We start from the raw sequence: 57671 nt of genomic DNA, 5'->3' as shown, positions 1-57671 counted from the left end.
CTCAGACGGAAGTGATGCCGTTGATACCTACCATTGGGTAGCTGAAGGTGATACTAATGTTAGCCTTAGTGATGATGAAACACAAAGCCCAGCATCTAGACGCCAGTTGGCAACAGCTGATGGAGTTGGGCGCTACAGTGTAACGTTAACAACAAACCAAGGTACTGAAACAGAATCCAGTGACAGTCATGATGTAGACGTTATTGCTCTTGATGAAGCAAAGAACGTTATTTTAATGATTGGCGATGGTATGGGTTATCCGCAAATAGCTGTCACAGGGGCATATAAGGGAGAGTCCTTATTTTTAGAATCTAGTAGGCATCGTGGTGCAATTAAAACAGCAAGTGCTGATACATTGGGTCATGAAAACTTACCTGAGATTGGAAAGAACTACTATACAGACTCGGCAGCAGCCTCATCAGCTATGGCAACTGGTCGAAAAGTTAATTCGGGTACAATTTCACAAGCAAGTCCTGGTGATCACTCGGATTTGTTGACAATATTGGAATATGCAAAAAGTTTAGGTAAGTCTGTTGGTGTTGTTGCCACATCTCATTGTGTTCATGCTACTCCTGCTGGATTTGCAGCTCATGGGCCTAACAGAAATGACTTTGCAACTTTAGCTGCAAGTATGTATGGCGATGTGAAACCTAATGTTACTTTCTGCGGTAGCAAACTAGTTGATGGCGTTGATGTCATTAGCTCCGAGGCTGAAAGTGCAGGTTATACGGTAGTTAAAAATAAAACAGACCTAATACCAGCCTTATCTCAATTACCAGCGGAAGATGATAGCGCCGAAATATATTTTGCCGGAATATTTGGAGAAAATGAGATTCCTTATATCTTGCCAATGTCAGGACAAAAATCTTATGAAGAACAAGATATTCCTCAACTGAATGAGATGGCTACTGCAGCAATCGAAATTTTGTCAAAAAACCCAAATGGCTACGTGCTAATGATTGAAGGCTCACAAATTGATTTTGCCGGACATATAAATGACACGGAAAGGGTGATTACGGAAACATTAGAATTCGATAAAACTGTCGAAAGTGTTATTAGTTGGGCTGAAGTTCGCACTGATACTATGGTTCTAGTAACCGCAGATCATGAAACTGGTGGTTTACAGCTTGATAAAACTAATGGTGTTGGTAACATTCCTGAAGTTACTTGGATGTGGGGAAGCCATACTAATGCTGACGTACCAATTTCTGCTTGGGGTGTAAATGCAGATGCCTTTGTAGGCCGTACCGTAGATAATACGGCAATTTATAATATCGTCCGTGGATCCTTGGATGTAAAGTAGGTAGCGATGTTTAGAAGGAGCCGAATGGAGTAATTCGGCTCCTTAGATAGTGCTAGTACTAGGAAACCTGTGCCACTACTTTTACTTGTTAAAGAGTAATGACGCAGAGTTTTGAACCCATCGATTAATCTAATTTAAAAGCTTTTACTGCTTGTTGTAGCTCATGAGATATAGTCGATAATTCATTCGCATTTTCAAGTGTTCCATCAGAGCTCGCAGCCGTTTTATTAGCTAAATCTCTAATTGAAACAATACTTTTATTTATATCTGTGGCTACATTGGTTTGCTCTTCTGCAGCTGTTGCTATTTGCGTGTTCATATTTTCGATAAAGGAAATTGACTCACGTATATCTTCTAGTGCTTTACGAGCAGTGACAGATTTTTCATAAGTAGATTGAGCTCCTTGCGTATTGGTTCCCATAAGTGATACTGATTGTTTTGCAGAGTTTTGCAGTTGTGTAATCATTAATTGGATCTCATCAGTACTTTGCTGGGTTCTGGTTGCTAAGTGACGTACTTCATCAGCTACAACAGCAAACCCTCTTCCTTGTTCTCCCGCTCTTGCCGCCTCTATAGCCGCATTTAGTGCTAATAAGTTTGTTTGCTCGGATATCCCTCTAATAACGTCTAAAATACTACCAATTCCCATGGTTTTATCTTCTAGCTCGGTGATCACCTGTTCAACTTCTTGCATGCCAGACACTAAGCTGGTGATGCTTTCATTCATAGAAGCAACGATTTCATTGCCTTGATTAGCATTTTCGTTTGCTTTTTGAGTTGAGTTTGACGCCTCTAGTGCATTACGAGCAACCTCTTCAGCTGTAAAAGTCATCTGGTTCATAGCTGTTGCAGTTAACTCAAGCTGTTCCATCTGAGTCTGAGAATCTTCTTTAACTGAGTGGGCGCTATTTATCATTGTTTCCGCTGAAGTATTAAGTGTTGATGAGGCATCATTAATATCGTAAATAATACTTTTTAGTTTATTTACCATCTGTTGCACGGCACCATAGATACCTGTTGGGTCGACTGTCTTGCTACTTGTTGATGTAAAGTCACCAGATGCAATTCGTTTGACTACTGATTCTATTTCGTAGGGTTCACCGCCAATGATTTTGTATAATTGTTTAACAAATACAAGGGCGAGAGCGATCACAATTGCTAGAGAGCACAATGAAACAAAAATTAGGTTTCTAATAAATGAGTTAAGTTTAGTTTCCCCATTAAGCCGTTTTTCTTGAATTGTATGTGCTATTTCATCAATATAAAAACCGGTTCCAATATACCAGTTTGTACCAGGAATCATTTCTAAATAGGCCATTTTCTCATAAATTGCAGAGTTATCACCTGGACGACCTGAAAGGTAGGTTAGATAACCGTCTTTTTTTGTCACAGATTCAATTTGTTTCAAAACACTTTTATTTTTACTTAGATCCTTCCCACGTATAGCTGGATTTCGTCCATTTGCCAGAGCAATACCATCTAGTGTCATAATAAAAAAGTAGTTTGTTGAGTCAAAATTGAGGGTATTTATAATATCGATCGCTTGTTCTTTGTTCCCTGTTGCGACTGGTTCTTTAATGGTATTGAGTGCTAAGCTAACTAAGCTTTTTAAATGATAGCGTTTAGCCTGCTTTATATCGGTTTGGTAGTGTTTTAAATCGTTCTCAAAAGTATCAATAGAATTGTTATAAGTAAGAACTACAAAAATTGCGATGATGGCAACAATAGGTGTGATGACGCTAAGTATTATTTTCTTTCTAAAGCTTAAATCCATATTTTTTCCTACCCTGCAAATACTAATTTGTTCCATGCGCGGATAGCAAGAACTGACATGCAAAACACGCATAAAATAAGTTGGGGAGTGACTGTTATAGCTGTTTTAATTTTTCTGTTTCTATCTGTATGCATATCACCAAGAGGATAATGGTGAGCCACTCATGGCGGTACTTAAACAAGTGACTAATGGATTAACTGACTAAATTTATACATGTGTGTTACCTATTTTTGTGTGTGTAAGTGAGTAATAAGGCAATCAACTTGAGTTTTGGTGATTGGTGTTGATTGCTTTTGGTTATATTGGTTAATGTTGTGTTAAATGTCAAGCTGTGGTTTTCGGGAGGAAAGCGAAAAGGTTCGTAATATACGCGAGTTACTTAACTATCGTATTTTTTCGGCGTTGTTTTCAAGACTAACTTCGATTGTAAGTGTGTGTATGCTTAGTTAAAGATATGCTCAAGCGATTGGTATTCTTTTTTTATACTTTCAATAAGTAGTGTGATTTTTTCTGGTTTATGGCGAGTATAAGGATAAATAGCAAATACACCTAAAGAGCGTGCTTTATATTGGTTTAGCACCTGTACAAGAGAGCCATTTTGTAGCTCGTTATAAACGCTGCATTTTGGAACGTAAATTATACCTATATCGTTAAGTGCTGCTTTTTTTAGTGACAAGGCATTATTAGAAGACATACTCCCTTTAACGAGAATCGATCTTTGCAAGTCATACTCAGTGAAGCGCCACTCATTGCCACCGTTTGCTTGTAAATCATAACAAAGACAGTTATGAGCTTTTAGGTCATCGATTTGTTCGAGTTGGTGTCTGGAAGAATTCAAATATTTAGGAGAGCAACAAACAACCCAGCTAGATTGCAATAAAGGCACTGCAATTAAAGATGAATCTGCGAGATCAGCTGTTCTTATAGCCAAATCTACACCTTCTTCAACTAAATCTATTAATTTATTCTCAAGCCTTAGCTCAATTGTAACTTTAGGGTACTTTTTACAAAATTTAGCGACTAAATCTGCTAAGAGTAATTCTCCTGAGATTGTGGGTACAGACATAATAATATGACCAGATATTTCTTGGGATAGCTCATTAATCGCAGTGAAAGCGTCATTTGCTTGCTGATTAATTCCCTTTGCATGCTTATACAGGAGTTTACCTGCATCTGTGAGGCTTAGTTTTCTTGTCGTTCTATAAAGTAGTTGGGTGTTTAAATCTTGCTCTAACGCAGAAATTTTCTTACTAATAACTGTTTTTGATAAGCCAATTTTTAATGCTGCCTGACTGAATGAGTTTTCCTCAACGACTGCTGCAAAAATAGCGAGTTCAGAAGCACCTATCATGAATTAGCCTTAATTATGTCTTATTTCGAAACAGTTTATTTATTTATTCTTAATATACACATAAATAAGTGCGGAGTATATTGTTTTGCTGATAAATAGGTAGTGAGTGTTTTAGTTAATGTGCTGAAAACGCAGTTGTGCAATGACGTTCACAGAACATAATAAAAACGTAGGAAAGAAAATTGCAAAGATTAATACCGGTACTAAAAAAAGATAATGTTGAGCTTGAATTAATTATGTTAATCCGAACAATTCTTGCGGCATCAAAAGAGATATCATTTAGAGTGAGTCAAGGGGCTTTAGCGGGCGTTTTAGGTTCTACATTAGATGAAAATATCCAAGGGGAAGTTCAAAAGAAGCTGGATGTTATCGCAAACCAATTACTCAAAGATATGTTATTGGATGATGATTCTGTTCGTGCTATTGCTTCAGAAGAAGAGGACTTTGTTGTTGCAGGCACACCCAAGGCCCCCTATATTGTTGCATTTGATCCATTAGATGGCTCATCTAATGTTGATATCAATGGGCAGATAGGCACTATCTTTACGATCTATAAGGCAAGAAATGATGTCCCAGATGATAGTGAGCTGCAATTTGCTCAAAAAGGTGATCAACAAGTGTGTGCCGGCTATGTACTCTATGGTGCTTCAACTTTACTTGCCATGACAACTGGTGGCCCTACGCGTTGTTACACATTAGATGCGACACATGGAGGCTATTTGTTAACTGAAAATAACTTTGAAATACCGGTAAAAACCAAAGAATTCTCAGTCAATATTGCTAACTATCGATACTGGCCTAAAAATATTCAGTCTTATTTTGATGAGGTGTTGTATCAAAATGATACATTTACTGGCTCATCTATGAGGTGGAATGCTGCTATGGTAGGTGATATTCACCGTATCATTAGCCGTGGTGGGCTATTCTTGTATCCACAAGATTCAAGAAGCGGTAATGAAAATGGGAAAATTAGGTTGCTCTATGAAGCCAATCCACTTGCTTTGTTGGTTGAAAATAGCGGTGGCTTAGCTACAAGTTTAGGCCAGTCAATTTTAGCAATTGAACCAACGTCACTTCACCAGCGGGTCCCTGTAGCTATAGGTTCAAAAGAGCAGGTTGAGTATTACTGTAAAGTTACTCAGTGAGTATTCAATAATAGATGAACAAAATTATCGCTAAAACAATTTCTTTTTATGCTTATTAGATTTGAAATGCGCTTCTTTATTAAATTGGTATTATTTGGTAGATAATGAGTGATTGTGATTGGATTTGTACTGATATAGTATGAAAGTTTGAAGGTAGTAATGATTTTTAAATCATGTTTAGACTGGAGCGTGTAGGTTTTGCTTACTCATATATTTGATATTGATGGTACTTTAACTAAAAGTGGTAATGATCTATGGTTTTTAACTATGCAAGAGTTATGTGACCCTAGCGCTTTTAAAGCACTTGTTTTGGAGTGGGAAGCCAAAAGTAAAACGTATGAAAACTCATATACACTGCTTGTAGGCACCCTCGATTTACTCCGGAATATTGAAAATGCAGAAGAAAAAATTTTCAATACGGCTAAAAAATTAACTCTCGGTTTGTTAGATAGTGATCTTGTACCAAAACAAGCTCTAATTACACTCAGGCAAAGTATTCATGCGTGCGATTTGATTGTATTGAGCACTGCTAATTATGTTGAAGCCGCAAAAGGTTTTACAGCAGCATTATTGGAGCGGCAATTAATTAGCCTGTATGAATATAATAGGCTCGTTATTCTTGCAACTAATACAGATTGGGAGAAATATTCTGTAGAGTGCTTTAATATGGGGGATGTTAAAATACATACTTTTTATAGATACTTACAACAAGAAAAATATCCATTGAAGGTACCTGATAAAGTGTTTATTGATGATCCCCAATTCAATGATGCGTCATTAGCTAACGAGTCGTTAGAGGTTGTGGTTGTCGATAATGCTAAAAACAGGAGTTACAAAAGAAACACGGGCTTTGAGCGAGTCTTTTGGTAACTTGATAATATTAACCCTTATATAAGCCCTAAATAAGGGCTTATATAGCTAACTTACACCGTTGCAAAAGGTACTATAATTACTTGAATCCCCAGGTTTTCAAAATCTTGTATAAGTTTTTTATCTGCGTTTGAGTCAGTGATTAAAATGTCGACTTCAGACAGAGGGCAAAATATAAAATTACTGTGCTGACCGAGCTTAGTACTATCGGCTAAAATAACTAGCTTTTCAGTCTGCTTCTTTAATTTTTGTTCTGATCTAATGAGTAGAGGGTCTGACTCCATTACACCAAACTCCCCTATCCCTGGAGTGCCCATGAACATCATAGTAGCCCGGTAGTTCTCTATGGTATCGCTTTCATACGAGCTAAGAATAATACCTTGATCTCTATAAATCTCGCCGCCTGGCAGAGAAACTTGATTATCACTATTTTCAGTAATGTAATTGGCTAAAACAAAAGAATTGGTAAGGATATTTAATTGTAAACTACATAGAAACTCACCCATCATATAAGTTGAGCTACCACCGTTTATTATAATAGAGTCTGCATCTGAGCATAGCTCTACAGCACGTTTCGCAATTAGTCTTTTTGTATCTGCTTGCTTGGTTTTATCTACACTAAAAGAAGTACTGGCTATTTGGTTTTTTTTCTTCTCTTTATTCGCAGACTCCGCACCGCCTCTGATTTTCGTAATTTCTCCGCGCTTGGCCATTTTTGTGATATCACGCCGGATTGTTGCTTCGGAAGCATTGAGTTGTTGAGTCAAACTTCTAACACTTGCGAATTGACTCTTTTCTAAAATATCAATGATCAATTGCTGTCTGTGCTTTTCAAGCATTGGCAACATTTGTTCACTTGACTCACTTTTTCCAGAAGATTTATTCATATTTACCGATAGATTAGCCATTTTAAAATAGTCTTCATAACATAACACAGTTTGATTTAAAAAGACAGTTTATGACAATAGGTGACTTTTGGTGGCCGTTTAATGTATTTAAACGTGATTTTCGCATATTGGAAGTTTTTATTTTAATCAAAAACTATTTCATAATATTTGATTATTTGACAATATATAACTATTCGGTCAAAATCGCTCAAAGTAATCATTTACAATCATATAACCTGAGGTTAAAATCATTCTGTAAATTTTTAACACTTTTGATGAAAGTGCGCATTAACCAGCATGATTTTAATTAAAGCCGCTTATGTTAATTGAATCTAAGGATGTAATAGTGAAAGTCGCAGTATTAGGTGAATGCATGGTTGAATTAAGTCAACAGGCAGAAGAACAATTTAAATTAGGTTTCGGCGGAGATACTTTAAATACTGCTGTTTATTTATGCCGTTGTGGTGGAGCAGCTGATTACTTTACTGTGTTAGGAGATGACCTATACAGCGAGAGTATGCTTGAAGCATGGCAAAATGAAGGTGTTAATGTTGAGCATGTAAAAATTAAAAAGGGGCAATTGCCTGGCTTATACATAATTAACAATGACGACACCGGGGAACGCTATTTTAATTATTGGCGCCAAAACTCACCTGTTCGCTCAATGCTGACTGATTTCCCAGAAGTATTAGATGAAATACTGGAATATGAAGTTATTTTCCTCAGTGGTATAACTTTATCTCTCTTTCCTCATGACGATTTAATTGCGCTATTTGATTGCTTAAAAACATACCGTAAAAATGGCGGGCAAGTTGTATTTGATAATAACTATCGTGCTCGTAATTGGATGGATGTAAGCAGTGCGATTGATGTGTTTACTAAGATGATGACAGTAACGGATATTGCTTTAATCAGCTTTGATGATGAAAAATCTTTATACGGGCAACATTCAGTCGATGAATGTATCGATCGTTGGGCTGATGCCGGAGTTAAAGAAGTCGTGGTTAAAAATGGTCATCATGGTTGTCATTTATATAAAGACAAGCAGCGCTTTTTCTATCCATTAAAATCAATCTTAACTCCTGTTGACACAACAGCAGCTGGGGATTCTTTCAATGGCGCATATTTAGCAGCTAAATTACAAGGCAAATCGGTTGGTGATTGTATTAGTGCCGGTCAGCAGTGTGCAAGCACCGTGATAATGCATAAAGGCGCTATTATAGATAAAGAAATAGCGCTGACAAGTGGAGGCTTATGATGCTTAATAAATCTTTTTTTAAGTGCTTCATAGCGGCACTTTTTTGCTTGGTGCTTTGTGCATGTAATAACAAAGATGAAAGACATACATCGATACGTCTGGCACACCATTTAGATACTCAACACCCTGTTCATAAATCTCTCGTTCACATGAGTGAAGTTCTGAAGCAGCTATCTGGTGGAACAATGGAGTTAGTTATCTATCCTTCTGCACAAGTAGGTACTGAGCGCGAAGTCTTGGAACTGCTACAGATTGGTAGCATGGGTATGACAAAAGTTTCTGCCAGTTCACTCGAAGCATTTGTGCCACAAATGAAAGTTTTCAGTCTTCCGTATTTATTTAATGACCATGCTCATTATTGGAAAACGTTAGACAGTGAAATTGGGCATGACCTGCTTGATGCCGGTACTCCATTTTTAATTAAAGGCTTAGGCTATTTTGATGCTGGTAGCCGCAGCTTTTACACAACTAAACGTAAAGTAGAAAGTCCGCAAGATCTTGCAGGATTAAAAATTCGCGTAATGAGCAGTCAAACAGCAGTTGATATGGTTAATACGATGGGTGGTGCTGCTACACCTGTAAGCTGGGGAGAGCTTTATACATCTTTGCAGCAAGGAATTGTTGGAGGGGCAGAAAATAATCCACCTAGCTTTTACTTTTCAAAACATTACGAGGTGAGTAAATATTATTTGTTAGATGAGCATACCTCGATTCCAGACGTGATTGTTATAGGTACTAAAGTCTGGAATAAGCTTAAGCCACAAGAACAGCAATGGTTAAGCCAGGCGATGAGTGAAGCAACTGAATATCAAAAAATACTTTGGGCAGAATCGACTGCAATGTCTTTGCAAAAAGTAGAAGAAGCTGGAGTTGAGATTATAGTCGCAGATAAAACGCAGTTCCAAGATAGCGTAAGACCTATTTATGATTCATTGGAAGGTACGATCCTGGAGCCGCTCGTTGAAAGCATTAAAGCTATGGGAGAGCCACAGTGAAACAATTTGAAAACATCTTACACACAATTGATCGTTCTTTACGGGTTTTACTCGCCATTATGATGGCTTTATTAGTGGTTGATGTAACTTGGCAAGTTTTAACACGGTTTGTACTCCCTCAGCCAAGCTCATTTACTGAAGAAGTTGCTCGGTTTTTACTTATCTGGATAAGTTTGCTTGGAGGTGCTTACGCCTATCGAGAACATAGTCACTTAGGTTTTGACTTGATTGTAAGAAATTTATCTGAAGCGAAAGCAAAAGTAGTTTTTCAACTATGTTGTTTACTAGTGGCTATATTTGCGATCACCGTATTGATAATTGGTGGGCTTAACTTAGTAAACCTCACTTGGACCTTAGGGCAGCACTCTGCAGTGTTAAATGTACCAATGGCCGGTGTATATATCGTTTTACCGCTTAGTGGATTGTTATTTTTACTCTATAGCATTTATTTCTTTTTTAATGCTCCAAGTCATTCAGTAGAGCAGGAGGACATCCTATGACTAGCATAATTTTGTTTGGTGTCTTTGCACTATTACTGTTAATTAATTTACCCATTGCACTGGCTATTATATTCGCAACATTAGTTACTATGTTGGCGACGATAGACACTTTACCTGCTCTGACAACAATAGCTCAGCGATTAACGGCTGGGATTGATAGTTTTGCTTTGCTTGCTATTCCTTACTTCATTTTGTCTGGGTACATCATGGGACAAGGTGGTATTGCATTGAGGTTGATTGAATTTGCAAAAGTATTAGTTGGACGCCTTCCTGGCGGATTAGCATTCGTAAATGTAATCTCATGTGCTCTTTTTGGCTCAATTTCTGGTTCTGCAGTTGCTGCAACATCAGCAATTGGTGGCTTTATGATCCCTGCAATGAAAAAAGAGGGGTATGATAAACCATTCAGTACAGCTGTAACTGTAACTGCTGCAACGACAGGTATGCTTATTCCTCCCAGTAATATATTAATCATATATTCACTTGCTAGTGGTGGAGTTTCAATTGCCGCATTGTTTATTGCTGGGTATTTACCAGGCTTATTAGTGACGCTTTTATTGATTGCTGGCGCGGCTATATATGTTAAACGTAAAAATATTCAACCCTTATCAAAAGAGTCAATTGGACCGTTTTGGCCATCTCTTTTTGGTGCAGTACCGAGTTTATTTTTAATTTTCTTGATAATTGGTGGCATTATCGGCGGGTTTTTCACACCAACTGAAGCAGGCGCTATCGCTGTTTTATATTCACTAGTTGTGTCTTTGGTGTTTTATAAAGAGCTGAGTTACAAAGATCTTTATCCTATTTTACTGAAATCGGTGAATACAACCGCCATTGTGATGTTATTGATAGGTGCATCATCAGCAATGTCTTGGTTAATGTCTTATGAATTGATCCCGCAGACAATTAGTCAAACATTACTAGCATTATCAGAGAATCCATTAATTATTCTTTTAATTATTAATATTACGTTATTGCTAATTGGCACATTCATGGACATGACTCCAGCAGTGCTGATTTTCACGCCTATCTTTTTACCTGTTGCCGAATCTCTTGGGATATCACCTTTGCATTTCGGCATTATGATGATTTTAAATCTATCAATAGGATTATGTACACCACCAGTAGGTAGCGTGCTATTTGTTGGCTGTAGCATTGGTAAGGTTTCAATCAGTCAAATTGTTAAACCCATATTGCCATTATACGTGGCGATGGTAGTTGCACTTATTTTAGTCACAATCTTCCCTTCGATTAGTGAATTTTTACCTCAACTTTTAGGTTTAATCTAAGAAGACCTTTAATTTAAACCGTTAAATAGGAATTTAATAATGAACACATATTTACAGCAACAATTTGGTTTAGAAAATAAAGTGGCAGTTGTTACCGGAGCTAGCCGTGGCTTAGGGCAAGCTATGGCACTGGCCTTAGGCGAAGCAGGCGCAACAGTTGTAGCCGTTGGCTCAAAGGTTGAGAATGTTGAAAGTACTATCTCATTATTGAAAGAAAAAGGTGTGACCTGTTTGGCACTAGGTTGTGATCAAGGCGATGGCGACCAAATCAAGCAAGCCGTTACAAATACTATCAGTGAGTTCGGGCGAATAGATATTTTAGTCAATAATGCAGGCACTATTAAGCGCTCACCAGCCCATGAGTTTTCAGACGATGATTGGAATGAAGTTATCAACACAAACCTAAATGGTGTGTTTAAATTTTGCCGTGAAGCTGGTAAATACATGCTAAAACAAGGCTCAGGTAAAATCATCAACATCGCATCATTACTAAGCTTTTCAGGTGGTATTACTGTACCTGCTTATGCAGCGAGTAAAGGTGGCGTCGCGCAGTTAACGAAAGCATTAGCAAATGAATGGGCATCGAGCAATATTCAAGTAAATGCAATCGCACCAGGTTACTTCGAAACAGACAACACTTATAACCTACGTCAGGATAAAGAACGTCATGAAAGTATCACGGCTCGTATTCCAAGTGGTGTTTGGGGTAAACCTGAAGATCTAGCCGGTGCGACAGTCTTTTTATCAAGTAATGCAGCAAATTATGTAAATGGCCATGTCATGTTAGTTGATGGCGGATGGATGGCTCGCTAAGCCATTATTATTTCAAAATTTATAGATGTATAAACAAATTATACAAAGGGGCAATTATGGACTTTATGTTCTCAGCAGATATTAGAAGCTACAAGACAATGCGTAATGAAGAGTTGCGTGATGCGTTCGTTACAGCACCATTATTTGAAGCCGGTAAAATTAACTTAACGTATACCGATGTTGACCGTGCTGTTATCGGTGGTATTACGCCTGCAGCTGAGGCGATTGTATTGCCAACGCATAAAGAGTTAGCCGCGGACTATTTTTGTCAACGCCGTGAAGCGGGTGTGATAAATATTGGTGGTGAAGGGCTTATTACCGTTGATGGGACAGCGTACCCAATGAACAACCGTGACAGTTTGTATATCGCCAAAGAAAGCCAAGAAGTGGTATTTTCTTCAACGGATGCGGCGAACCCAGCGAAGTTCTATTTAGCTTCGTACCCTGCACACCGTGTCACTAAGACCGTGCACGTCCCAAAAAGTAAAGCGAAGTTCATTGAGCTTGGGTCACAAGAGACCTCCAATGAGCGCACAATTTTCCAATCGATTCGCCCCGGTATTGTGGATAGCTGTCAGTTAGTGATGGGTATTACCGAGCTTAAAAAAGGCAGTGTGTGGAATACGAAGCCTCCGCACACTCATTTTAGACGTACCGAAGTGTATATGTACTTTGACTTACCGAAAGATGAAAAAGTATTTCATTTAATGGGTGAGCCAACAGAAGTACGTACATTGCCGATTGAAAGTGAAGTGGCGATAGCGTCACCGAGTTGGTCAATCCACAGCGGTGTGGGCACATCGAACTACACGTTCATTTGGGCGATGGGGGGTGAAAACCAAGAGTTTGATGATATGGACCACATTGAGGTGAGTGCACTACGTTAATTCGATGATGCATCTTAACTAAGCGTTCGCCTACCACGTACTGGCGTTCGCCAGTACGTTATAGCCCCAAACAGTGTTTGCAAGGTCACCATCTAGCCTTGCCTGTTTGGGGTCACCCAACTTAACCCACCGAGTGGGTTTTAAATATTATCCGACATATTTAGTCGGAGGAATTGTTGCACCTTAAATTTAGGAATGAGGAAAATTTATGGCCAAAATAGTGTGTTTAAAAGAGGCGGCTAGCCGTGAGCGGCGGTGTGGGTTATTACCCGCGAATGTCAAAGCGTATGTGTTGTTAGGGGCAGACGTGATTGTTGAATCAGGTCTTGGCGACGGTATTTTTATCAGCGATAAAGAATATGAAGACGCAGGCGCCACGGTGCTTAAAGACCGCGCTGGTATTTTAGCGCAAGCGGATGTGATTTTATCGGTTGATAAATTGCCGGTAGAGGATATTCCTCATGCGAAAGGTAAAGCTGTTATCAGCTTTTTAGACCCGTTTAATAGCCATGATTATGTGGACTTACTGTGCCAACATCAGGTCACCAGTTTTAGCATGGAAATGATACCGCGTAGCACGCGCTGTCAAAAAATGGATGCCCTGAGCTCACAAGCCAGTTTGGCAGGGTATGTGATGGTGACAAAAGCCATCGCGGAATTACCGAGCATTCTGCCGATGATGATGACAGCGGCGGGCACGATTAAGCCTGCGAAAGTGTTTATTATCGGCGCAGGTGTGGCTGGGCTTCAAGCCATTGCGACCGCAAAACGCTTAGGAGCGGCAGTGACTGCATTTGATACGCGAACTGTGGTTGCAGAGCAAGTGCGCTCATTAGGTGCCAAGTTTTTAGACATCGACTTAGGTGATACAGGGCAAACGGCACAAGGGTATGCGCAAGCACTCACCCCAGAGCAGATGGCAAAGCAGCAGGCGGCGCAAGCACAGTGTATTGCGCAATCAGATATTGTTATCACGACAGCACAGCTGTTTGGTCGTAGGCCACCTGTGTTAATCAATCACGACACCATTGGGCAAATGAAAGCGGGCTCAGTGATTGTGGATATGGCCGCCGAGAGTGGCGGCAATGTAGCTGGCTCAGTCCCAGGTGACACCACTGTGATTGACGGGGTTAAAATCATTGGCACGGGGAACTGGTCAAATGAAGTGGCCCTTAATGCGTCACAAATGTACGCCAATAACCTGTTTAACTTAGTTAGTGAGTTTTGGCAAAAAGACAGCAAGCAGTTTGCGATTGACCTTGAAGATGACATTCAAAAGAGTGCAGTGATTACGCATCAAGGCGATATCACCAATCAAACAATCAGTGAACTACGCGCGCAACAACCAGTGGAGAAAGCATCATGACCGGTATTTATCTTTTATTTATATTAATGCTCGCTATCTTTGTTGGGTTTGAGCTTATTCGTAAGGTGCCCGCGACGTTACATACGCCGCTGATGTCAGGTGCCAATGCAATCTCGGGGATTACCGTGATTGGTGCACTGAGTTTAGCCGGTGGTGAGTCACATGAACTCGCGACATGGCTGGGTGCGGCCGCTGTCATGTTGGCAACCGTGAATGTGGTGGGTGGTTATTTAGTCACTGACCGTATGCTTGCCATGTTTAAAAAGCGTTAGGAGAGAGCGATGAGTGATTTTTCAATATTAATAAATGCTACCTATGTGGTGTGTGCGTTGCTCTTTATTTTTGGTTTAAAACTATTAAGCCACCCTTCTACCGCGCGAAAAGGTAACCTGTTATCAGGGCTTGCGATGTTAATTGCGGTGGTGGTGACGTTACTCGATAAACAGATTATCTCGTTCGAGTTTATTTTAGGGGCGATAATGCTTGGCTCTGCGGTGGGTGTGTATGCGGCGAAGAAAGTTGAAATGACGTCGATGCCTGAGCTTGTGTCATTGTTTAATGGTGTGGGTGGTTTAGCGAGTTTAGCGGTGGCGTATGCAGCGATAGTCAATGACGCGTTTGCCAGCGTATTTGTGTTGATAGTGAGCTTTATAGCATTACTTATTGGTGCGGTGACGTTTTCAGGTAGTGTGGTTGCGTGGGCAAAGTTAAGCGAACGTATAGTGGGTCGTCCGATTGTTTTTAAAGGTCAGGCCATTGCAAACGTGGTGCTTATTTTGGCGATAGCGGCATCAGGTTATTTATTGGTGACTGAACCGGCGATGACGACGTGGCACTATGTGGCCATTGGTTTAGCGCTATTAATGGGGGTGATGTTAGTACTGCCAATTGGTGGTGCGGATATGCCCGTGGTGATTTCATTGCTGAACAGCTACTCCGGGTTAGCAGCATGTGCAGCGGGTTTTGCACTGGAAAACAACTTGCTGATTGTGGCCGGTGCGTTGGTGGGCGCCAGCGGTATTATTTTAACAAATATCATGTGTAAGGCGATGAACCGCTCATTGGTGAATGTGTTGACGTCGGGCTTTCAAAAAGTACACACGAGTGAGATGAAAATTGAGGGTGAAATTAAACCACTGAGCCCAGATGATGCATTTTATGTATTAGAAGCGGCGCAGTCGGTACTGGTTATCCCGGGTTATGGCATGGCAGTGGCGCAAGCACAGCACACGATGAAAGAGCTGCAAGCGCTGTTGGAAAACAATGGTGCTGAAGTGGCGTATGCGATCCACCCTGTGGCAGGGCGTATGCCGGGACACATGAATGTACTGCTTGCTGAGGCGGATGTATCGTATGAGCAGTTATTTGAAATGGATGAAATTAACCCACGGATAGAAGGGTTTGATGTGGCGATAGTGATTGGTGCGAATGACGTAGTGAATCCGGCGGCAAGGGAAATGGTGGGCAGCCCAATTTACGGTATGCCAGTTATTAATGCGGACTTAGCGAAGAATGTGTTTGTACTTAAGCGCGGCATGGCAACGGGGTTTGCGGGTGTTGATAACCCGTTATTCTTTAAGCCAAATTGCCGGATGATATTTGGTGATGCAAAAGAAACTCTAAATAGCCTTGTGCGCCAATTTGCTGATTAATATTGGCTTGTATATCTAATCAAAAAGCACCTTCATAAGAAGGTGCTTATATATTCAACCTTCATTAAAAGCGTCTATCAAGCGCTCTAAAATAACAGGATCTATCCTTGTTTCATCAATGGAAATGTTTAGAACTGATTTGGTCGTTTTAATCTTAACTCCCGTAAACTCTTTGCCAATAACGTCTTTGAATTTTCCATCATAGCTTATAGGATCTGTAGCCTTGTCAGCACGGATTTCTGCAATTAACTCTTTTTGCAGGTTTTTTGATGCTTTCTCTAACTCTTCTTCAAGAAGGCTTATTTCTTCGGCAGTTTCATTTCCGGTTAGTGTAACTGGTTCAATAGGGCTGAACTGTTCAGCAATCGTTTCGAGATATCCATCTTTATTGTGTTTTACTAACTCACGTAATAATGGTGTGGCAACATATTTTAAAGCTGGAAATAAATTAATTATCTGCTTAGGTAAATTTGCATAACTTAGCGCATAATAAACATTGCTTTTCTTCATGCCTAAGAGATCACTTAGTTCTAAGCCTGTAATTTCTTTATCGTTGTTACTATCTAGCTTTGTTTTTAATGCTTGAATAGATTTAGCTTTATCCATAAAGCTAGGCTCAGCGTACTCATCCATCACACGAGCAAAATGCGCTCGTTCTTTTTCTGTTAAGTCTTTTGCAACAATGAGGCTCAGCTTCGTTTTAGGGAGAAGCGAGACAGTGTAGGCGCGTCTTAAACCACCCAGTATTTCGTATTTACCATTTACTAACTCAGCTCTAACTGGCTCAGTATTTCCGTTAGAAGATCTAATTGAGTGGTAAATGTCTAAAACAGATGCTAAAGATAAATCATCAAATGAGCGCTTGTTATAGATAGATTTAACGCATTTATTAAATACGTCTTGGCTTTCAATCGTAATTCTTTCCCATTTAATATCACGGCCATCAATGGGTGAGCTGTCGATTAAACTATCGCTATTATCATGTGTAATGAGGGCATCTAAGTTTGTATTAGATATTTTACGCCCTATTACTGTTCTTTTTTTATTACTCATAGCGAATTAACCTTCATTCTTTCTATTAAATGTAATTGTGTCGAATACTGAACGAGTGAACTCTTCAGCTTTAATTCGTGCTTTTTTAAGTGCATCTCTATCACCAGGGTAAAATTTAGGGTTCGTTGAAAAAACGGTTCCAAAGCTTTCACCGCATCGTTCAAATGCTGTTGATAGCGGAAGTGAAGTGTCTAACATATCAGCGCCGCAAACTTCTCTTAATAAGCTTTGTGCATCAGCATGGTCTGACTTCCTAGCTATTTTGGCCATATAGCCAAAAATAGAATTAAGCTTAATTTCACTGCCAGCACTTTCTGCCATGTCGAATAATTCAGGTAAACGCTGCATAAACTTTAGAGTAGAATGAAAATCAACTTGTGCAGGAGGCACTGGAATTAAAAAAGTATCAGCTGCAACGAAAGAGTTAAGCAAGAATGCATCAAGGTGGGGACCACTATCTATAAAAATAAAGTCGTAATCATGCTTTAACTTACCAATTACATTATTTTTCAAAACATCATATATATTTTGGTTCGGCAGGTGTTCATTCGCCAATTGTTCAAACTGTGATGCAATAAACGCATCCTCAATTGATGCAGGGATTATATCAACACCAGCTATACTAGACGGCTTAATAAAATCATTAAGTAACTCTTCACGGCTAACGTTTTGTAGCATTGCCTGAGCGACAGTTTCATCCACGATACCAATTGATAAATCATGTTTCATAAACATTGTCGCACTTGCTTGCGGATCTAAATCTAGTACAAGTATTCTTAAGTCATGTTTTATTAGTGCTGGTGTACATCTTAAACCATGTGCAAGGGTTACAGAGCTTACTGTTTTAGCAACTCCACCTTTTAAGTTTGTTAAAAAAACTGTATGAGCTTCTTTAAATTGCTCACGATATTTAGGAACCTCTCGATGTTCATAAATTGCAGTTACATCTTTATGCCCCATACTATAAACGTTATTTAGGCCAGCTTGTTTCTTTTGAAACTGATAACCCTGTAGCTCCATCTCTGCCACAGCTTTATCTACTTTTGCTTTAGCAAGGTCCGGTAGACTTGCTACCGCGGATTTAGAAAAGGTTTGTTCATAATTCTCAGCATCAAACTCTATCTTTGAGCTGGTTATTTTTTCTGAAAGCGTCTCTAAAGTGAGTTTAGCTCTCGTCGCAATTTTTAAAATCCTATCATCCATCTTCATACCTTGCATTATGCAGCTTTTTAAGAATTAAACGTATAATGCTGCATATTTATGTTAATGTAAATGGGGAATTGAAAAACTGGCTTAAAAAATAGCGCAACAACCGGAAAATTCCGATGATTGAATTTCCACACTGTGGAACTGTGTAAAAGAAGTTGATTGATTTTTGAGTAATCTAAAATAAGAGAGGCAAACTTTTATTTAAAATTTCAGAGTGATTTCGTGGTCAGAGTGAAACGCTGTTGCAGGGCAGTTTAAATTTAGAAATAAAATCACATCTTAGCCCTAGGTAGACTAGGTCTAAGATGTGAACAGTAATGGATAGTAAAACTTAGATATAAGTATGTAGATTAGTCATCAAGAGATTCGACAACGATGACCTCAATACCCTGTTCTTGGAAATATTCAATTAGCTGTGAGTCGGCTTTAGAGTCAGTAATTAGGATATCAACTTCTTCTAAAGAGCAAAATACAAAGTTGCTACGTTTACCTAGCTTTGTGCTATCAGCGAGTACAATTAATTTATCTGTTTGTTTTTTAAGTTTTTGCTCTGAAAGGATTAATAATGGATCTGACTCCATTACACCAAATTTACCTATTCCAGGGGTACCCATAAACATCATTGAGCTACGATAATGTTCTGTGTTGTCCTTCTCATAAGAACTTAAAATGATGCCTTGTTCTCTATATATTTCACCACCAGGGAGTGAAATTAAATTATCGCTATTATCAGAAAGGTAATTTGCTAAAACAAAGGAATTAGTCAGAATATTAAGGTTTTTATCTTGTAGGAACTCACCCATCATATAAGTAGAGCTACCACCATTAATAATAATGGAATCATTATCTGAGCATAATTCAACAGCTTTTTTTGCTATAAGCCTTTTAGTGTCAGTGCGTTTAGTTTTATCAACGTTAAAGGCCGAACTTTGAATATTTTTTCTTTGATTTTGACTTGATTCAGCTCCGCCGCGAATTTTGACTATTTCGCCACGCTTAGACATTTTAGTTAAATCACGGCGAATAGTTGCTTCAGATGAGTTTAATTTACCTGTTAAAACCTTAACGCTCGCAAAGTGGTTTTGATCTACAATTTCTTTAATCAGCTGCTGTCTATGTTTTTCTAACATTTATAACTATCCATTTTGTTCACCCTTGAGGGTTACATACCAATTAATTACAGTATTTTCATAAAAGTTTATCATTATATGACCTAAAAAGGAAAAAATAGATTACACAAAACCTTTATTAAAAACAGTAAGTTAAAATTGTTTAATTGGTATAGTAATTTTTCCCTAGACCAGTTTAATGAGAGTAATGAGTGTAAAGAGCATGTTTACCAATTTATTTTCAGTCAATTTAAGTCTATATAAATCATTTGCAATCACTTGAGTTAAGTGTAAACTCGTATTAATTATTGTGACTTACCTAAGTAACTCGTACATTTACGAAGATATTAATAGAATTTTTGTAAGTTTTGGTCTTAATTATATGAATAATAAGTAATAAAAATGACAACTCAAGCAACTGCATACTCACTAGTAATTGATATAGGCAAAACTCATGTAAAACTGCATGTGTTAGATAGTAAATTTAACTCTATATTTTCCAAGCAAATGAAAAATACAGTAGTAAATGAAGGTGTCTTTCCTAGTATAAACACAAATGAGATTTGGGGTTGGCTTATTGCAGGAATTAAAGAGATCACACCTGCTTACCGAATCAATGCGATAAATATAACAACGCATGGTGCAACAGCAGCATTAATCGATCGTAATTCATCTGATACCGATGGTCTTGTCCTTCCTATTTTGGATTATGAATATACCGGTGTTTATGATCAAAGCCCAGAATATGAAAGTATTCGACCTAAATTCGATGACACCTTTTCGCCATCTTTACCTGCAGGATTAAACTTAGGTCGTCAATTATATTGGTTAAAAACAAATTATCCCGAAAAATTTCATAAAGTTACAGATATTCTCATGTACCCACAATATTGGGTATGGCGCTTCACCGGACAAAGAGTGAATGAGATTACTTCATTGGGTTGCCATACTGATTTATGGTCGATCAAAAATAATAATTACTCTTCTTTGGTTGATTACCTAGATTGTGGAAAGTTGCTCCCTAAAATAGAACCTGCATGGTTTGATTGTGGCCAAGTAACACCGACTCTTATAACTGAGCTTGGACTTGATCCACACTGTCATTTTTATAATGGTATTCATGATAGTAACGCTAGCTTTTTACGATATAAACTTACTCAAAAAGACGCTCCTTTTACTGTTGTATCAACAGGCACTTGGACTATTTTGATGTCATCTCAAGTATCGCTTGCTAATTTAGATGCAAAAAAAGATATGCTTGCCAATATTGATGCGATGTCGCAGCCCATTGCTTGTGCCAGGTTTATGGGGGGGAGAGAGTTTGAAGCTATTTGTGAACAAGCTGGTTCCTGGCTTGGTGAGCAATTTAACGTAAATGACATACAAAGTGTTATTGACCATCAAGTATTTGCTCTACCCGATTTCAGTGAAGGAAGTGGTCCTTTTGGTGGTCCTGAAGGTAGCTTTATTTCTAATACAGATAAAGTCAGCGGTATTGCGCTAGCAACTATTTACTGTGCTCTGATGATTGATTACCAGTTGGATATGCTTGACGCCAAAGGCGATATTTTCATTGAAGGTGCGTTTTTGAAAAACCCACTGTTATGCGCTGTTCTGAACCAGTTAAGAGAAGATAATAATGTAATATTATCAATGGATTCTACCGGTACTGTTCAAGGTGCTGGTTACTTATCGGACTGGGGCAATGTTAAATGCGAAATTGAATGCGAACCTTCAACTTACACAAATTTAACTAGTTTAAAGGAATACCAAAATAAATGGCGTTCATATGCTGAGGCTAAACTAAATAATATTTAACCCGTTTGAGAGCAAGCATACTCGAGGGGCAAATATAAACGATATCAATGAGATGGTTGTACTTGTGCTTCTACAGGACCAATTTATTAGTATATAGTGAGGTACATGTAAGCCCCCTATATTTGTTAATAGCATGTGGTAGGTCAATTGTTAAATTATTCAGATCAAGGTGAAAGAAAGTTTATAATTAAGTATTTCGCATGTATTGGGTGCTCTGCGACTTCTTTGATGGCGATTGTAGCAATACTAGATCAAAAATATATATTATTTTTATCTCTTACTATTTCATCTTGTCTTTTCTTATACTCTTGTTTTATATGTAGAAAAGAAAAAATAGCAGCTTCAATAATTTCATATACACTTTATATTTTAATGTTGTTCCTTGTTTTCACTGGAGGGGTAAAAGGGACTGGACCTATATGGATTCTTATTGTATCTCCAGTAACTTTTTTCATCCGTGGGTTGATACTAGGTGCATTTGACAGTTTATTATTTCTAATATCAGTGATTACTGCTTTCATTGCTACAGACTATTTCGGAGTGTATGAATATCACTCGCCAGAGTTGATTGTTAGAATCATTTTATGCTTTTTCATAGTTGCATTGTTGAGTGGTTTTTATGAGTATTTCAGGGAAAGATACAGCCAAAAACTCATTGTTCTAGCAAAGGAAAATCAGTTTCTCGCAAATCAAGATCCTTTGACTGGGTTACCCAATCGTCGTTTTACAGTAGACTATTTAAGTAATAATGAGTTGAATATCTCCAAGGAACTTCCACTCTCAATTGTTTTATTTGATATAGATAACTTTAAAAAAATTAATGACTCATATGGGCATGGTGTTGGTGATCAAGCACTCGTGCATTTTGCTAATGTTTTTACTCAAACCTGCCGTAGTAATGATATTATTGCACGCTGGGGAGGTGAAGAGTTTTTATTGGTTTTAGAAGGTACTGATAAAAACTTAGCTATTGAAATAGCAGAAAAGCTTCGCTTGAAACTTTTAAATACTTCTATGAATATAAACAATCAATCAATAAAGCTCACGGTCAGCGGTGGTGTTGAAGTCATTTATTCAAAAGATACTTTGGATTTGGCTATAAAATCTGCGGATGATAATTTATATCGTGCGAAAATACGTGGTAAAAACAGGATCTGCTATTAATACGGCTATAATATTCTCTTCCCCCGAGATTAGACGACAGTATGTCCTGGATCAGTATTTAACTTACTATTGTTAATTTAAGACACTAAAGTGAAATTATATGTCGGAATATCAACGCCTAAGAGGACTGAATGTAGCCTTTTTGCTTTTTCATACTCAGTAAGCGGTGTGAGTGAGTAAAATTTTGATCTGGTTTAAAGCAAAGTTTTACTGATTTAATTTAAATTCCCATAAGTTAGATTATGTTAAACAGGATGAATTTTAATCTCTGCTTCTTTATAATGCGATTCATGGTTATTTGTTATAAAACATCCGCTTAAGATCATTGTTTCCAGTATCGGACTTTGGTTGGTTAGCCTTCCTCTAGCTTATCGTCATACACACTACTAAGCCTGAAATCAGGAGTATGTCATTCCATAGTTTTATTAGAGTTTTACAGCAGAATCTCTATCTATACTCTATTTATAGCTATCTAAGAAAATTTTCATTAAACCAACAACGAGGCATGATAATTAAGTTACAAGTCTTTTTAACATAATATTTTATACCATAAATAAACCTTTACGGTAGTAATACTTAGAATTTTAAATTACACTATAATTTCTAATTAAGCCCAAGTGATAAAATCTGGTAGAAATACGAATGACATTGATGAGTATATTGCTAGTGATAATTAATTTTCGGGATGGTGTTGCAATAGCAATATGAATGCACGACTGAAACACTTTACAAATGGTAGCAAGGACCTAGGTCTTAGCATACGGGCGGAAAAAACTGCGCCAGTTGTGCGTGATGATAATTGCCCTATTTATGCTTATTTAATGTCACTTAAATCAGCTAATTCACAACAGACTGTCATACGAGTATTACAATCAATAGCGAAACACCTAGGTCAACCCGGTTATTACAGCATTATTTGGCAAAACTTTGATAGAAATACATTAAACCAATTAATTAAGATATTAATTGATAAAGCTAAAGCCCCCGACACAATTAGTTTATATATTTCAGTAATTAAGCGTGTGCTTTTTGAAGCATACCTATTAGACCTTATTGATACTAAACATTGGGAGCGCATTAAATCAGTACAAAAGCCGCAGGCTGGAAGGCAGAAAAAACACAATGTGTTAAATGAATTTGAATTCAAAGAGTTGCTTCATACCATTAATATAACAAGTAGCAACTCGTTAATGGCCGTGCGCGATAAAGCTATTTTTCATCTATTTATTGGCTGTGGCTTAAGGCGGTTTGAACTTGTAAACCTAAAGCTAGAAAATATCAATCTTCAATCTCACACGATTATTTTTGACGGCAAAGGACGTAAACAGCGTGAGGTAAAATTACATAATGTCACTTTAGCAGCTTTACAAGAATGGCTCGATGTACGAGGAACTACACCAGGTCCGTTGTTCGTTCGGATTTATAAATCAGGCTCTCTGCCTGCGTGGTTAGTAAGCAACGAAAGCCGGATAAGTGGTTTGTCTACAGAAGCTATGTATATGTTGTGTAGAAAATATGGCTTGATCGACAAGGATATAGCGCCACATAGTTTGCGGCGTTCATATGCGACTTTATTAGATAGCAACGGTGCTGATATAAAGCATATAGCCAAGCTCATGGGGCATTCGAGTATCAAAACGACTGAGCGATATATTCAAGTAGAGCACCAAGATGTAATGGACACCGTAGATGATAAGTTGTTTAAGACTATACCTTAACACAATGATTTTGGATGTAATCTTTAGCTAGAATATTGCTTGTGTACTGTAATGAAAGATACTGTAATAAAAAATACAGTAGTGTATAGTGTAATTAATCAGTAATCAGTGTTAGGTAAATGAGATGCAAAAGTTTTATAACCGCGAGTTACAGCTAAAGGAGCTGAGAAATATCTCTGATAATACAGAGAAAACGAAAGGACGATTAAGTGTTGTCGTTGGTCGTCGTCGTGTAGGTAAAACTCGTTTGCTCAACGAAGTATTTAAAGAAGTAACTAATCAACATATCTATCTATTTATCAGTCGTAAATCAGAAAGTGCGTTAGTAGCTGAGTTTAGCGCAATTATACAAAGCACATTCAATACAAAGTTTTTTCACCCAGAATCTTTAAAAGATGTTTTTGAATTTTTATTAGACTATTCAACAATGACGCCTATTACTCTAGTTATAGATGAATTTCAGGATATTGAAAGAGTTAATAATAGCCTCTTTTCCGACTTACAAAACTTATGGGATAACTATAAAAATAAATCCATGATGCACTTAGTCTGCTGCGGCTCTTTATATAACCTTATGACTAAGCTCTTTAAAGATGAAAAGCAACCATTGCTCAACCGTGACGATCACTTTTTTAAAATTAATCCTCTAACACCTAGTTATATTAAAGAAATAATGGAAGATAATGGTAAGTATAACCCTAATGACTTCCTTGTTTGGTGGTGTTTATCAGGCGGCATCCCTAAATATTTAGAATGGTTGAATAACTCAGGCTCCGCCCCTTTAGAGAAGCTGATTTCTAATGGCTCTCCATTAATCAAAGAAGGTATGCACCGACTTGTAGAAGACTTTGGATCAGAGCACAGAGCCTATTTTGATGTTTTAGGTGCTATAGCCAATGGATATAATAGTCGTCCTAGAATAGAAAGCTACCTCAATACAGGTGTTGGCGTAAATCTTGAAAAGCTTGAAAAAGATTTTGATATTATTAATAAGCTCAGGCCTATCACTGCAAAAGATAATTCTAGAGATATTCGCTATGAAATAGCTGATGAATTTTTAAGTTTTTGGTTTAGGTTTATCTACAGTAATAGAAGTGCAGTAGAGATAGAAAACTACGATTTTATAAAACGCATTATTGATCGTGACTTTGATACCTATTCAGGATCACAACTGGAAGAACTATTTAAAGCAATTCTTGCAGAGTCTAAGCTGTTTAATAATATCGGTAGTTACTGGGATAGCAAAGGTGAAGATGAAATCGATATTGTTGCAATAGATGACTTTAATAAAAAAATACTAATTGCTGAAGTTAAGCGCCGTTATAAACGTTACAGCGAGGCCAAGCTAATAATGAAATCCAAAAGTTTACTACAGAGCTTAAATAAGAAAGGCTATGAAGTTTCCTTTAGAGGTTTTGCTTTAGATAACTTAGATGAAATATTGCTAGAATTTTCATACACAAAAGAAAGACAGTAATGTTTTTCTTTGTCTAAAACTATACCATCATACTAGTAATTAATATTATACGAAACACTCCTCCATCTGTTTTGAACATTTTAAATTCAAGATCACCAGTTAGACGATAACCGGATCAAAATTAAAATATACAAGGCGTTTAGGGTGTGCCATAGTTACCTTTATTAGTATGATGGTATAGCTTTTATGACTTTATATAGTGAAATTGAATTTGAATATCGTTTACTAGTGGATGCCGTTAATACACTAAACGACTACTTATTGGATGCGACAGTAATTCATGCTGAATGCTATAAATTACCACCTTCCTCAGGCGATATAGCAAACAATACGAGTGGCTGGGAGTTTCTCGCGCCGCAAACTTATACAGGGTTTACTGCTTTAAGTATGTCAGTTGGTGCATTCTCAAGGTTTACGCCTGATTACGATCACTCAGCGAAATATCCATTTCGCTTACCTGGTTTTATTCAATTAGATCCTATACATAGAGAGCAAGTGACAGAGTTGATTGCTCATTGTAACCGGCACAAGCAACGTATTAAAAGCCTGCTTACTACATCAAAATTAAACCCTGGTCAAAAACGAGAACTCATTCAAAATATTTGCCCAAACGCAATTACATTACAAATTTACCGCCTGATAAAATCATCCTCAGCACCAGTGAAGCGCGTCGGTTTTACTTGGTGTAATAAAAATAGTATGCGAACTATAAAAAAAGAAGAGTTTTTAGCATACTTAAAAGGTAGTAGAGAAAATCCACCTACAGGTCAAACAAAAGCCGAATGGGCTCCCTGGGTCAATAAAGAAATTGATCTAATTAATGCTAAGGCAGGGGCTCTTATTAAAATTAAACGCCCTCTTCCCGTTGCTCCAAAATTAAATGTCTCTTTTATGGATGATACAGCCACTGTAATGTTTTATGGTCATATCCCCGTAATTATTTTTGGGGAAGAACCAGCTAAAATTACACCGCTGAAAAGTTACATTAGCCAAAAGAACAAAATGCAACTTTATAACTATCTAATTCAACGTCTATACGTTGTCAGCGAACAATAAACTTCAGCTCAAGTTATGCCAGCATCATTACCAAATTTTTAATTGCTCTTTATTGAACTAGATTCTCTTTCTATCAGCTCAAAATCTAAAATATGTCGTAAGTCTAAGCTTTTTACATTACTTAAATCGTTATACTGCCCAGATGCCAGTAATGTAATAGACAACTCAGCCATTTCGTTAATAGGTTGCCTTACTGTAGAAATATTTGGCCACACAACCGTTGCAAGTTGCGTATCATCAAAACCCACGACCGACAGTTCATTTGGAATATTAATACCTTGCTTTTGAGCAATTGAAATAACCGCGGCTGCCATATCATCGTTTGCTGCAAAAATTGCTGTCGGCTTATCATCAAGTGAAAGTAACTTCATCGCAGCTTCCATACCTGATTGATAGGTAAAACTGCCCTGCTCTATATACTCAGGTGGCGTCACTATTTGATTAGAGCGCAGTGCATCTAAATAACCTTGATAACGCATGCGACTAACACCTTGTTTAGTGTCGCCAATAATATGTGCAATTTTACTATGACCTTGATTTATTAAATGCTCTGTCACATCAAAGGCCGCTTGGTAATCGTCCATGCAAATATATGGTGAGCGATTTAATTTAGTATCTGGAGTTATTCGGACAAAAGGAACATCAGCTTTAGTTAGTACATCTAAAACAGCTTCGTTATCGCACATAGGTGGTAGTAAAATCATGCCATCAACTTGTGTTACATCAATAAGTTGCTTCACCGATTCAATCGTCTTATTTATATCAGTATGGGCTTCATCTACGATAAGATGATAACCCAAAGTTCGGCATTTTTTTAATGCTGCTAACAGAAATTGGCTAATATATGTATCACTTGGGTTATCGTACAAAAGCCCTAAAAAGAACGATTTAGTACTTGCGAGGCGTCTTGCTGACACATTTGGCCGGTAATTTAATTGTTCAACAACCGCCATTACTTTTTCACGCGTTTTATCGCTCACTTTCTTGTCTTGATTGAGCACACGCGAAACTGTCATCATTGATACTCCAGCCTGCTCGGCTACATCTTGTATTCTTGCTCTTTTATGATCGGCCATGTTTAATATTACCTACTAACAATCATTCGATTGTTATAATTAACCTCTTAATTTCACATTATACATAATTACAAAGCTTGATATTGCCTGCAGTGTTTAAATCATTCTATTTTAGATAAAAATCAGCACCAACAAATGTTATCGCTAACTTTCACTGGTGTAATAGATATAACAACAGATAAATTTACCCATACATTTCTATCACACACTAACTTACACATGAGTAAATAATTTTTCACCAGTTTTTTTGCAACCTCAATTACAACGCAATGTGACATTTATCCTACATAGCTTAAAACTAACTTGACTTCATAATACCAAACCAATAGTGTTAGCGCTAACACTAAACAGCATTCGAGTATAACAATTTATGTTCCTTGGTATCGATTTAGGCACTTCAGGTGTAAAAGTAATTATTTTAGACGAGCAAGATTGTTTACTTGCTCAAGCAAGCAGCCCATTAAACGTGTCTCGTCCTGCTCCACTTTACTCTGAGCAAAACCCTACTGATTGGTGGCTTGCCACCTGCACCGCAATTGATGAACTTAAAAATACTCACCCTGCATTACTGCAATCGGTCAAAGCGGTTGGGCTTTCTGGTCAAATGCATGGCGCTACATTACTTGATAAAGACAATAATATTATCCGACCTGCCGTTTTATGGAACGACGGACGTAGCGCAGCACAGTGCGTAGAACTTGAAAAACGAGAGCCGGACTCTCGTAACATTACCGGCAATATTGCAATGCCCGGTTTTACAGCGCCTAAGTTGGTATGGTTAAAAGAGCATGAGCCAGAAAACTTTGCAAAAGTCGCTAAAGTATTACTACCAAAAGACTACTTACGCTTTTTAATGACCGGCGATTTTGCTTCAGATATGTCGGACTCTGCAGGCACATTATGGCTTGATGTAGAAAAAAGAGCTTGGTCAGAAAAAATGCTTGTAGCAACAGGATTAACTGAACAACACATGCCGACGCTATTTGAAGGAACAGAGATCACTGGCACGTTAACCGCTGAGGTTGCGACAAAATGGGGCATGGAACAAGTCCCTGTAATTGCCGGTGGTGGCGATAATGCGGCAGGCGCGGCTGGTGTCGGCGTTATAACACCAAATCAAGCATTTCTATCATTAGGTACGTCAGGCGTTTACTTTGTTGCCAACGAAAAATACTTACCTAACCCAGCAGGTGCCGTACATACGTTTTGTCATTGTATTACAAATACTTGGCATCAAATGTCAGTGGTGTTAAGCGCTGCAAGCTGTTTAAGCTGGGTCACTAAATTAACCGGCTTTGAAAATGAAGGCGCATTGCTTGAACAAGTTCGTAAATGCGACTTTAGCAAGCCGAGTTCAGTGATATTTTTACCTTATTTAACCGGCGAACGTACCCCGCATAATAACCCTGATGCCAAAGGTGTGTTTTTTGGATTAGACAGTGATACCGATGCAGCAACCCTTGGCCGCGCAGTTTTAGAAGGCGTCGCTTTTGCTTTTGCCGACGGACAGCAAGTACTGCTTGATGCAGGTGCACAAATTGACGATGTAACTGTTATAGGTGGCGGCGCAAAAAGCCCACTATGGGGAAAAATCATCGCAAGCGTACTTAATCGCCCACTAATTTACCGAGAAGGTTCAGAAGTTGGCCCTGCATTTGGCGCTGCAAGACTTGCCCGAATAGGAGTAGAGCAACTCCCTGCACAACAAGTGTGTGTTAATGGCAAAGTAACGCAAACAATTGAGCCAGACCCTGTTATGCAAGACTTTTATGCACAGCAATACACAACATACAAAGCACTTTATCAAAGTGTAAAAACATACTTTTAATAGAATAATTTTAAATTAATGGAGCACATTATGAGCGAGCAATTCTTTTCTAACGTTGAAAAAATTAAATTTGAGGGTGAAAACTCTAAAAACCCATTTGCATTTCGTTACTACGACGAAAACAAGGTTGTTCTTGGCAAAACAATGAAAGAACATTTACGTTTTGCTGCCTGCTACTGGCATAATTTTTGTTCTACAGGTTTTGATATTTTTGGTGAAGGTACGTTCGACCGCCCTTGGATCCAACCTGTCGGCAACCAACTTGAACTTGCAGAACAAAAAGTAAAAGTTGCGTTTGAATTTTTCGAAAAACTAGGCGTACCTTACTTTTGTTTTCATGATGTTGATATTGCACCTGAAGGCGCAACACTACAGGAAAGCCATGATAACGTAACGCACATTGCAAACATTATCGAAAAAGAAATGCAGCGCACTGGTGTAAAACTACTTTGGGGTACGGCTAACTTATTCTCAAACAAACGTTTTTGTGCTGGCGGTGCTACAAATCCAAATCCAGATACATATGCATACGCAGCAGCACAAGTTAAACATGCTATGGAAATTACCCATCGTTTAGGCGGTGAAAACTACGTACTTTGGGGTGGCCGTGAAGGTTACGATACGCTACTAAATACAGATCTTGCGCAAGAAAGCGAGCAGTACGCGCGCTTCTTAAAAATGGTAGTTGAGCATAAGAAAAAAATTGGTTTCAAAGGCACATTATTAATTGAACCAAAACCACAAGAGCCTACAAAACACCAGTACGATTACGATACAGCAACGGTTGCAGGTTTCTTACACAAACACGGTTTACAAGACGAAATTAAAGTAAACATTGAGGCAAACCACGCAACACTTGCGGGTCATAGCTTCCACCACGAAATTGCCGTTGCCTGTGCTGAAGGCATTATGGGTAGTATTGATGCTAACCGTGGTGACATGCAAAATGGTTGGGATACAGATCAATTCCCTAACGATGTAGCTGAATGTACGCTCGTTATGTACGAGATTTTAAAATCAGGCGGTTTAACGACTGGTGGCTTTAACTTTGATACTAAACTGCGCCGCCAATCATGTGAACGCGATGATCTATTTATTGGCCATATTGGCGGAATGGATACGATGGCAAAAGCATTACTTAATGCAGCAGCCATGATTGAAGGCGGTGAGCTTGCTGATTTTGTTGAAAAACGCTACGCAGGTTGGAAAGAAGACTTGGGTCAGAGCATTCTGAAAGGCGAACAGTCATTAGAAAGCCTTGCTGCGCTAGTACACGAGAACAACATCGATCCTAAGCAAGTTTCTGGTCGTCAGGAACTGCTTGAAAATATTGTAAACCGCTACGTATAAGGACATCGCCTCGGCTTAAAAACCGGGGCGTACATCATTATGAACTTGTTAGAACAACTCAAAAAAGTAACCACAGTCGTTGCTGACAGTGGTGATGTGGAATCAATTAAAGCCCTGCAACCAGTTGATGCCACAACGAACCCATCATTAATACTACAAGCAGCAAAATTACCTCAGTATAAACATTTAATAGATGATGCAATAGATAAAGCTGGCAATGATGTTGATGCAATTTGCGATCAACTTATTGTTAATTTTGGCTGCGAAATATTAAAGGTGATCCCTGGTCGTATATCAAGTGAAGTAGATGCACGTTTATCATTTGATACACAAGCGAGTATTGCAAAAGGTCGTAAACTGATTTCGCTTTACGAGCAAGCTGGTATTTCAAAAGACCGTATACTTATTAAACTTGCTTCAACATGGGAAGGTATTAAAGCCGCCGAGCAATTAGAAAAAGAAGGTATTAAGTGTAACTTAACACTGCTTTTTTCGATGCCTCAAGCAATCGCTTGTGCACAAGCTAATGTTACCCTTATTTCCCCGTTTGTTGGTCGTATTCTAGATTGGTACAATGCACGAGAGAACAAAGATTACGCCCCAAGCGAAGACCCAGGTGTGCAATCAGTCACAGGAATTTATCAGTACTACAAAAAGTACGACTATAAAACCGTAGTGATGGGTGCAAGCTTTAGAAACATCGAAGAAATTATTGAACTTGCAGGCTGTGATTTACTGACAATCTCGCCTGCATTGCTTAATAGCTTGCAAAATGAAGAAGGTACGCTTGAAACTAAGCTCGACAGTGCAAAGATTTCCAAAGCGTCACAAAGCGAAATAACTCCGCTGACTCACGAGCAATTTTTATGGCAACACAACGAAGATGCCATGGCCTGTGAAAAACTCGGTGAGGGTATTCGCAACTTTGCTAAAGATCAGCGTATTTTAGCTAAATTAGTTGAAGACTTACTAGACTAGCTCCCCTCAAGCCTGCTCTGCCACTTTACATGCAGGCTTTTTTAATGACATTTGAGGTAATATATGACTCAGCTTTCTTCTCGTGCCCCCTTTGCAAATGCCATACGCGCACTGAGCATGGATGCAGTACAGCAAGCCAACTCTGGTCACCCAGGTGCTCCTATGGGGATGGCCGATATCGCCGAAGTACTGTGGAACGACTTTTTAAATCACAATCCAAACGATCCAAATTGGCCAAACAGAGACCGCTTTGTACTCAGCAACGGTCACGGTTCAATGCTCATTTATTCTTTATTGCATTTAAGCGGGTACGAGTTACCACTTGATGAACTAAAGCAATTTAGACAAATGCATTCAAAAACCCCTGGGCACCCAGAGTACGGTTATACACCAGGCGTTGAAACAACCACAGGCCCGCTTGGCGCAGGTATATCAAATGCTGTAGGCATGGCGATTGCCGAAAAAGCCCTCGCAGCCCAATTTAACCAAGATGGTTTTGATCTGGTTGATCATTATACATACTGTTTCATGGGTGATGGCTGTTTAATGGAAGGTATCTCCCATGAAGCATGTTCTCTTGCAGGCACATTAGGCCTTGGAAAACTGATTGCCTTTTGGGATGACAACGGTATTTCTATCGACGGTCACGTAGAAGGCTGGTTTACTGACGACACAGCTAAGCGCTTTGATGCTTATGGCTGGCATGTAATTACAGATATTGACGGTCACGACCCTATACAAATAGCTGACGCCATTGCACAAGCTAAACAAGTAACCGATAAGCCCACCTTGCTGTGTTGTAAAACCGTGATTGGTTTTGGCTCGCCAAATAAATCAGGCTCTCACGATTGCCACGGTTCACCACTGGGCAATGATGAAATAGCTGCAGCACGTAAATTTTTAAATCTACCGAGTGAGGCATTTAGTATCAGCAATGATATATACGCCCATTGGGATGCAAAAAAAAGCGGTGATGAAAAACAACAACAATGGCAACAATTGTTTGACGAATACGCTAGCCATTATCCTGAACTTGCCAAAGAGTTCGAGCGTCGCGTTATTAAACGTGCCCTGCCTGACAACTTTGAAGACATCGCAAATAACTATATTGCACAATGTGATAAAGACGCAGCAAACATTGCCAGCCGAAAAGCCTCGCAAAACACTATTGAAGCGTTGGCTCCACATTTACCTGAGTTACTGGGTGGCTCGGCCGACTTAGCTGGTTCTAACTTAACGCTTTGGTCAGGCTCAAAAGGAATAAGCGCAGAGGATGCCAGCGGTAATTACCTGTTTTATGGTGTGCGTGAGTTTGGTATGAGCGGTATTATGAATGGCATATCACTGCACAGTGGTTTTATTAATTACGGTGCAACATTTTTAATGTTTATGGAATATGCCCGTAACGCTGTAAGAATGTCGGCACTGATGGGGATCCAAAATATATTTGTATATACCCACGACTCTATAGGCCAAGGTGAAGACGGCCCAACTCATCAACCTATTGAGCAACTTGCTAATCTACGTATGACGCCAAACTTAGTAACATGGCGCCCATGTGATGCGGTAGAAACCGCTGTGTCGTGGAAAAATGCCATACAAAATCAGCAGCAACCTACAGCGCTTATTTTTAGTCGCCAAGGGCTAAACCACCAGCAACGTAACGCTCAGCAAATAAGTGACATAGAAAAAGGCGGTTATATTCTAGCTGATTGTTCTGCAACACCAGAGCTAATTTTAATAGCTACCGGCTCTGAGGTAGATTTAGCAATGCAAGCGTCAAAAGAGCTTGCAGCAAAGGGTGTAGCCGTGCGTGTGGTATCGATGCCAAGCACCACAATTTTTGATCAGCAATCGAGTGATTATCAACAAGCTATACTTCCTACCTCAGTGGTAAACCGTATCGCAATTGAAACATCACACCAAGATTACTGGCTAAAATATGTTGGCTTACAAGGCAAAGTGATTGGTATGAGCACATTCGGTGAGTCAGCCCCTGGTAATGTATTACTAGAGCACTTTGGCTTTACCGCCGACAATGTAGTAAATACAGCGTTGGCATTAATAAACGCCAACGCATAATCGACCCAGCTTTATCCAACTAATGCGCTAAGCTTCCCAAAGCTCGGCGCATTTTTAATTACCTACTTCTGACTTCAAGCGTTTAACTGGTCCATTATCACCAATTAAATAGACTCTTCGATTAGCTTCTCCCTTCTGCTTTTCAGCAACAATCATTCTTGCATCAGGGTGTCCATCTTGGATTATTGACGTTAATGCCCAGTTTGCTCCTTTACGGCGAATTAGTTCATCACCTTTATCGAAGGTTTTACCTGCGTCATTGCTGTTCCAGTATGAAATAACGCCATCATCTCCATCTTTAAATTCAAGAATAAAGCTAACTTCATCAGGTGATTTAACCATGAAATCACCGCGTGTATCTTGATTACTCGCAACCGCTGCTACATTTACGGCATCGTTCACAATCCAATTAGATCCATCCCAGCGAATATGCGTCGTTTGCTTCGGACCACCTGTTTTATAACCTAAATCTTTTCCGACATTAGTAGCTAAATGTGGATGGCCTTTGGCGTCTAAATGTACAGAGCCATTAAACGTCCATTTTTCCCCGGTGTTGAAGGCCAAAGTCTTCTGATCGGCCACCTCACGTGTAATAGGGAGATTTAATTGTTCATCTTGAACATTACGCCATGTGCCATCTTTAGTATTAAACGTCATATAATAAGCATTATGCCGCTCTGTAGTGTGACCTCGGCCGTTAATACCGGCTTTACCATCCCAACAAATATGATAATCATAGCCAACAATGATTTCGTCATTTTCACCTTTTTCAACCCAAGCATACCAGCTATCTACTGCATCAAGGTCATCGCGTCGTTTGTGCTTTAAGAATGAAACAGGTTTTTCAAATGTACGTCCGTGATCTGTTGATTTTTGATAAACCCAATCGCTTCGGTGTGCTCCATGTCTATAAAATAAATAAATATCGCCATTATCCATTTTGACCGCTTGGTTATACGTGCCAAATACAGGTATTGTGTCTAGCTCTTCCCAACTACTAATGTCATACGGATTTTTTGAAACGACATGTATATTTCGCCCATAATGTATATTACCCAAGGGGTTTTTCCCATGGTGCGGCATACCACCGTGACCACCGAAGAAAACATGAATGTAACCTAGGTCGTCCATTAACATTGTTGGTTTACCGTGGTTATCTATCTTTCTCGATGGGTCTTTACCCATGTCGCTTATCCCTGCTTTATAAGGGCCTTTCCACTCTTGTGTTTTATGGTTGTAAGAAGCAACATACGGATCTTCAAGTGGTCCTTGATAAGAGACATAGGTGATACCATCTCGGTAAATCCCAGCTGGGTGTTGAACGATCGCTAAAGGATTTCCAATCGCATCATCAGCAAAGTGATCGCTTTGCTCTACTTTTTTTAAGTTATTATTACTACACCCAGATAGGAATAGAGTTACAGCTGCTGCTAACACACTTACTTTTTTCATTCGATCACCAATAACCTGTTGATTATAAAGTTTTAGTTATATTAAGGTGCACTTTAATGCCCGTTTATATGAGTAATATTGATTTAATTTGAGCGATAATGCAACTTAATAAGTCAGAAATACTACAATCTACTATTTGTGATAAAAAGTAATGTACCCTCCTATAATTCAAAAGCCGCTAATAAGTAACTTATTAGCGGCTTGACAAACTATTAGGTGGCGGTGTGCTAAGGCTGAGCTATTTCATTTAAAAGTAAAACACTCGGTTCAGTAATCACACTATGAGCTTTATCTCTGTTGCCAGGCTGGCTTTGCCATGAGAGGTAATATTTTTTGCCATTTGAGCTTGAATCACCTTGTCCTTCAAAAACATGGTGCTCTAGCTTTATAGTTTTATCTTTTGCAAGATGCTTATTAGCAGCTAAAGTTTGCTTTTCAATCATCGGAGGAAAAATATCTGCTTTTTCAACTTTAACTGTCTCTAAGCTATTAGCATCTACTATAAAGCGCATAACATCATCTTCACGTCTAACCGTAACACCTAATGTCTGTTCATCTATCACTTGCGGTGCATAAGGTTTAACCATAAAACGGCCTAGTGAACCGTGCCCGCCAAAGTCCCATCTAAAGCCCTTCCAACTACTAATCTTTTTGCTTTCCCAGTCATCTGAGCTGCCTTTACGAGCAATATAGATTTGTGTATCACCGTTATCATCATATTTATGATAAACAATTATTGGCTTTTTCTGCTGATCAAACCCTAACTTAACATTCCCATTGATCATGCCTCCAAACGGAGGGACAGGATCAACAACTTCTGTCATTTTTAAAGTGATGGGTAACGCTAACTTTTGCCCATTTGAATCCTGCCAATTAACGAGATCAGGACTCTTTGCATAAGATAGGCTATGGTTAGTCGCTGCATTAGGGGTATTTCTCCATACCCAAATCAGGTGAAACATTCCGTCAGGGCCTAGCGTTGGCCCTTCAAAATAGCCACTCATCTTCCCTTCACCATCTAGAAATTTATTTGCATGCAAACGCGACCAAGTTTTTGATTTAGTGTCATAGATATTATAGATTTCATTTCCGTTACCACTGCCACCATCCCGATACTTGGCAATTAGCTCATTATTCTTATTTAACAAGAATATTGGATAGGTCATTCTTTGCTCTAATGCCTCATCAGCCATAACATCGATACGTTTCAGTGAACGAACATTCAAAGGCTCGCTAGTACGAAAATATTCAATAGGGTCAGCATGCATATTACCCATTACATGCAAATGCCCGTCAGAATCTAACTCCATCGTGACATAGTTATGGCTATCCCAACCAAGCCAACTATCAACTTTATAATAACGCCATTTTCCAGTTAGGTGGCGGTGTGCAATCGTCATTTGCCGATTTGCATCATAGTAAGCAACAAACTGTTGCTGCCCTCTAGTTAACAAATAAGGTTTAATGCGATGCCCAGACCACACACGGTCAATCGCTATTGAAGTAACTGTTTGTTCATGTTGACGCGATTGCGATGCAAAACTCACTAGAATAGATAAAAATGCTAAGCTACAAAGAAATATATACTTAGCTTTAAGATTAGTACGCCTTAAGTGCATAATAAATTCTCTCAAATTTAAATAGATCTGTTAAATATCGTTATCTATTTAAGCTACAAGATATAAATGTGGTAACAAAATCCTATATCACAATGAGATAAGCATCATCGATTTTTAGCGTGTTACCACATACTGTAAATTAATATTTTGTCGGTTTACTGCTCTTTAATTTGCAATAACTTCTCAGCAATTAATTGCTCATTCAACTGAGCATCGTACTTGGGGTTTAATTGCGTAGGTATATCAGCACCAATTTGTTGCTGCCAATTTAGTAGCTTTGTTTTAAGTTCTTTAAACTTTTCAGGCGCACTGTTAACTAAATTCACCGTTTCACCTTGGTCAGTAGCAAGATCGTACAATTCAAATTCATTATTTTCATAATATTGAATTAGTTTCCAATTACCGCTTCTAATAGCACTGCCGGGGCGAGTTCTAAATAAGGGATCTTGTCCTTGGTCAGTTAAAGCGTGATGTGCTTGAAGATAAATAGGAAAATGCCAAAACAAATCACGAGATGTAATTGTTTCGTTTCCTAGTAGTAGTGAGCTCAGATCCATTCCATCCAACTCTTGGTCTGGTTGCTCAGCATTAGCAAAGCTCAAAAGTGTTGGATAAAAATCGGCATTAATAACTGGTGTCTGCTCAATATTGGGAGTTATCACATCAGGCCAACGAACCAATAAAGGAACACGTAATCCACCATCATAATAAGAGCCCTTACCTGCTCTTAATGGTGAAGGAAATGATGACATGCGGTAACCACCATTATCAGAGGTGAAAATAACGAGGGTATCATCAGCTAAGTTTTCAGCCTCGAGCATCGACAATATACGGCCAACATTAGTATCCATCGACTCTACCATCGCCGCATAAGTTGCCTGTTTTATATCTTTAATACCTTTATCCTGATATTTTTTTACAATATCAGCGACCGCTTGAAATGGGGTATGTACAGTATAATAAGGTAAGTACGCAAAAAATGGCTCATTCTTTTTAGATTTTACCCAATCAATTACTTCTGTAGTCAAGCGATCTGTTAGGTACTCTCCTTTTGGTCCATCTTCAATATTAGGTAATTTATAAGGACTAAAATAATGAAAGGTCATCCCTTGGTGGCTACCAGCAACATTTGTGTCAAAGCCTTGTTTATCCGGATCTGCTCCCAAATGCCATTTTCCAAAGTGACCCGTCGCATAACCCGCTGCTTTTAACGATTCAGCCAATGTAATTACTTCTAGGTTTAGCCCACGCTTATTCTTAATTGGAATTAATTTACGCGTCTTCTCATTTCCTCTCGTCGATGGAGAGACCGTATAAACACCATGACGTGGACCATATTGGCCAGACATTAAAACCGCACGACTGGGTGCACAATTTGCTGCTCCCGCGTAAGCTTGATCAAAACGTAAGCTTTGCTTTGAGAGTTCATCAATATTGGGGGTTTCAAATAAGTCAGTAGTTTGGTTGTAACCTACGTCAGACCAACCTAAGTCATCAACTACAATCATTAAAATGTTTGGCTTTTTCAACGTAGATGTTTGCGGTGACTCAACAGCAGAAGTATTGGCTTTTCCACCACAGGCACTCAATAAAATAACGCATAAAGAAATGAATATAGTATGTAATTTCATATTTTTCCTAGCTTATAATTTTCTGACTATAAATGTCATTGTGAGTCAAAAGGTGGGACTTGGGTTTCATTAGCCCCACACTGTTATCTGAAATATATAGAATTACCCACCCATCTCTTCGAGTTCTTTGCCTTTCGTTTCATTTAAGAATTTAAATACAAATACCACCGAAATTAGCGCGCAAACTGCGTAAAAACCATAAGCCCCAGCTAAACCAATACCAGTAAGCATAATTGGGAATGACCAAGTAATTAAGAAGTTGGCGATCCACTGTGCAAAACCTGCGACCGCAAGGCCTGAGCCGCGGATTTGGTTAGGGAACATTTCACCTAACATGACCCACATAACAGGGCCCCACGATAAGTTAAAGAAAAACACGTATGCATTTGCAGCTATCAAAGCAACAATACCTTGATCACCCAACTCTAAGTTTCCCGATGCGCCAGTTTCTGCGTTTAAAAAAGCGTAAACCATAATCGAAAGCGTAACTGTCATGCCAACAGAGCCAATCAGTAGAAATGGCTTTCGACCTACTTTGTCAATAAAGTACATAGTAATAAATACCGCTAAAATACTGACCATACCGCTGATTATATTAATGAGTAATGCATCAGACTCTGTAAAACCTGCCGCTTGCCAAAGCACTGCTCCATAATAAAAAACCACATTGATACCGACTAATTGCTGGAATGTAGCAAGACCAATACCCACCCATACAATTGGGCGTAATCTGTTTTTAGATTTATCAATTAAATCAGAAAGTTTTGGTTGGTGTTTATCAACAGCAAGTGAAGCTGCTATCTCGTCATGTTTTGATTGCGCTGACTCAGAACCATATAAGCGAGACAGTACATTTATTGCAGCCTGTTTTTTCCCCGCCATAATTAAATAACGTGGGCTTTCTGGGATAAAAAATAAAGCGATAAAAAATAAACTTGCAGGTACTAGCTCAACCCAAAACATCCAACGCCATGTCTCTAAATCAAGCCAAAATAAGGCAGTTGAACCACCAGCGCTGTTTGCCAAAAAGTAATTGCTAACAAATGCACTAAACAGACCAAAAAGGATTGCAACTTGTTGTAAAGTAGACAGTGTACCTCTGTATCGTGCTGGAGCAATTTCGCTAATGTAAGCTGGCGTCATCACTGATGCAGCACCTACAGCTAAACCACCTAAGATACGATAGATCACAAATTCTAAAGATGAATCTGCAGCCCCAGATCCCCAGGCACTAATAATAAAAAACACAGCTGCAACAAGTAAGATTCGGCGGCGACCAAATTTATCAGCTAATCGGCCGGCACTAAAAGCACCAATTGCGCAGCCAATCAACATACTTGATACGTTGAATCCTGTGCCCGCACTGCTTGAACCAAATGCAGCTTGCAAGCCATCTACAGTGCCATTTATAACACCACTATCAAAACCAAATAAAAAACCGCCAATTGTTGCGACAAAGCAAACCATGACAATTAAAAGTACATTTTCTTTATTGTTCATAATTATCCAAATTGTGTGTGTTGTTATCTTTATAGAATTTTAATTCGATATCTGCATATCGAACTTTGTTTAAATAGAGCTAAAATCCCTTTCTATTTGTTCAAAATCCAAGTGTTTCTCTAAAACCGTTGAATATTTAGTTTTTACCAACAAGCTATTTTTTCCGCGGGTTTATTACTTACTCTTTGTTAATGATCTTTCGGTCAAATCTGAAAAATACGGGTTACCTGTATAGTATGAAGCAGCAGACCAACTGGCATTTTCTTTAGGCAGGAAGGCTGATAAACGCGCTTTCACATTTTTATACTCGTCTGCCTCCGCGACGTTATGCCATTCATTCTTATCATTTTCATGGTCGTATAACTCTTCACTACCGTCTTCGTAGCGTATATAGCGATAACGCTCTGTTTTCACTGCATGGTTATTTGGGCCATACGTTGTGACTGCAGCATGCTCCCATTGCGCATCTGGGTTATTTAGCAATGGCGATAAATCTTGGCCTTGATTTAACGGGTTTTCGGGTAACCCACACATTTTGATAAGCGTAGGGTATAAATCAAGTAAACTGACAGGACGGTTACTTACTTGTCCACCAGATGACTTTGGTGGTTTGATTATTAATGGTGTGCGAGTTGCTCTTTCCCACAAAGCCATTTTAGCGAACTTACCTTTTTCTCCTAATTGGTAACCATGATCTCCCCATAGAACAATAGCCGTGTTATCCGCATATTCACTTTTTTCAAGCGCATCAAGTACAGTTCCGACACAAGAGTCAACAAATGAAATACTTGCTAAATATGCTTGAACCATATTTTTCCACTCACCACTTTCAATAGCCCATTCAGTGGTAGGCATCATAGGTAATTCCGATACTTGCGTGGCAATCTCTGGCACATCATCTAAATCATTTTTAAAGTATGCAGGTAATTCAAGCTCTTCGACAGGATGCATATCAAACCATTTCTGAGGTACATGCCAAGGCACATGCGGGCGTAAAAAACCACCTACCATAAAAAATGGCTTGTCGTAATCCATCGCAAGCTGCTTCGCAAGCCATTGCGCTGATTCATAATCTGGCATCTGCTGATCTGTATCGGGAAATGCCCCCCAGTCAGTATTTGTGCGTGGATCATGCCATTTCATTCTGCTTTGTGGATACGGGCCAAACCCCGCTGTACGACCGCCATAGGTATCAAAGCTATCTGGCGCTACTCGTTCATGAAAAACTTTACCAACAGCTGCAGTGTAGTAACCATGCTTTCTAAAGTACTCGCTTAAAAAAATAGATTGGCTGGCTTTATCGTTTGCATTTTTAATATCTTTATCATGAATGTGCCCATATATACCCGTAGAGGAGGGCGCAAGCCCCGTCATAATACTCGCACGTGATGGACCACATAAAGGAGCGGGAGCATGCGCATTGGTAAACACCGTTCCCATGTTGGCGAGTCGGTCAATATTAGGCGTTTTTGTGTTTGGGTGCCCAGCTAGTGGCCCAATCCAATCATTTAAATCATCAATAATTAGCATTAACACATTCGGGTATTCTTTCTTTAATTGAGTTAACCAGTCAAGCTCGTATGCAGTCATGGTTGCTGCAGCAAAACCAGCACTTCCAATGAGAAATTTTCGTCTATTCAAAATTGATCCCCCACCCTGTTCTAGTTGCTGCAATTGAAATCAACTTTATACAGTCAAGATTAACACATTAAATTGCAATATTAGTCACAATGATGCAATATCAATCACGCAGATGCAACAAAATATATTAACTCTCAGCCAAGTCGCTCCTATGTTCGCTAATTTGAAATATAAAGTGCAGGATAATTAATATAACTATGGCGCATTGAATAATTAAAAAATGCACAGTTAACTCATTATAAACACACGATAAATAGGTATTCCGATGAAAAAATCGCTTAATTTAAAAACATCTTCATTGCTCGTTATAGCCACCAGCTATGCTGTGTTAACCGGCTGTGCAGATGCAACCTCAACCGTAGTTCAAGAGCAAAATACCTACGCTAAAGAAGTAAAGGCATATGCTGTATATGTCCCTAAACGACAGGACGACTTTGCATGGGAGAATGATAAAGTTGCTTTTCGAGTGTATGGACCAGCGGCCCCTATAAAAGGACACGCAAGTGGCGTGGATGCTTGGCTAAAAAAGGTTGATTATTCGATCATAGATAAATGGTACGACCAAGCATTTAAAGGCACTGCTTCATACCACACAGACTCAGGTGAAGGTTATGACCCATACCATGTCGGTATTAGTCGTGGTGTTGGTGGTTCTGCAATCTGGGTGGATGGTAAGGATTATACAGCCCATAACTATAAGAGTTTTGAAATTCAGCAAAATGGCCCAGAAAAAGTCGTATTCACTCTTCAATATGAATGGCAAACACCACTAGGGTTAGTTAACGAATCAAAAACGATTTCTCTCGCAATGGGCTCTAATCTTTATAAAGTCAACTCCACGTTCAAGCTCAATGGTAAACCGGCCTCACTCCCAATTGCTATCGGCATTACAACTCATGATGAGAAAGCCTTAGTGGCGCATAATGAACAAACAGGGCGAATCTCTGCTTGGGAAATGTTTGACGGCAAAGCTCTCGGTACTGGCGCCATTATAGATCCTTCTAAAGTACAAGATATTCAACATATAGCTAAACAAGCAAAAGACGAGAGTCACATATGGATATTCACAAAATCAGATAAAGATGGCTCACTTGAGTACCATGCTGGTTTTGCATGGGAGGCAGCAGGCGAGATTACAACACGTACTCAATGGCAAAACTATTTAGATACATTTAAAAAATAATATAGGTATTAACATGGAAAAAATTGCATTCACCATGACTTTACTAGCAGGCAATGAAGCTGAATATAAAAAGCGTCATGACGAGATCTGGCCTGAACTAGTTATAGAGCTAGAAAACGCAGGTGTATCTGATTACTCAATATTTCATGAGCCATCGTCAAACACACTATTTGCTGTTTTGAAAAGAACTAATGATCACAAAATGGACGACTTACCACTTACACCAATTGTTAAAAAGTGGTGGGCATTTATGTCTGACATTATGGAAACAAACGCCGACAATTCGCCGATTGTTACACCTATCGAACAGGTATTCCACTTAGATTAAAATATAGGAGTCGTTATGTCACATCGCATTTGTAAGGTTTTGCTACTAGTAACGATATGGTTATTATCACCATTCAGTTTTGCCGATATTAAACACGGTTTAAGAGATAATGATGGTAGACATATGATCCCTAGAGGTTATGTCATTAATACCAATGACCATGCAGGTGCGGTGGACTTCAACCCTGAAGACTATTTAAGAATGGTAAGAATGGGTGCCAATGTTCAAGTTATTCGACTTGAAATGGGCAAATTAAGTGAGCTTGGCGACAACACGTTTGAACCTGAATATTTAGCCAGAGTTAAACGTGCCACTAAGTTAGGCCGCGAGGCTGGCATTAAAACAGTATTTAAAATGACTGTTTATGGTGCAACTGATTTTTCATGGGAAGAGTTATACCTAAACAAAAGTAATGAACAAGAAACTTATATCAATGCTTGGAAGCATATATGGGAAGCGTTTAAAGATGATGATTATGTGATTGGGTATGATTTAGTTAATGAGCCTCGTAAAAAAGATATGGATATTTCTTACGATCAGCTAACTCGTCGCTATTTGATCCCGCTATATGAAAAAATTATCGATGCTGCTATTCCTTACAGCGACAATAAACAGTTTTTAATACAAACCATTTTCATGAATAAAGGCGATGCCATCAACAAAAACCAATATGCAGAAATAACAAAAAGAATAGATCGTAAAAATATTATTTTTGCCCCACATATCTACCAAGAGCATTTAGATTACATAGCTCCAACGATGGAAAGATTTGATAAAGAATCTCAATTATTAGGTGCACCGATACTCATTGGTGAATGGGGATTCCCGACTCTAGTAACAACAGATAACTCAGTCAAAGAACAACTAAATTACATTGAGTTTTACATAAAAACAGCTGAAATTTTCGATGAAATGGGAGTTGGCTCTATTAAAGCATGGTTTCTAGGCAATCGTAGTTATCAAAATTTCTTACCTGGAGGTCCTTCCACATGGGCTATTTTCAGTGATGAACAAGCAATTGGTACTGTAGAAAGAAAGTATATAACTGACATTATTGCACGCCCATACCCACAAATAATTGCTGGTGACATCAAAAACTTTAAATTTCACTTTGCCACACGCACTTTAGATTTAAATATCACAACTGATAATACTAAAGGGGTTTCACGTATTTTTGTTGGTGCGGATAGACATTATCCAGATGGATTTACTGTCTACATTGGCGATGATCTCATTATGAGTAAAAGCCCGATAAAATCAGGCTTAGAAGTTCATAGCTCAAGCAAGAATACACAACCAAGTGAGGTTATTTGGGATAATGATAGGCAGCAATTAGTTTTACTATCATGGCCTAAAGATAAAGCGCAAATTAATATCAAAATTAAGCCCGGAATATATAAGGCCCCGGATCCAACAGTAAAAATGAGTCAATAACACTCACAACATTGGCTATCATTATGGTAAAGATGATGAAGAAAAAAATAAAATGGCTATTCTTAGTAGCAGTCGTGCATGCCTCAACCCTAATGGCTGCTGATATTCTTAAAACAGACAGTTATTTCACAGCCCAGCAATATGATTTAGCAAAGGCTGGCTATATAGAAGCAGCTAAACTTGGTAATCCACATGCATATTATCAATTAGCAAGAATGTACGCCAAGGGCTTAGGAGTAAAACAAGATGTTGTCAATGCCCTCATTTATTACTCTTTAGCGGCAGAATATGACTATTTTGATGCACAAAAAGTGATAGATAACACACTAGCGACACTCTCTACTGACTCTAAAGCTACTTTTATCAAAGTAATGGATGACTATAAAGTAAAGTTGGGTAAACAAGCTATTGATGCCAAGTATTTCCCTGTAATCCTACAAGGCTCATTGCCTTCAAAAGTTACTTTTGATGGAAATGAAAAATTGAAACACCTTTTCTATAGTGAAGACTTTATGGAAGATTCGATTGCTAGTTTAAATAACTTAGCCATTGAAGAAGGTGGAAATGAAGATGCCACCTATATGTCGACCCCTAAGGAACCTTATCTAATCCTAGATATTGATATTGCTGCAGATGGTTCGATTCGTAATTATTTTGAAGTGCAAAACATGGGTGGCTCTGCTAAAAGACTCATAAACGAGTTTATTCTCTTCCCTCAGCCAAAACCATCAATAAATAATCAACATATAAGTTTTGTTCACAGAGTATTTCTTGGTGCAGCAGTTTATTCAAAATCAATCTTGATTGATAAAAATGAGCCTATGTATGCACAAATATTACGCACGTCGAAAAGGTTAAAACAAGGAACAACATTAAACGAACGATATCAATACGCGATGGCATTATTAAATTTTCCTTGGCTAACATCAGAGCCGCAAGAGGCTGAACAAAAATTATTAGCTATCGCCAAACTAGGTCACCCTAGTGCTATGTATGAGTATGGGATGTTACTTTATAGAGAGCAACGCAATATCCCAGAAGCAATTAAGTGGATATCCCAAGCAAGCAAATATGGCCTTATCCGTGCAGAGTACCGCTTAGGTATGCTTTTGAACTCAAGCCCTTGGGTGCAACAAGATCAAAGCAAAGCGTTATTTTGGTTTTCATCAGCGATGGACAAAGGCGATACAAACGCAGCTATTAGAGCTATTGATATTAAGCTCACAGCCAAAGATAAGTCTTTGCACAGTATTGAATCTGCAGTGCAAAATTTAAAAAATATTGAGCATGAACAAACCAATAACCCTGAGTACTACTATTTATTGGCACTGTCTTATCGTGATCGAGAGGCTAGAGATTTTAGTCAATTTGTTAGAAATATGCGTACCGCAATTAGTAGAGGTAACTCCGCAAATTGGGACACTCGTGAATGGCAGTCACTATTAGATGAATCTACTGTTGGTACAGTTTATATAACTGACGAATAGTTTGGGTTAGGTTGACCCTACCATGGATAATTGCCCCGAAGTATTTTCATTCATCACCAACAGAAATGACTAACGAAGGCAATTACCCCCCTGTAAATCTGTTTTTAATCTATTACGGCGACTTAATTGTTGCAGCTTCATTTAATCAGTAACGCTCAAAGGAGAGTAAGTGTTTGATAGTTATTTTGTGCAAGCTTTAGGGTTTGTTAGCTACATTTTAGCAATACTGTGTTTTATGCAAAAAGATGATCGCCGCTTTAAAATAATGATGATAGTAATGAATTTAAACCATGCATTACACTTTTATTTATTAAATGCAGTAACTTCCTCACTATGCTGTTTATTCGCAGCTGGGCGAACAGCAACATCATTACAAACAAAAGCCAAATGGTTCGCTGGCTTATTCATTATACTTACCGCTTTGATTGGTTATTTCACCGTTAATCAATGGACTGACTACATCGCCATAGCTGGATCGTGCATAGGTACGTACGCATTATTTTGCCTCAATGGAATAAAAATGCGCTGGGTTGTGTTTGTGGGTTCTTGCCTGTGGCTTATAAACAATATTATTGTTGGATCACTTGGTGGAATATTACTTGAAGCCACAGTAATAGTTATCAACCTAACAACAATTTATAAATTACATAAACTCAACGTTCGAGCTTAGTTACTTATTTAATCTTATACAATATGAACTAAAGCCTTACCCCATCGCTTTAGTTCATTATTTTAACTTGAATATATCACTGTAACTTTAATCATTTTGTGAGTTTGATCTATATTAAGCAAAGTATTGTGCTGATATGCAGTATCTTAGCAACTACTCGATTAACCTTCATTAAGCTTCAGACGTATCTAATGGAGCCTGATTATGTAATCAATTACAAAACACTGAGCCAAAAAAGATAACGCTTGTAAGGCTGGGTTTGGCAATTAAAAACAGCCAGACAATGTATACGCTTTACGGTTCTAGCATATTTATACATTACATCTCAGGATAGAGATAATTCTCTGCCTCAGTAATCCCCTTAAACCGAAATAGTTAAAGAGTTTACTAACACCTCAGATTATTCATTCCATTACTAATGACTTAGGATCAAAAAAAACCTAACAATATAAATGATTGTTAGGTTTTTAATAAGAGATTCAAGTTTTAATTAAAAGCTGTAGCTGAAGCTCACTTCATAAATACGGCCTGTATAATCAACACGCGAAACCGCACTTTCATTGTTACCCCAGTATTCATAACGTTGTTCATCAGTTAAGTTATAACCTCTTAAGTAACCTCTAAAGTTTTTAGTAAACTTATATGAAGTTACAAGATCTAAGCGACCCGTTGCTTTTTGCACACGAGGCTGGACGCCTAGATACGAGTTTTGACCTTTTAAGTAAGAATCATCCTTCCAGTTATATGCAAGTCTGAAGCTAAAGCCATCATTCTCATAATAACCAATTACGTTAAACGACTCAGGTGCCACTGAGTACAGCGTGCTATCTTCGGTACCATCTTGGTCTATATAAGTATAGTTAAACACACCACCGAAGCCGTTCCACGGATACGGTAAAAAATCTAGTTTCTGTTGAATAGCCAATTCAACACCAGTAAGTTCAATTGTGTCATTATCGTTATACTTTTCAACAACGCGTACAGCACGATTGTACTCTGTGCCATCATCCCCCAAGTACGGTTCAACTTGCGTACAAGTAAAGCCACCCGTTGCTGTATTATCTTCACGAACTACATCGCTGCCTAACGCATCAATAACTAAAGGATCGCCTTCTGGGCATGTATCTCTATCTTCAAAAAAGCCCGTTAGCTCTTTGCGGAAAAGGCCAACAGAGATTGCACTACCATCGCGGTTGTACCATTCGAGTGACAGATCATAGTTGTCTGCATCGTACGGTTTAACAAGGCTTGCTGGTTTATCAACCTTAACGCTAGTATTACTACCATTAACTTCTGTTGTTGGCGTCATCACACGTAAGTTTGGACGTACAAACCCTTTACTATAAGCAGTACGAAAGACTAGATCTTCTTGTAATTCAAACGATAAGTTAAGCGAAGGTAACCAGTGATCATAATCATCACTAAGTTGAGTTGCTACTAAAACGTCACCGGCTTCGCGATCTCGCTTGATGCCGTCAAAGTCATTGTTAGTATACACATAACGCATACCAACGTTACCTCGCCACGGTACGTTGCCGATATCACCATAAATATCAGTCATAAAGTAAGCTGAAGATATAGTTTGCTCTACGTCAAAATTAGTTGCATATCGTTGTGGATGCGGCCCATTAAAACGCTCGTAAAATCCACTATCGCCCGCTTTAATACCCCCTTCAATATCAGCCATGCCATCTTGCAATGCCGCTATATGAGGTAAGTTATCAATGGTTTGCCAGCCAGTATTAGCACCAAATGTACCAGGGAAATTACCATTAAAGAACTCTGTTTGACCATCTGAAACAAGTGCATCACTAATAGTAAAGCTACCGACAGCATCAGCATTAACACCGACAGCTCCAATTTGTTGGTCAAAGTTTTCAAGCACTTCACGGCTATAACGTACGCCAAACTTCATTGCGCCGAACATAAAGCCATCGCCGAATCCAAAATCTAGATAACGTTTAGCATCAAACTCACCAGTTGACATTTCACGTACAGGATTATCAATTCGACCGGTAACGTAATGGCTTAAGCGGCGGCCATCATTTAATGCATCAGCTGTAGTCAGCGACAATGCATTTAATGCCGTCGGGCTTTGCCAATCAACATCATAGTTCCAATTATCCCAGCCTTGTGCAGCAACAGACGCTTGACTCAAGTCACCTTGAGCGGAGTCTAATTGAATATCAATACCTGTCGGAACAGTATCAACATTAACCCCATTTACTTTAGTTGTCGCTTTATGGTGACCTGTATGTCTAAAATCCAAACCTATATTCTGGAATTTATTCTCTGATTCTGAATGCGTTAGCATCGCGTTAAATGTCCAGTCATCTACAACGTAGTCGCCGTATAGAAATAAACCTTTTGCTTCTTCAAAGAAAGTGGTTTCACGATTTGTAAAAAGATACTCACCATCTGTTATAGCTGTTTTGCTAACGGCATATACAGGAGTGCCATCTTCCAGGCTGTCATATATAAATGGTGCTGTGTTCATATCAGGCTCAATCATATAGAACCTGTCACTATTTTGCGGTTTGTTTTGATTATAACCAGCGCTAAATTGAGCGTCTTGTTTGGTACCACTGTCTAAGTCACGCTTAGTATATAGTAAGTGAGCACCTACAGTCATATCGCTGGTAGGGCGCCATTCGATATTACCTGTAAAGGAAATACGATCACCTTCACTGTATTCTGTTACGTTTCGTATTGAGGATGGGCTGCGGATTGCTGCATCATCAGGAATACCATACTTAGCGCGGTATGCATCAATGGTGTCTGAGTTTACACGTAAGTTTGCATCCGTTGCAGCATCGTTTTGACCAATTAGCGGAGCATAATTTGTAAAGTTAGCAGTATCACGACGGAAAGTTTGCCCAGAGCCCGCGACTTTAAAGGCTACTGCAAGTTCATCTTCGATAAGATGTTTACTCATTGAGAACTTTATAGATTCATCCCAGTTTTGAGTCAAATCTTCATAACGACCACCAATACTTATGTTATATTTACCATCTGGTTTAGCTAGTGCACGCTGTAGTTGTTTATCGACGATACCTGCTATTCCACCCGCTTGCATATCAGCAGTAGGAGATTTTACAACGGTTACACCATCAAATACACTCGCCTCAAATGCTGCAAATGGGTTACTTGAACCAACATCGCTAAAACTTCTACTTGGTGTCGCAAAGCTCTGTCCAGCTGAAGTTGTTTTAACAAAACCACCGCCTAAACCACGCAAACTAATCTCAGACTGACGACCCTCACCGGAGCGTTCAATTTGAACACCAGGTACAGCTTGCAGTGCTTCACCTAAATCAAGTGCCGGCAGTGCATCTATATCTGATGCAGAAATTGCATCTACAATTGATGGGGCATCTCTTTTAGTATTTAGAGCATTCTCTAATGATCCACGAATACCTTGCACTTCAATAATTTCAAATTCTGCTTCTCTTTCTTGAATTTTGGCATCTCTTGCTTTTGAAGTTTCCTGATTTGTATCTATTGCCTGTTTAACTTCTTGAGCCAAAATTGAAGGTGCGAATACTGTCAGAGCTAGACCTAACGAACCACCAAGCAGTGCCGTCGAGGTCATTTTTTTTCTCTCTTTATTCATCATTGTGTTCCCCATAAATTGTGTGTGTTGGTTACTATTTATTTTATATGAGCTTGCTTTACACATTCCTCAATTAACAACTAAGCCTTGCTAATTAACAATACGGTAACACAACAAAAATCATTTTAAAATCAAAAATAATCACTTTCGGTCTTTTTATAAATAAACCAATATTAATCATCGAGTTAACATTGTTATTATTTGATATTCATTGAGAAAACCACGCTTTAAAATAGAGTTAACAGTGTTTTTTGAATTTATAATGCAGACAAGAAAGAAATTCAGTGACCATACTTGAGTGATTTTGATCAAAAAACTCCTTTCGTAGATAAATCACTCATATAAAAAAACCATCTTAATGATGGCTTTGCTCAGAGTTATTAAATATTTTGACAATCTAGCTCACTCTTCCACGAGCATTATATAAATCCAACAGCTCTTTGCTGATATCCCCTTTATAAGTGCCGGGTACCAACATAAAATTAGGATTAGCCTCCTCTGAAGTATAAAAAATATGAAATATCATTTCTTTTAACTTTCGATAGCTTATCGATAATTCTGATGTTCGATCTGCAAATGCACGCTTATCCAACTCAGTGATAAGGCTTTCTCTATCAGACTGTGAGACACTTTTATAATCACTCTTAAAACTTGCTAGTGCAATTTGTTCAACCTGTTTGATAATCGATTTATATCTAAACTTTGTCTCTACACCAGCCCAACTCAACATCAAGCCATCTAGCACATTAATTACATGAGCATCTGTAGCGCCGGGCTGGTTGGTTCTTGGGATCATGATTTCTGCGATATCAGTGAGAATAGTTAACTCATCAGCAGTAAAAAACTGACCACTTTCAGTAAATACAGCTAACGCATTAGCGCTATTAAAAACAGAAGCCCATATAGGTGTTGCCACTAAATACATTGACGCCCCAATAAAAACACGTCGACTGATATTAATATTAGACATTGAAGTCTCCTTACAAAAGACCTTGCGAGATTAACTTAGTTGCGTAGTCTGCAGCGCGAGCTGTAATTGCCATATATGTCAAAGAGGGATTTTGCGTCGCGCAAGAAGACATACAAGCACCGTCAGTAACAAATAAGTTTTTTACATCATGAGTTTGAGCCCACTTGTTCAATACCGAATTTTTGGGGTCTTCTCCCATACACGCTCCTCCCATTTCATGTACGCGATCGCCGACAAAAATAGGTTTGCTTTCAGGAAATTCATTCACTTGGATATCAACGCACCCACCAACGGTTAAAATTTCTTTAATGTCTTTTGCTGCCTGTTTAATCATCTTGCGCTCGTTATCTCTAATACGAGCATCAATATGCAATATTGGAATACCCCATTGATCTTTATCCGTTGGATGTAATCGTGCGTGATTATCATAGTTTGGTAGCATTTCGCCGTACATAATCGCTCGGAACCGCCAAGGACCAGCTTGATTACTTTCATCTTTCACTGTCGCACCAATGCCAACTCTTCTTGCAGCAGTGCCGGTATTACTGCGGTTTTGAGCTGTCCCCTGAAAACCAAACCCTCTGACAAAATCGACGCCATCTTTTTGCTCATGACGATAATTAGGAATATAAGTTGCAATTGGCCTGCGCCCTATCGAGAACTTATCATCAAATCCAGGTACTTCACCGTTTGCTAATACACCGGAAAAATGATCCATAATGTAATGACCTACAGCTTCACTTGAATTAGCTATACCATTTGGAAATGACTTAGATTTAGAATTTAGTAAAATTTGAACCGTCCCCAACGCAGAGGCACATAAAAATATGACTTTTGCACGATATTGACGTTTCTGTTTCGTGTGCGCATCAATAACCGTTACACCAGTTGCCTTACCAAGTTTGTCATCGTAATTAACTGACTCAACAATTGAATCGGTAACGACTGTTAAATTACCGGTACGCTCAGCTGCGGGTAATGTCGCTGATAATGAGCTAAAATAGCCACCAAAAGTACACCCACGGTTACAGTAAGCACGCGCTTGGCATTGCCCTCGTCCTAGTTCAATCTGTTCTTTCGTCGGCTCAGTTAAGTTAGCTGAACGGCCAATAATCAACCGTCTATCCGAATATGCTTCCTTCAAGTTTTCTGAGATAAATTTCTCAGCACAACTCATTTCCCACGGTTTCTGAAACACACCATCAGGTAGCGTATCCAAACCATCTTTATTAGCCGATACACCGATAAAAGACTCTACGTAATCATACCAAGGGGCTAAATCTTCATAACCAATAGGCCAAGGAACTCCGTTGCCATCTTTCGCATTTGCTTGAAAATCTTTAACTCCCCAGCGTAGTGACTGCCTACCCCATGTGAGTGAGCGACCGCCCAATTGATAACCACGAATCCATTTAAAAGGGCTCTCTTTTGGATAAGAGATAGGGTGTTCTTTATCATCAATGAAAAACTGTTTTGTTGCGTTTTTAAAATAGCCTTTACGCTCAATCATCGCATAGCGACCTTCTTCATCAAAAAGTTCTGGGACTTTATTACGATTCTCTATCTGCCAAGGTGCCTGCATATCTGTATATTCAGCCCCGCGATGATCGATGTGCCTACCACGCTCAATGACTAATGTTTTAAAGCCTTTTTCACAAAATTCTTTAGCAGCCCAACCACCAGTTATACCAGAACCAACAACGATTACGTCATACATTTGCTCATCCTCATGTTTATAGTTTTTATTTTTAGTTGGTTTTTTAAATTAACTTTTCGATAAAGATATTTCTAAACCTAACAACGTTATCGCTATGACCAGTTTCTTTATATAATTTGCTACCGTGGTGTTGCAGCCCTATCACACCTTCTTTATCTTTAGTGTCTTCAACATGGGTAGTAAGCACGCCATTGAGGAATATTTTTAACGTAGAACCATTACACTCAATCCGTAGATGATTCCAATCGCCCTGTTTATAAGCACTCGCTTGTTGCTCTGACCACTGGGGTAAATAGCTTTTTATGAAATCTTCATCCCGATGACTGCGTTTAGGGTGTAAAGGATAAAGCCACTTTCTGCGACCTTGATCGAATAATCCGCCGCTCCAACGTCGCTCACTCGGATCAATTTCCGCCTGATAGCCAACAACAAATTTACCTTTGTCATTTTCTTCAATTTGACCTCTGAAAATAACGCCGGAATTGCTGTATTCTTTCACTTGCGGCATTTTAATATCCACCGTAAGGATAAAATTGTCATAACGTAGCTTCGTCGTTAAAAACCAATTCTGGGTTGATAATAAATGTAACTCGCCATCTACAAATTTTGCATCACCATCTGCATATACATTCTCAAATTGACTCAACTGCGGATCAAGAAGATTAACGCGTTGCTCAGCCTTACAAACACCGATACAAAACGAGAATAAAACAAACAAGAATAGCTTTAAGCGCATCAAAGTAGCCTCCATAACATGATTGCGTGTGATTTATTTTGATTGATATTGGCATATATAGTCGATTTTGCGCAACCTAAATATTCAAAATGAGCAAAATGTTAACGTCAAACCAGCTTTGTTCTACTTTGAAGCTCTATTTCTGTAAGCGTCAGTCGCCCGCTAGGTATCACCGAATAACGAGCAACTGTATTTTTTAGAAGGAGTGAGTACTAGTGTTGAAATAACACTTCAAATTCATTGATATTTGGCCACTTATCTATAGCCTTTAACTTAACGTATCGACCTTCTGCATAAAATGATGTAACTGTAGGTTGATTGCTTTGATTATCGAACTTACTTTCACATTTATGATTATGCTTATGTTTGCATTTATGTTTAAATTTACTCTTATGTTTTGCAACTTTGCTATAGTCACTGTCTAGATAATCAGAAACAGATACCTGATATTTGATATCCTGCCCAGGCTCTGACCAAAGTTGCGTGCCTGTTATGGTTTTTGATTCCCCTAAATCAATCACAACAGATTGAGTCCCCTTTTTAGCAGCACGCCAGCTAGACGCATCTGATACATCACCATCTAACAGGTTTGATGCCAAGTAATCTCTATGCTCTGAAGTCACCGATACGATCGAAGGTTTAACCACAAGAGGCATTTCCACCCGTGATGATTTACCATTACTGTCAGTAGCTACAGCTTTTAGAGCATGAACACCAGCTGGTAGGCCCTGTAACTCAGCGGGGTATTCTTCCCCACCCCATGTAAATGGTGGCTGCCAAAGATCGCGAACCAACGTATCATCAACATAAAGCTCAACACGCTCTATATCAACTCCATTTACCACAGACTCACTATGCACTGAGAGCGATAAAGACTCATAACCAACATTTAAACTAACCTCTGATTCAACAAAATTAACATTCGGTGCAGGGACTTCCTCGACGATCAACGTCATCGAACCTTCTCCTTCAAGACCTTCACTATCAACAGCCACAGCTGTAATTGTATGCTGGCCAACACCAAGCGGATTAGGGTTAGGCTCATGTTGTTCTAACCATCCCATAGCGCCAAGCTCATAAGGGGCGTACGAGTGACCAAAATTCCATATAGGTTTAGTGTCTGTTCGCACCAACTCACCGTTTACATAAAGCGTAACGGACTGAATAGTTCGATCATCCTCAGGAGATTCTGCCGCAATTGTCACCCCCAATTTTTCATAACCTGCAAAAACAGTTATCGATTCTTCAGGGAACATTACAATAGGAGGTTTTGGTTCGCCTTGTATCTTTAAGATCATTGTTGCGGTGCCTTCATCTCCTTCGCTGTCGATAGCCACAGCTGTGAAAGTATGAGTGCCAACCGCCAGAGGTGATGGGTTTGGTTCATGAGTGTCCAACCAGCCCATTGCACCAGTTTCATGAGGGCTTAACTGATGGCCAAAATTAAAAGGCGCTGCGCTATCTTTACGAACAAGTTCGCCATTAATATATAAAGTCACCGAGTCTATACTGCGACCAGTTACTGGGCTTGTCGCTTGCAAGGTAATAGAAAGCTGCTCATAGCCTTCTTGTAGCGTTAAGTTAGGTTCAGGAAAGCTCAATTTAGGACCATTCGATTGCACAATTAACTGCATGGTAGACGAGCCAACATTGCCTTCACTATCAGTAGCAACCGCCTTAAAAGTGTGAGTACCTGGTAATAGTCCTAATAGTTCCGCGGGTTTATTTTTATGGCCCCAAACAAAGGGCGCAGCAGAATCTGAACGAATAAACGTATCATCGACATATAAATCAACTTTACTTATCGTGCGTTGAACATCAGGACTTGTCGCAGAGACGCTGAAAGATAACTCATTATAACCTTCCTCTACAGTTAGTGATGTGGACGGAAAATTCACAACAGGTGCGTTTGCATCAGCTTCAATATCTAAATCAATGATTTGCAAGTGAAGTGGTAAGGCATTACCCGCGCCTCGTTCCATCAAATAGTAATAGACTTTGCCATCTTTAATATAAATGGTGCCGTGATCGAATACAGGACCATCAGTCGCTTCATATACTCGCGTAAAATTATTGGTTCCACCTTCTGCTTTCTCAACGTAAGGGCGGCCATTATTTAAACCTATAATGTAGATGTTATCGCCAGCAGTATAGATCTCACTGGCACCAACAAAGTCGGTTGTTGTAATAAATTCAGTTTCGCTAGCAGGCTTGTATGAATGTAAGTATATTTCTTGATAGTCAGGGCGGTTTCTGTCAGTTGAGCGAACTTTACTTATAAAATGCACATCTCCTTTTTTTGTTACTGTCCAATCAAAGCTCCCAACAATATAAACTGAGTTTGCTTCTTGATGATCTATATAATCTCCAGGTTCTAATACTTTGATTTCATCTGAGTTGACCAATGGCCAAGTCATGGGTTCTCCCTGATGATTTTTCCACTGGCCGGCTCCATCAGGGTGATCTGAATAAGCGTAAAAAACACCATTTTGATACTTGTACCTATCATCGTTATCGTTACTGCGTTGTTGATAACCAACACGCAGCTTGCCATTAACATACTTCATGTTGCCATATAGGCCCCAATTATAAGCATTGCCATAGCTTTTTTGATTGTTATGATTAAACTTAGTGAAACTGGACCACTTTTGTGTCTCTGCGTCATATCGATTAAACACATAAGCCCCATTATTATTACCCCCTAAACGCATATAAAGTAACAATGTACCATCAGTATTAGTGAAGAATTTAGGATATGTTAAACGTGCAAAGTTGCCTTTATCCGCTAAATCTCCTGTCATAGTTAAATGTTTATAATCGTCTGGGCCTTGACTGACACTACTAGTATCTTTAACAAATTTATCCAATGTAAATTGATCGTCAGGTAAATCAGCTACACCAGTTTCACTAAATGAGTAACGAAAAAAGTCATCCTTAAATTTTCCACCATGATTGTTATCGTCATAGGCGTGCATATCATAAACCATGTGAATTGTGCCATTAACAGGGCTTATGGCTAACCCAATCGTATTATGCGACTCCCCAACCAGAGGATCTCCTCTAAAGCCCGTATGACGATGCGGAAATTCAATCGTGGCTAAAGTGCCTGTTAACGTATTATAGCGGCTCAACATTACGTTACGTTTTTCTTTTCCACCCTGATACCAAGTCATAAACACATAGTTTTTATACGTTTTTACCGCATCACCATGCGCTGATATATTCCGGCCAAAAAAGAAGTCATACTTCTCTCCCGTATCAGGGCTATCAACACTGCTGAAATCTAAATCTTGGCCGTCAAAATGCAAACCTATATCTGAAATCTTAACTTGCTGCTCTAACTCTACTTCAGCGTGGGCAGCTACACTTAATGCAGAACTAAAAAATAGTATCGATGTAAGCTTAAGCTTACTTTTTATTGTGTGACTTTTCATGATTATCTCTATTTATAATTGTGTTAAAAAGCCTGAGTTGGCTCGGTTGTGCTTAATGTTGTCTTTATTTCTCTACGACTGTCTCAATGTAAAATCTAATGACCTTAAAGTTAATTTTTAGTTAACTGTAAATATAACAAAAATCAATAGTGATCAATAGATATCATTTACAAACAAAAATAAACATGCGAAAGCATTAAAATGCTTGTTTCAATTATATTTATAGAAGCAGTGACAAGTAAAAATGT

43 protein-coding genes (1 of these 43 only partly in view) are annotated in these 57671 nt (G+C 38.8%); 26 read left to right on the top strand and 17 right to left on the bottom strand.

What is annotated here, in order from left to right; translation table 11 throughout:
- A protein-coding gene (locus B5G52_RS12700; RefSeq protein ID WP_087533017.1) for an alkaline phosphatase crosses the window boundary here: on the top strand, nucleotides 1-1303 show its 3' portion. The gene continues 1025 nt to the left of window position 1, outside the view; 1303 of the gene's 2328 nt are visible here — the last part of the coding sequence; the start codon falls outside the window, past its left edge; the stop codon is at nucleotides 1301-1303.
- A 124-nt stretch (nucleotides 1304-1427) separates the two neighbouring features.
- On the opposite strand, the gene B5G52_RS12695 is transcribed toward B5G52_RS12700, so the two are convergent.
- Entirely contained in the window at nucleotides 1428-3077 is a 1650-nt protein-coding gene (locus tag B5G52_RS12695; RefSeq protein WP_176372545.1) for a methyl-accepting chemotaxis protein, read from the bottom strand.
- A 442-nt stretch (nucleotides 3078-3519) separates the two neighbouring features.
- Nucleotides 3520-4428, bottom strand: coding sequence for a LysR family transcriptional regulator (locus tag B5G52_RS12690; RefSeq protein WP_087533015.1), 909 nt, complete (start codon nucleotides 4426-4428; stop codon nucleotides 3520-3522).
- Nucleotides 4429-4610: 182 nt separating this feature from the next.
- Here B5G52_RS12690 and B5G52_RS12685 point away from each other — a divergent pair, with 182 nt between their 5' ends.
- Nucleotides 4611-5573 carry a class 1 fructose-bisphosphatase gene (locus tag B5G52_RS12685; protein WP_087533014.1) on the top strand — a complete coding sequence of 321 codons (963 nt, stop codon included), beginning with the start codon at nucleotides 4611-4613 and terminating at the stop codon, nucleotides 5571-5573.
- A gap of 267 nt (nucleotides 5574-5840) precedes the next feature.
- Nucleotides 5841-6443, top strand: coding sequence for a hypothetical protein (locus tag B5G52_RS12680; protein ID WP_140394322.1), 603 nt, complete (start codon nucleotides 5841-5843; stop codon nucleotides 6441-6443).
- Nucleotides 6444-6496: 53 nt separating this feature from the next.
- Here the strand turns inward: B5G52_RS12680 and B5G52_RS12675 are convergent, their stop codons facing one another.
- Nucleotides 6497-7282: a DeoR/GlpR family DNA-binding transcription regulator gene (locus B5G52_RS12675; RefSeq protein ID WP_087533047.1), complete on the bottom strand. Its 786-nt coding sequence runs from the start codon at nucleotides 7280-7282 to the stop codon at nucleotides 6497-6499.
- A 394-nt stretch (nucleotides 7283-7676) separates the two neighbouring features.
- On the opposite strand from B5G52_RS12675, the gene B5G52_RS12665 reads away from it, so the two are divergent.
- The 9 genes from B5G52_RS12665 to B5G52_RS12625 all read left to right on the top strand — a co-directional run bounded on the left by B5G52_RS12665 (nucleotide 7677) and on the right by B5G52_RS12625 (nucleotide 16090).
- Complete coding sequence (locus B5G52_RS12665; RefSeq protein ID WP_087533011.1) at nucleotides 7677-8588, top strand: sugar kinase; 912 nt, start codon at nucleotides 7677-7679, stop codon at nucleotides 8586-8588.
- Nucleotides 8585-9583 carry a TRAP transporter substrate-binding protein gene (locus B5G52_RS12660; protein WP_369679929.1) on the top strand — a complete coding sequence of 333 codons (999 nt, stop codon included), beginning with the start codon at nucleotides 8585-8587 and terminating at the stop codon, nucleotides 9581-9583. Before B5G52_RS12665 ends, B5G52_RS12660 begins: the two co-directional genes overlap by 4 nt.
- Complete coding sequence (locus B5G52_RS12655) at nucleotides 9580-10083, top strand: TRAP transporter small permease (RefSeq protein WP_087533010.1); 504 nt, start codon at nucleotides 9580-9582, stop codon at nucleotides 10081-10083. Before B5G52_RS12660 ends, B5G52_RS12655 begins: the two co-directional genes overlap by 4 nt.
- Nucleotides 10080-11372: a TRAP transporter large permease gene (locus B5G52_RS12650; protein ID WP_087533009.1), complete on the top strand. Its 1293-nt coding sequence runs from the start codon at nucleotides 10080-10082 to the stop codon at nucleotides 11370-11372. The genes B5G52_RS12655 and B5G52_RS12650 overlap by 4 nt, the downstream gene beginning before the upstream one ends.
- Nucleotides 11373-11411: 39 nt before the next feature.
- Entirely contained in the window at nucleotides 11412-12185 is a 774-nt protein-coding gene (locus B5G52_RS12645) for a glucose 1-dehydrogenase (protein WP_087533008.1), read from the top strand.
- Nucleotides 12186-12241: 56 nt separating this feature from the next.
- Nucleotides 12242-13072, top strand: coding sequence for a 5-dehydro-4-deoxy-D-glucuronate isomerase (gene kduI / locus B5G52_RS12640; RefSeq protein WP_087533007.1), 831 nt, complete (start codon nucleotides 12242-12244; stop codon nucleotides 13070-13072).
- A gap of 208 nt (nucleotides 13073-13280) precedes the next feature.
- Nucleotides 13281-14438, top strand: coding sequence for an NAD(P) transhydrogenase subunit alpha (locus tag B5G52_RS12635; RefSeq protein WP_087533006.1), 1158 nt, complete (start codon nucleotides 13281-13283; stop codon nucleotides 14436-14438).
- Nucleotides 14435-14710, top strand: coding sequence for an NAD(P) transhydrogenase subunit alpha (locus B5G52_RS12630; RefSeq protein WP_087533005.1), 276 nt, complete (start codon nucleotides 14435-14437; stop codon nucleotides 14708-14710). The genes B5G52_RS12635 and B5G52_RS12630 overlap by 4 nt, the downstream gene beginning before the upstream one ends.
- A 9-nt stretch (nucleotides 14711-14719) precedes the next feature.
- The gene (locus tag B5G52_RS12625; RefSeq protein ID WP_087533004.1) at nucleotides 14720-16090 is read left to right on the top strand and encodes an NAD(P)(+) transhydrogenase (Re/Si-specific) subunit beta; all 1371 of its coding nucleotides are present in this window, start codon (nucleotides 14720-14722) and stop codon (nucleotides 16088-16090) included.
- Nucleotides 16091-16144: 54 nt separating this feature from the next.
- Here the strand turns inward: B5G52_RS12625 and B5G52_RS12620 are convergent, their stop codons facing one another.
- The 3 genes from B5G52_RS12620 to B5G52_RS12610 all read right to left on the bottom strand — a co-directional run bounded on the left by B5G52_RS12620 (nucleotide 16145) and on the right by B5G52_RS12610 (nucleotide 19482).
- On the bottom strand, nucleotides 16145-17143 hold the full coding sequence (locus tag B5G52_RS12620) for a hypothetical protein (RefSeq protein ID WP_087533003.1): 999 nt from the start codon (nucleotides 17141-17143) through the stop codon (nucleotides 16145-16147).
- Between the two features lie 6 nt (nucleotides 17144-17149).
- Nucleotides 17150-18346 (bottom strand): AAA family ATPase, encoded by a 1197-nt coding sequence (locus tag B5G52_RS12615; RefSeq protein WP_254911202.1) that lies wholly within the window; start codon nucleotides 18344-18346, stop codon nucleotides 17150-17152.
- Nucleotides 18347-18702: 356 nt separating this feature from the next.
- On the bottom strand, nucleotides 18703-19482 hold the full coding sequence (locus B5G52_RS12610) for a DeoR/GlpR family DNA-binding transcription regulator (protein WP_087533002.1): 780 nt from the start codon (nucleotides 19480-19482) through the stop codon (nucleotides 18703-18705).
- A gap of 381 nt (nucleotides 19483-19863) precedes the next feature.
- On the opposite strand from B5G52_RS12610, the gene B5G52_RS12605 reads away from it, so the two are divergent.
- From B5G52_RS12605 to B5G52_RS12585, 5 genes are all read left to right on the top strand, one after another.
- Nucleotides 19864-21279 (top strand): FGGY-family carbohydrate kinase, encoded by a 1416-nt coding sequence (locus tag B5G52_RS12605; protein ID WP_087533001.1) that lies wholly within the window; start codon nucleotides 19864-19866, stop codon nucleotides 21277-21279.
- A 147-nt stretch (nucleotides 21280-21426) separates the two neighbouring features.
- A complete protein-coding gene (locus tag B5G52_RS12600) occupies nucleotides 21427-22443 on the top strand; it encodes a GGDEF domain-containing protein (protein WP_140394321.1) in 1017 nt (338 codons plus the stop codon).
- 704 nt (nucleotides 22444-23147) lie between these two features.
- The gene (locus tag B5G52_RS12595; RefSeq protein ID WP_087532999.1) at nucleotides 23148-24161 is read left to right on the top strand and encodes a tyrosine-type recombinase/integrase; all 1014 of its coding nucleotides are present in this window, start codon (nucleotides 23148-23150) and stop codon (nucleotides 24159-24161) included.
- Between the two features lie 124 nt (nucleotides 24162-24285).
- Nucleotides 24286-25638 carry an ATP-binding protein gene (locus B5G52_RS12590; protein ID WP_087532998.1) on the top strand — a complete coding sequence of 451 codons (1353 nt, stop codon included), beginning with the start codon at nucleotides 24286-24288 and terminating at the stop codon, nucleotides 25636-25638.
- 186 nt (nucleotides 25639-25824) lie between these two features.
- Complete coding sequence (locus B5G52_RS12585; RefSeq protein WP_087532997.1) at nucleotides 25825-26694, top strand: DNA replication terminus site-binding protein; 870 nt, start codon at nucleotides 25825-25827, stop codon at nucleotides 26692-26694.
- 38 nt (nucleotides 26695-26732) lie between these two features.
- On the opposite strand, the gene B5G52_RS12580 is transcribed toward B5G52_RS12585, so the two are convergent.
- The gene (locus B5G52_RS12580) at nucleotides 26733-27770 is read right to left on the bottom strand and encodes a LacI family DNA-binding transcriptional regulator (protein WP_087532996.1); all 1038 of its coding nucleotides are present in this window, start codon (nucleotides 27768-27770) and stop codon (nucleotides 26733-26735) included.
- A gap of 370 nt (nucleotides 27771-28140) precedes the next feature.
- Between B5G52_RS12580 and xylB the strand changes: the two genes are divergently transcribed.
- From xylB to tkt, 4 genes are all read left to right on the top strand, one after another.
- Nucleotides 28141-29598, top strand: coding sequence for a xylulokinase (xylB, locus tag B5G52_RS12575; protein ID WP_087532995.1), 1458 nt, complete (start codon nucleotides 28141-28143; stop codon nucleotides 29596-29598).
- A 30-nt stretch (nucleotides 29599-29628) separates the two neighbouring features.
- A complete protein-coding gene (xylA, locus tag B5G52_RS12570) occupies nucleotides 29629-30948 on the top strand; it encodes a xylose isomerase (RefSeq protein ID WP_087532994.1) in 1320 nt (439 codons plus the stop codon).
- 36 nt (nucleotides 30949-30984) lie between these two features.
- Nucleotides 30985-31926: a transaldolase gene (gene tal, locus B5G52_RS12565; protein ID WP_369679930.1), complete on the top strand. Its 942-nt coding sequence runs from the start codon at nucleotides 30985-30987 to the stop codon at nucleotides 31924-31926.
- A 63-nt stretch (nucleotides 31927-31989) separates the two neighbouring features.
- Nucleotides 31990-34008, top strand: coding sequence for a transketolase (gene tkt, locus B5G52_RS12560; protein ID WP_087532992.1), 2019 nt, complete (start codon nucleotides 31990-31992; stop codon nucleotides 34006-34008).
- Between the two features lie 54 nt (nucleotides 34009-34062).
- On the opposite strand, the gene B5G52_RS12555 is transcribed toward tkt, so the two are convergent.
- The 5 genes from B5G52_RS12555 to B5G52_RS12535 all read right to left on the bottom strand — a co-directional run bounded on the left by B5G52_RS12555 (nucleotide 34063) and on the right by B5G52_RS12535 (nucleotide 41851).
- Nucleotides 34063-35460: a BNR-4 repeat-containing protein gene (locus B5G52_RS12555; RefSeq protein WP_087532991.1), complete on the bottom strand. Its 1398-nt coding sequence runs from the start codon at nucleotides 35458-35460 to the stop codon at nucleotides 34063-34065.
- 227 nt (nucleotides 35461-35687) lie between these two features.
- The gene (locus B5G52_RS12550) at nucleotides 35688-37079 is read right to left on the bottom strand and encodes a BNR repeat-containing protein (protein WP_087532990.1); all 1392 of its coding nucleotides are present in this window, start codon (nucleotides 37077-37079) and stop codon (nucleotides 35688-35690) included.
- Between the two features lie 155 nt (nucleotides 37080-37234).
- The gene (locus tag B5G52_RS12545; protein WP_087532989.1) at nucleotides 37235-38710 is read right to left on the bottom strand and encodes a sulfatase; all 1476 of its coding nucleotides are present in this window, start codon (nucleotides 38708-38710) and stop codon (nucleotides 37235-37237) included.
- 102 nt (nucleotides 38711-38812) lie between these two features.
- Nucleotides 38813-40222 (bottom strand): sugar porter family MFS transporter, encoded by a 1410-nt coding sequence (locus tag B5G52_RS12540; protein WP_254911205.1) that lies wholly within the window; start codon nucleotides 40220-40222, stop codon nucleotides 38813-38815.
- Between the two features lie 162 nt (nucleotides 40223-40384).
- Nucleotides 40385-41851, bottom strand: coding sequence for a sulfatase (locus tag B5G52_RS12535; RefSeq protein ID WP_254911201.1), 1467 nt, complete (start codon nucleotides 41849-41851; stop codon nucleotides 40385-40387).
- A gap of 265 nt (nucleotides 41852-42116) precedes the next feature.
- Here B5G52_RS12535 and B5G52_RS12530 point away from each other — a divergent pair, with 265 nt between their 5' ends.
- From B5G52_RS12530 to B5G52_RS12510, 5 genes are all read left to right on the top strand, one after another.
- Nucleotides 42117-43034 carry a DUF4861 family protein gene (locus tag B5G52_RS12530; RefSeq protein WP_087532987.1) on the top strand — a complete coding sequence of 306 codons (918 nt, stop codon included), beginning with the start codon at nucleotides 42117-42119 and terminating at the stop codon, nucleotides 43032-43034.
- 13 nt (nucleotides 43035-43047) lie between these two features.
- Nucleotides 43048-43362 (top strand): L-rhamnose mutarotase, encoded by a 315-nt coding sequence (gene rhaM, locus B5G52_RS12525; RefSeq protein ID WP_087532986.1) that lies wholly within the window; start codon nucleotides 43048-43050, stop codon nucleotides 43360-43362.
- A 15-nt stretch (nucleotides 43363-43377) separates the two neighbouring features.
- On the top strand, nucleotides 43378-44796 hold the full coding sequence (locus B5G52_RS12520; RefSeq protein ID WP_087532985.1) for a cellulase family glycosylhydrolase: 1419 nt from the start codon (nucleotides 43378-43380) through the stop codon (nucleotides 44794-44796).
- 35 nt (nucleotides 44797-44831) lie between these two features.
- Complete coding sequence (locus B5G52_RS12515; protein ID WP_217896187.1) at nucleotides 44832-46283, top strand: tetratricopeptide repeat protein; 1452 nt, start codon at nucleotides 44832-44834, stop codon at nucleotides 46281-46283.
- 169 nt (nucleotides 46284-46452) lie between these two features.
- The gene (locus B5G52_RS12510) at nucleotides 46453-46953 is read left to right on the top strand and encodes a YgjV family protein (RefSeq protein ID WP_087532983.1); all 501 of its coding nucleotides are present in this window, start codon (nucleotides 46453-46455) and stop codon (nucleotides 46951-46953) included.
- A gap of 490 nt (nucleotides 46954-47443) precedes the next feature.
- Here the strand turns inward: B5G52_RS12510 and B5G52_RS12505 are convergent, their stop codons facing one another.
- The 5 genes from B5G52_RS12505 to B5G52_RS12485 all read right to left on the bottom strand — a co-directional run bounded on the left by B5G52_RS12505 (nucleotide 47444) and on the right by B5G52_RS12485 (nucleotide 57423).
- Nucleotides 47444-50569, bottom strand: coding sequence for a TonB-dependent receptor (locus tag B5G52_RS12505; protein ID WP_254911200.1), 3126 nt, complete (start codon nucleotides 50567-50569; stop codon nucleotides 47444-47446).
- Nucleotides 50570-50963: 394 nt separating this feature from the next.
- A complete protein-coding gene (locus B5G52_RS12500) occupies nucleotides 50964-51536 on the bottom strand; it encodes a gluconate 2-dehydrogenase subunit 3 family protein (protein WP_087532982.1) in 573 nt (190 codons plus the stop codon).
- A gap of 10 nt (nucleotides 51537-51546) precedes the next feature.
- A complete protein-coding gene (locus tag B5G52_RS12495; RefSeq protein ID WP_087532981.1) occupies nucleotides 51547-53253 on the bottom strand; it encodes a GMC oxidoreductase in 1707 nt (568 codons plus the stop codon).
- Nucleotides 53254-53296: 43 nt separating this feature from the next.
- Nucleotides 53297-53989, bottom strand: coding sequence for a DUF1080 domain-containing protein (locus B5G52_RS12490; protein ID WP_087532980.1), 693 nt, complete (start codon nucleotides 53987-53989; stop codon nucleotides 53297-53299).
- A 212-nt stretch (nucleotides 53990-54201) separates the two neighbouring features.
- Complete coding sequence (locus tag B5G52_RS12485; RefSeq protein ID WP_087532979.1) at nucleotides 54202-57423, bottom strand: Ig-like domain-containing protein; 3222 nt, start codon at nucleotides 57421-57423, stop codon at nucleotides 54202-54204.
- Nucleotides 57424-57671: the final 248 nt, after the last annotated feature.

The organism is Pseudoalteromonas sp. A601 (assembly GCF_002165575.1).
In the GTDB taxonomy this organism is placed as follows: domain Bacteria; phylum Pseudomonadota; class Gammaproteobacteria; order Enterobacterales; family Alteromonadaceae; genus Pseudoalteromonas.
This window is presented reverse-complemented; position numbering and strand designations above follow the sequence as displayed.

Excerpts from the sequence above, each read along its gene's own strand:
- B5G52_RS12595 (WP_087532999.1), top strand. The coding sequence starts at position 23,148 with ATGAATGCACGACTGAAACACTTTACAAATGGTAGCAAGGACCTAGGT.
- B5G52_RS12530 (WP_087532987.1), top strand. The coding sequence starts at position 42,117 with ATGAAAAAATCGCTTAATTTAAAAACATCTTCATTGCTCGTTATAGCC.
- B5G52_RS12645 (WP_087533008.1), top strand. The coding sequence starts at position 11,412 with ATGAACACATATTTACAGCAACAATTTGGTTTAGAAAATAAAGTGGCA.
- B5G52_RS12495 (WP_087532981.1), bottom strand. The coding sequence starts at position 53,253 with ATGTATGACGTAATCGTTGTTGGTTCTGGTATAACTGGTGGTTGGGCT.
- B5G52_RS12590 (WP_087532998.1), top strand. The coding sequence starts at position 24,286 with ATGCAAAAGTTTTATAACCGCGAGTTACAGCTAAAGGAGCTGAGAAAT.
- B5G52_RS12545 (WP_087532989.1), bottom strand. The coding sequence starts at position 38,710 with ATGAAATTACATACTATATTCATTTCTTTATGCGTTATTTTATTGAGT.
- B5G52_RS12555 (WP_087532991.1), bottom strand. The coding sequence starts at position 35,460 with ATGAAAAAAGTAAGTGTGTTAGCAGCAGCTGTAACTCTATTCCTATCT.
- rhaM (WP_087532986.1), top strand. The coding sequence starts at position 43,048 with ATGGAAAAAATTGCATTCACCATGACTTTACTAGCAGGCAATGAAGCT.
- B5G52_RS12635 (WP_087533006.1), top strand. The coding sequence starts at position 13,281 with ATGGCCAAAATAGTGTGTTTAAAAGAGGCGGCTAGCCGTGAGCGGCGG.
- B5G52_RS12625 (WP_087533004.1), top strand. The coding sequence starts at position 14,720 with ATGAGTGATTTTTCAATATTAATAAATGCTACCTATGTGGTGTGTGCG.
- tkt (WP_087532992.1), top strand. The coding sequence starts at position 31,990 with ATGACTCAGCTTTCTTCTCGTGCCCCCTTTGCAAATGCCATACGCGCA.
- B5G52_RS12490 (WP_087532980.1), bottom strand. The coding sequence starts at position 53,989 with ATGCGCTTAAAGCTATTCTTGTTTGTTTTATTCTCGTTTTGTATCGGT.
- xylB (WP_087532995.1), top strand. The coding sequence starts at position 28,141 with ATGTTCCTTGGTATCGATTTAGGCACTTCAGGTGTAAAAGTAATTATT.
- B5G52_RS12500 (WP_087532982.1), bottom strand. The coding sequence starts at position 51,536 with ATGTCTAATATTAATATCAGTCGACGTGTTTTTATTGGGGCGTCAATG.
- B5G52_RS12660 (WP_369679929.1), top strand. The coding sequence starts at position 8,585 with ATGATGCTTAATAAATCTTTTTTTAAGTGCTTCATAGCGGCACTTTTT.
- B5G52_RS12690 (WP_087533015.1), bottom strand. The coding sequence starts at position 4,428 with ATGATAGGTGCTTCTGAACTCGCTATTTTTGCAGCAGTCGTTGAGGAA.
- B5G52_RS12630 (WP_087533005.1), top strand. The coding sequence starts at position 14,435 with ATGACCGGTATTTATCTTTTATTTATATTAATGCTCGCTATCTTTGTT.
- B5G52_RS12580 (WP_087532996.1), bottom strand. The coding sequence starts at position 27,770 with ATGGCCGATCATAAAAGAGCAAGAATACAAGATGTAGCCGAGCAGGCT.
- B5G52_RS12650 (WP_087533009.1), top strand. The coding sequence starts at position 10,080 with ATGACTAGCATAATTTTGTTTGGTGTCTTTGCACTATTACTGTTAATT.
- B5G52_RS12515 (WP_217896187.1), top strand. The coding sequence starts at position 44,832 with ATGAAGAAAAAAATAAAATGGCTATTCTTAGTAGCAGTCGTGCATGCC.
- B5G52_RS12680 (WP_140394322.1), top strand. The coding sequence starts at position 5,841 with ATGCAAGAGTTATGTGACCCTAGCGCTTTTAAAGCACTTGTTTTGGAG.
- B5G52_RS12615 (WP_254911202.1), bottom strand. The coding sequence starts at position 18,346 with ATGGATGATAGGATTTTAAAAATTGCGACGAGAGCTAAACTCACTTTA.
- B5G52_RS12605 (WP_087533001.1), top strand. The coding sequence starts at position 19,864 with ATGACAACTCAAGCAACTGCATACTCACTAGTAATTGATATAGGCAAA.
- B5G52_RS12695 (WP_176372545.1), bottom strand. The coding sequence starts at position 3,077 with ATGGATTTAAGCTTTAGAAAGAAAATAATACTTAGCGTCATCACACCT.
- kduI (WP_087533007.1), top strand. The coding sequence starts at position 12,242 with ATGGACTTTATGTTCTCAGCAGATATTAGAAGCTACAAGACAATGCGT.
- B5G52_RS12505 (WP_254911200.1), bottom strand. The coding sequence starts at position 50,569 with ATGATGAATAAAGAGAGAAAAAAAATGACCTCGACGGCACTGCTTGGT.
- B5G52_RS12585 (WP_087532997.1), top strand. The coding sequence starts at position 25,825 with ATGACTTTATATAGTGAAATTGAATTTGAATATCGTTTACTAGTGGAT.
- B5G52_RS12520 (WP_087532985.1), top strand. The coding sequence starts at position 43,378 with ATGTCACATCGCATTTGTAAGGTTTTGCTACTAGTAACGATATGGTTA.
- xylA (WP_087532994.1), top strand. The coding sequence starts at position 29,629 with ATGAGCGAGCAATTCTTTTCTAACGTTGAAAAAATTAAATTTGAGGGT.
- B5G52_RS12620 (WP_087533003.1), bottom strand. The coding sequence starts at position 17,143 with ATGAGTAATAAAAAAAGAACAGTAATAGGGCGTAAAATATCTAATACA.
- B5G52_RS12485 (WP_087532979.1), bottom strand. The coding sequence starts at position 57,423 with ATGAAAAGTCACACAATAAAAAGTAAGCTTAAGCTTACATCGATACTA.
- B5G52_RS12610 (WP_087533002.1), bottom strand. The coding sequence starts at position 19,482 with ATGTTAGAAAAACATAGACAGCAGCTGATTAAAGAAATTGTAGATCAA.
- B5G52_RS12675 (WP_087533047.1), bottom strand. The coding sequence starts at position 7,282 with ATGCTTGAAAAGCACAGACAGCAATTGATCATTGATATTTTAGAAAAG.
- B5G52_RS12550 (WP_087532990.1), bottom strand. The coding sequence starts at position 37,079 with ATGCACTTAAGGCGTACTAATCTTAAAGCTAAGTATATATTTCTTTGT.